At 67.0% G+C, this 56,547-nt stretch carries 50 protein-coding genes and 1 pseudogene (1 of these 51 only partly in view); 37 read left to right on the plus strand and 14 right to left on the minus strand.

Annotated elements, in window-relative coordinates:
* Nucleotides 1-3: 3 nt before the first annotated feature.
* A pseudogene (locus G3N64_RS13485) lies at nt 4-201 on the minus strand (lactate utilization protein C); the annotation flags it as partial.
* Nucleotides 198-998 carry a (Fe-S)-binding protein gene (locus G3N64_RS13490; RefSeq protein WP_205784395.1) on the minus strand — a complete coding sequence of 267 codons (801 nt, stop codon included), beginning with the start codon at nt 996-998 and terminating at the stop codon, nt 198-200. The pseudogene G3N64_RS13485 and the gene G3N64_RS13490, both read right to left, overlap by 4 nt.
* Before the next feature lie 128 nt (nt 999-1,126).
* On the opposite strand from G3N64_RS13490, the gene G3N64_RS13495 reads away from it, so the two are divergent.
* The 5 genes from G3N64_RS13495 to G3N64_RS13515 all read left to right on the plus strand — a co-directional run bounded on the left by G3N64_RS13495 (nt 1,127) and on the right by G3N64_RS13515 (nt 6,481).
* On the plus strand, nt 1,127-1,843 hold the full coding sequence (locus G3N64_RS13495; protein ID WP_205784396.1) for a FadR/GntR family transcriptional regulator: 717 nt from the start codon (nt 1,127-1,129) through the stop codon (nt 1,841-1,843).
* A gap of 223 nt (nt 1,844-2,066) precedes the next feature.
* Nucleotides 2,067-3,692 carry a phospholipase D family protein gene (locus tag G3N64_RS13500; protein ID WP_205784397.1) on the plus strand — a complete coding sequence of 542 codons (1,626 nt, stop codon included), beginning with the start codon at nt 2,067-2,069 and terminating at the stop codon, nt 3,690-3,692.
* A gap of 149 nt (nt 3,693-3,841) precedes the next feature.
* A complete protein-coding gene (locus G3N64_RS13505; RefSeq protein ID WP_205784398.1) occupies nt 3,842-4,615 on the plus strand; it encodes a class II aldolase/adducin family protein in 774 nt (257 codons plus the stop codon).
* A 379-nt stretch (nt 4,616-4,994) separates the two neighbouring features.
* Nucleotides 4,995-5,429: a CHRD domain-containing protein gene (locus G3N64_RS13510; RefSeq protein WP_205784399.1), complete on the plus strand. Its 435-nt coding sequence runs from the start codon at nt 4,995-4,997 to the stop codon at nt 5,427-5,429.
* A gap of 89 nt (nt 5,430-5,518) precedes the next feature.
* A complete protein-coding gene (locus G3N64_RS13515; protein ID WP_205784400.1) occupies nt 5,519-6,481 on the plus strand; it encodes an alpha/beta hydrolase in 963 nt (320 codons plus the stop codon).
* On the opposite strand, the gene G3N64_RS13520 is transcribed toward G3N64_RS13515, so the two are convergent.
* Nucleotides 6,451-7,293 (minus strand): EcsC family protein, encoded by an 843-nt coding sequence (locus G3N64_RS13520; protein ID WP_205784401.1) that lies wholly within the window; start codon nt 7,291-7,293, stop codon nt 6,451-6,453. The two genes, G3N64_RS13515 and G3N64_RS13520, sit on opposite strands and share 31 nt — an antisense overlap.
* 107 nt (nt 7,294-7,400) lie before the next feature.
* Here G3N64_RS13520 and G3N64_RS13525 point away from each other — a divergent pair, with 107 nt between their 5' ends.
* Nucleotides 7,401-8,996, plus strand: coding sequence for an MDR family MFS transporter (locus G3N64_RS13525; RefSeq protein WP_205784402.1), 1,596 nt, complete (start codon nt 7,401-7,403; stop codon nt 8,994-8,996).
* Between the two features lie 34 nt (nt 8,997-9,030).
* Nucleotides 9,031-9,477: a MarR family transcriptional regulator gene (locus tag G3N64_RS13530; protein WP_205784403.1), complete on the plus strand. Its 447-nt coding sequence runs from the start codon at nt 9,031-9,033 to the stop codon at nt 9,475-9,477.
* A gap of 69 nt (nt 9,478-9,546) precedes the next feature.
* Here the strand turns inward: G3N64_RS13530 and G3N64_RS13535 are convergent, their stop codons facing one another.
* On the minus strand, nt 9,547-10,128 hold the full coding sequence (locus tag G3N64_RS13535; protein ID WP_021161332.1) for a DJ-1/PfpI family protein: 582 nt from the start codon (nt 10,126-10,128) through the stop codon (nt 9,547-9,549).
* A gap of 158 nt (nt 10,129-10,286) precedes the next feature.
* The gene (locus G3N64_RS13540; RefSeq protein ID WP_205784404.1) at nt 10,287-11,567 is read right to left on the minus strand and encodes an amino acid deaminase; all 1,281 of its coding nucleotides are present in this window, start codon (nt 11,565-11,567) and stop codon (nt 10,287-10,289) included.
* Between the two features lie 119 nt (nt 11,568-11,686).
* Between G3N64_RS13540 and G3N64_RS13545 the strand changes: the two genes are divergently transcribed.
* The 5 genes from G3N64_RS13545 (at nt 11,687) to G3N64_RS13565 (ending at nt 15,761) form a co-directional block, all read left to right on the plus strand.
* Complete coding sequence (locus G3N64_RS13545) at nt 11,687-12,625, plus strand: MurR/RpiR family transcriptional regulator (RefSeq protein WP_205784405.1); 939 nt, start codon at nt 11,687-11,689, stop codon at nt 12,623-12,625.
* Between the two features lie 2 nt (nt 12,626-12,627).
* Entirely contained in the window at nt 12,628-14,109 is a 1,482-nt protein-coding gene (locus G3N64_RS13550) for a D-aminoacylase (protein ID WP_205784406.1), read from the plus strand.
* A 124-nt stretch (nt 14,110-14,233) separates the two neighbouring features.
* Complete coding sequence (locus G3N64_RS13555) at nt 14,234-14,620, plus strand: Rid family hydrolase (RefSeq protein ID WP_006751946.1); 387 nt, start codon at nt 14,234-14,236, stop codon at nt 14,618-14,620.
* Between the two features lie 353 nt (nt 14,621-14,973).
* Nucleotides 14,974-15,408 carry an STM2901 family protein gene (locus G3N64_RS13560; protein ID WP_205784407.1) on the plus strand — a complete coding sequence of 145 codons (435 nt, stop codon included), beginning with the start codon at nt 14,974-14,976 and terminating at the stop codon, nt 15,406-15,408.
* Complete coding sequence (locus G3N64_RS13565) at nt 15,408-15,761, plus strand: DUF1493 family protein (RefSeq protein ID WP_124833617.1); 354 nt, start codon at nt 15,408-15,410, stop codon at nt 15,759-15,761. The genes G3N64_RS13560 and G3N64_RS13565 overlap by 1 nt, the downstream gene beginning before the upstream one ends.
* 823 nt (nt 15,762-16,584) lie before the next feature.
* Here the strand turns inward: G3N64_RS13565 and queF are convergent.
* Complete coding sequence (queF, locus tag G3N64_RS13570) at nt 16,585-17,415, minus strand: NADPH-dependent 7-cyano-7-deazaguanine reductase QueF (protein WP_205784408.1); 831 nt, start codon at nt 17,413-17,415, stop codon at nt 16,585-16,587.
* 17 nt (nt 17,416-17,432) lie between these two features.
* The gene (gene ilvA, locus G3N64_RS13575) at nt 17,433-18,956 is read right to left on the minus strand and encodes a threonine ammonia-lyase, biosynthetic (RefSeq protein WP_205784409.1); all 1,524 of its coding nucleotides are present in this window, start codon (nt 18,954-18,956) and stop codon (nt 17,433-17,435) included.
* 574 nt (nt 18,957-19,530) lie between these two features.
* On the opposite strand from ilvA, the gene G3N64_RS13580 reads away from it, so the two are divergent.
* From G3N64_RS13580 to G3N64_RS13665, 18 genes are all read left to right on the plus strand, one after another.
* Nucleotides 19,531-23,556, plus strand: a complete 4,026-nt coding sequence (locus tag G3N64_RS13580) for a DUF3683 domain-containing protein (RefSeq protein ID WP_205784410.1) — start codon at nt 19,531-19,533, stop codon at nt 23,554-23,556.
* 85 nt (nt 23,557-23,641) lie between these two features.
* Complete coding sequence (locus G3N64_RS13585) at nt 23,642-24,085, plus strand: HIT family protein (protein ID WP_205784411.1); 444 nt, start codon at nt 23,642-23,644, stop codon at nt 24,083-24,085.
* A complete protein-coding gene (locus tag G3N64_RS13590) occupies nt 24,082-24,495 on the plus strand; it encodes a DUF971 domain-containing protein (protein ID WP_175970845.1) in 414 nt (137 codons plus the stop codon). Before G3N64_RS13585 ends, G3N64_RS13590 begins: the two co-directional genes overlap by 4 nt.
* A 52-nt stretch (nt 24,496-24,547) precedes the next feature.
* The gene (gene ubiE / locus G3N64_RS13595) at nt 24,548-25,279 is read left to right on the plus strand and encodes a bifunctional demethylmenaquinone methyltransferase/2-methoxy-6-polyprenyl-1,4-benzoquinol methylase UbiE (RefSeq protein ID WP_039360112.1); all 732 of its coding nucleotides are present in this window, start codon (nt 24,548-24,550) and stop codon (nt 25,277-25,279) included.
* A gap of 41 nt (nt 25,280-25,320) precedes the next feature.
* Nucleotides 25,321-26,355, plus strand: coding sequence for a TIM44-like domain-containing protein (locus G3N64_RS13600; protein WP_205784412.1), 1,035 nt, complete (start codon nt 25,321-25,323; stop codon nt 26,353-26,355).
* A gap of 164 nt (nt 26,356-26,519) precedes the next feature.
* Complete coding sequence (locus G3N64_RS13605) at nt 26,520-27,146, plus strand: SCP2 sterol-binding domain-containing protein (RefSeq protein WP_006487883.1); 627 nt, start codon at nt 26,520-26,522, stop codon at nt 27,144-27,146.
* A 12-nt stretch (nt 27,147-27,158) separates the two neighbouring features.
* Nucleotides 27,159-28,736, plus strand: coding sequence for a ubiquinone biosynthesis regulatory protein kinase UbiB (gene ubiB / locus G3N64_RS13610; RefSeq protein WP_174973285.1), 1,578 nt, complete (start codon nt 27,159-27,161; stop codon nt 28,734-28,736).
* A 17-nt stretch (nt 28,737-28,753) separates the two neighbouring features.
* Nucleotides 28,754-29,380 (plus strand): SAM-dependent methyltransferase, encoded by a 627-nt coding sequence (locus G3N64_RS13615; RefSeq protein ID WP_205784413.1) that lies wholly within the window; start codon nt 28,754-28,756, stop codon nt 29,378-29,380.
* A gap of 95 nt (nt 29,381-29,475) precedes the next feature.
* Nucleotides 29,476-29,808: an FmdB family zinc ribbon protein gene (locus G3N64_RS13620; RefSeq protein ID WP_205784414.1), complete on the plus strand. Its 333-nt coding sequence runs from the start codon at nt 29,476-29,478 to the stop codon at nt 29,806-29,808.
* 61 nt (nt 29,809-29,869) lie between these two features.
* Nucleotides 29,870-30,520 (plus strand): DUF502 domain-containing protein, encoded by a 651-nt coding sequence (locus G3N64_RS13625; protein ID WP_069248829.1) that lies wholly within the window; start codon nt 29,870-29,872, stop codon nt 30,518-30,520.
* Between the two features lie 67 nt (nt 30,521-30,587).
* Nucleotides 30,588-32,390, plus strand: a complete 1,803-nt coding sequence (gene aspS, locus G3N64_RS13630; RefSeq protein ID WP_205784415.1) for an aspartate--tRNA ligase — start codon at nt 30,588-30,590, stop codon at nt 32,388-32,390.
* A gap of 159 nt (nt 32,391-32,549) precedes the next feature.
* Complete coding sequence (nudB, locus tag G3N64_RS13635; RefSeq protein ID WP_205784416.1) at nt 32,550-33,044, plus strand: dihydroneopterin triphosphate diphosphatase; 495 nt, start codon at nt 32,550-32,552, stop codon at nt 33,042-33,044.
* Nucleotides 33,041-34,315, plus strand: a complete 1,275-nt coding sequence (clsB, locus tag G3N64_RS13640) for a cardiolipin synthase ClsB (protein WP_205784417.1) — start codon at nt 33,041-33,043, stop codon at nt 34,313-34,315. Before nudB ends, clsB begins: the two co-directional genes overlap by 4 nt.
* 199 nt (nt 34,316-34,514) lie before the next feature.
* Complete coding sequence (locus tag G3N64_RS13645) at nt 34,515-35,114, plus strand: TetR/AcrR family transcriptional regulator (RefSeq protein WP_006751498.1); 600 nt, start codon at nt 34,515-34,517, stop codon at nt 35,112-35,114.
* 58 nt (nt 35,115-35,172) lie between these two features.
* Nucleotides 35,173-36,960 (plus strand): acyl-CoA dehydrogenase C-terminal domain-containing protein, encoded by a 1,788-nt coding sequence (locus G3N64_RS13650; protein ID WP_205784418.1) that lies wholly within the window; start codon nt 35,173-35,175, stop codon nt 36,958-36,960.
* A gap of 113 nt (nt 36,961-37,073) precedes the next feature.
* Nucleotides 37,074-39,509, plus strand: coding sequence for a 3-hydroxyacyl-CoA dehydrogenase/enoyl-CoA hydratase family protein (locus tag G3N64_RS13655; protein WP_205784419.1), 2,436 nt, complete (start codon nt 37,074-37,076; stop codon nt 39,507-39,509).
* Between the two features lie 27 nt (nt 39,510-39,536).
* Nucleotides 39,537-40,736, plus strand: a complete 1,200-nt coding sequence (locus tag G3N64_RS13660) for an acetyl-CoA C-acyltransferase (protein WP_205784420.1) — start codon at nt 39,537-39,539, stop codon at nt 40,734-40,736.
* Nucleotides 40,737-40,828: 92 nt separating this feature from the next.
* A complete protein-coding gene (locus tag G3N64_RS13665; protein ID WP_205784421.1) occupies nt 40,829-41,596 on the plus strand; it encodes an enoyl-CoA hydratase in 768 nt (255 codons plus the stop codon).
* Nucleotides 41,597-41,647: 51 nt separating this feature from the next.
* Here G3N64_RS13665 and fdhD read toward each other — a convergent pair whose 3' ends face one another.
* On the minus strand, nt 41,648-42,460 hold the full coding sequence (gene fdhD / locus G3N64_RS13670; RefSeq protein WP_205784434.1) for a formate dehydrogenase accessory sulfurtransferase FdhD: 813 nt from the start codon (nt 42,458-42,460) through the stop codon (nt 41,648-41,650).
* Nucleotides 42,461-42,617: 157 nt separating this feature from the next.
* Here fdhD and G3N64_RS13675 point away from each other — a divergent pair, with 157 nt between their 5' ends.
* A complete protein-coding gene (locus G3N64_RS13675; protein WP_046544450.1) occupies nt 42,618-43,100 on the plus strand; it encodes a nitrate reductase associated protein in 483 nt (160 codons plus the stop codon).
* Nucleotides 43,101-43,146: 46 nt separating this feature from the next.
* On the opposite strand, the gene G3N64_RS13680 is transcribed toward G3N64_RS13675, so the two are convergent.
* Nucleotides 43,147-43,542 (minus strand): acyl-CoA thioesterase, encoded by a 396-nt coding sequence (locus G3N64_RS13680; RefSeq protein ID WP_059684352.1) that lies wholly within the window; start codon nt 43,540-43,542, stop codon nt 43,147-43,149.
* 174 nt (nt 43,543-43,716) lie between these two features.
* Here G3N64_RS13680 and G3N64_RS13685 point away from each other — a divergent pair, with 174 nt between their 5' ends.
* The gene (locus G3N64_RS13685) at nt 43,717-45,588 is read left to right on the plus strand and encodes an ABC transporter ATP-binding protein/permease (protein WP_205784422.1); all 1,872 of its coding nucleotides are present in this window, start codon (nt 43,717-43,719) and stop codon (nt 45,586-45,588) included.
* 183 nt (nt 45,589-45,771) lie between these two features.
* On the opposite strand, the gene murU is transcribed toward G3N64_RS13685, so the two are convergent.
* On the minus strand, nt 45,772-46,491 hold the full coding sequence (gene murU, locus G3N64_RS13690; protein WP_205784423.1) for an N-acetylmuramate alpha-1-phosphate uridylyltransferase MurU: 720 nt from the start codon (nt 46,489-46,491) through the stop codon (nt 45,772-45,774).
* Nucleotides 46,492-46,522: 31 nt separating this feature from the next.
* Nucleotides 46,523-47,572 carry a phosphotransferase gene (locus G3N64_RS13695; protein WP_205784424.1) on the minus strand — a complete coding sequence of 350 codons (1,050 nt, stop codon included), beginning with the start codon at nt 47,570-47,572 and terminating at the stop codon, nt 46,523-46,525.
* A gap of 223 nt (nt 47,573-47,795) precedes the next feature.
* Between G3N64_RS13695 and G3N64_RS13700 the strand changes: the two genes are divergently transcribed.
* The 4 genes from G3N64_RS13700 to rsmA are packed head-to-tail and all read left to right on the plus strand — an operon-like array spanning nt 47,796 to nt 53,444.
* Nucleotides 47,796-50,156: an LPS-assembly protein LptD gene (locus G3N64_RS13700; RefSeq protein WP_205784425.1), complete on the plus strand. Its 2,361-nt coding sequence runs from the start codon at nt 47,796-47,798 to the stop codon at nt 50,154-50,156.
* 51 nt (nt 50,157-50,207) lie between these two features.
* Nucleotides 50,208-51,566: a peptidylprolyl isomerase gene (locus tag G3N64_RS13705; protein ID WP_205784426.1), complete on the plus strand. Its 1,359-nt coding sequence runs from the start codon at nt 50,208-50,210 to the stop codon at nt 51,564-51,566.
* A gap of 11 nt (nt 51,567-51,577) precedes the next feature.
* Nucleotides 51,578-52,567, plus strand: coding sequence for a 4-hydroxythreonine-4-phosphate dehydrogenase PdxA (pdxA, locus tag G3N64_RS13710; protein ID WP_205784427.1), 990 nt, complete (start codon nt 51,578-51,580; stop codon nt 52,565-52,567).
* Nucleotides 52,568-52,616: 49 nt separating this feature from the next.
* Complete coding sequence (rsmA, locus tag G3N64_RS13715) at nt 52,617-53,444, plus strand: 16S rRNA (adenine(1518)-N(6)/adenine(1519)-N(6))-dimethyltransferase RsmA (RefSeq protein WP_205784428.1); 828 nt, start codon at nt 52,617-52,619, stop codon at nt 53,442-53,444.
* Nucleotides 53,445-53,544: 100 nt separating this feature from the next.
* Here the strand turns inward: rsmA and G3N64_RS13720 are convergent, their stop codons facing one another.
* Nucleotides 53,545-54,480, minus strand: coding sequence for a DMT family transporter (locus G3N64_RS13720; RefSeq protein WP_205784429.1), 936 nt, complete (start codon nt 54,478-54,480; stop codon nt 53,545-53,547).
* A gap of 370 nt (nt 54,481-54,850) precedes the next feature.
* Between G3N64_RS13720 and gloA the strand changes: the two genes are divergently transcribed.
* Complete coding sequence (gene gloA, locus G3N64_RS13725) at nt 54,851-55,240, plus strand: lactoylglutathione lyase (RefSeq protein WP_205784430.1); 390 nt, start codon at nt 54,851-54,853, stop codon at nt 55,238-55,240.
* Between the two features lie 109 nt (nt 55,241-55,349).
* On the opposite strand, the gene G3N64_RS13730 is transcribed toward gloA, so the two are convergent.
* Both G3N64_RS13730 and G3N64_RS13735 read right to left on the minus strand, forming a co-directional pair.
* Complete coding sequence (locus G3N64_RS13730) at nt 55,350-56,237, minus strand: SprT family zinc-dependent metalloprotease (protein WP_205784431.1); 888 nt, start codon at nt 56,235-56,237, stop codon at nt 55,350-55,352.
* A 46-nt stretch (nt 56,238-56,283) separates the two neighbouring features.
* Nucleotides 56,284-56,547, minus strand: the end of a protein-coding gene (locus G3N64_RS13735; protein WP_085042357.1) for a lysophospholipid acyltransferase family protein. The gene runs 501 nt beyond the window's last position; the window shows 264 of its 765 coding nt (coding positions 502-765); its start codon lies beyond the right edge, outside the window; the stop codon is at nt 56,284-56,286.

Consider the following 56,547-nt stretch of genomic DNA (forward strand, 5'->3'; position numbering starts at 1 on the left):
TCACCAGACGTCCGCGTGCGACGCGGTGAGCGCGGCCTGCATCGTGCGGGCAAGCGTGTGCGGATCGTGTGTGGACCCGGTCTGCGAGCGGCGCGTGTCGTAATGCGTGTCGATGCGGGCGTCGAGCGCGGGGGCGGCCTCGGCGGCGACACCCGGCGCGGCGGCGCGCAGCCGCTTGAGAATGGCGTCGCGCGCGCTCATTGCTTGTCTCCGCGCAGCGACGCGGCGCCGGCCGTGCGCCGCCACAGGAAGCTGGCGAGATGCTCGACCGGCAGCGTCGCGCCGGCCTTGGTCGCAGCGTGGCCGATGTTCAGCAGGCAGCCGCAGTCGGCGGACACGAGCCGGTCGCAGCCCGTCGCGCAGGCCGACGCGACCTTGTCGCGCACCATCGCGCCTGAGATGTCCGGATGTTTCAGCGAGAACGTGCCGCCGAAGCCGCAGCATTCGGATTCGCGCTCGTGTTCGATGCGCGTCACGCCCGGCAGCGCGTCGACGAGCGCGACGCCGTGCCCGCGCGTGCCCATCTCGCGCCGCGCCGCGCACGACGTGTGCAGCACGACGCGCTCGTCGGCCCCGGCGCTGGCCGTGGCCGCGTCGAGCCGCACGTCGAGCACATGGACGAGGAATTCGGCGAGTTCGTAGGTTCGCTCCGCGATCGCGCGGGCTTTCGGGCCGTGGACCGGATCGTCGGCGAACAGCGCCGGCCAATGGTGGCGGATCATGCCCGCGCACGAGCCGGACGGCACGATCACGGGCCACGGTTCGGCGAACAGGTCGAGCTGCGCGGCCGCGACGCGGCGGGCTTCGTCCGGGTTGCCGCTGCTGTAGGCCGGCTGCCCGCAGCAGCTCTGGCCGCGTGGATAGTGGACGGTCAGGCCTTCGCGTTCCAGCAGGCGGACCGCGTCGAGCCCGGCTTCGGGGACGAACAGGTCGACCAGGCAGGTCGCAAACAGATAGACGTGCGCGGCGGCGGCGGCGGGGTACAGCCTTTCGTTCATGTCTCGCTCCAGAGGCGACGGCCCGGCATGCGGGACGACGATTTCGCTGCATAATTCCCGCGACGGCGCCGCAGCTCAAATTGGTTGGGCCAATCGGCGCGGCACGCATTCCGCAGGGAGACGCGACGATGGCAGCGATGACGGCACGGGGCCGGACCGAAGTGGTGATGCGCAAGATCGAGACGGCGCTGCTCGACGGCACCTGGCCGGCCGGCGCACGCCTGCCGGCCGAGCGCGTGCTCGCGCAGCAGTACGGGGTGGCGCGCAATACCGTGCGCGAGGCGACCCAGCGGCTCGTCGCGCGCGGGCTGCTGCAGAGCCGGCGCGGCGCGGGCGTCTACGTGACGGACCAGTTGCGTGCTGGCATCGCGTCGCCGTGGGGCCAACTGGTCGCCGATCACCCCGCGCTGCGCGACGACATCCTCGAGTTCCGCCGCGTGCTCGAAGGCGCGACCGCGTATTTCGCCGCGCTGCGCGCCGACGCGAACGACCGGCGCCGGATCCGTGCGCTGCTGCGCGAACTCGAAACGGCGCATGCGACCGGCGCCGCGGCCGTCGAAGCCGCGACCGACGCGAAGCTGCACGAGGCGATCGCGCTCGCGTCGCACAACACGATGTTCCTGCACCTGCATACGAGCGTGATCGGGATGCTGCGCGAGCACATCTCGATCAACGTGGCGGGCATGACGACGCACGACGAGCAGGCGTCCGAGCTGCTGTTGCTGCAGCACCGCGTCGTGTGCGACGCGATCTGCGCGCAACGGCCCGAGGAGGCACGCACCGCGATGCAGACGCATATCGACTACGTGCGCAGCCATTTCGAGCGCAGCGGCGACGGGGCCTGAGATTGGTCGGACCGCTTCGATGAGCAGCCCGTCCGGCGGGCGCTTCCGGCGCGGCGGGGCATCGACGCGCGGCGGGCGGGCGCATACCTGTGGTTCGGTGCTGTCGGTGCCGCCCCCGCGATTGACCGGTTCATCGGGCGGCCACTAGAATCGGCCGGAACCGCGCGCGAGCCGCGCGCCGCGGCGCATGCGGGCCTTTGTCCTGCCAGTCGAGGAAGTTTCCGTGTTCACGTCTTTGATCCGGTGCGCATCGGCCGCGCTGTCGTGGCGCGCCGCATGCCGCCCGGCCCGCGCGCTGGCCGCCGGCGTACTGCTGTCGCTCGTCGCCGCGTGTGCGACGCATCCGCCCGCCACCACGCTCGATCGCCCGGTCTCCCATGCGTTGCCGCCCGATACCGCGACGCCGCTGCGCGACGCGCTGGCCGCGCCCGAGGCCGCGCATCCGGGCCAGTCGGGCTTCCGGCTGCTGCCGGAAGGCGCCGAGGCGCTGCAGATGCGCATCGCGCTCGCACGGGCCGCGACGAAGACGCTCGACATGCAGTACTACATCGCGACCGAGGACACGACCGGCAAGCTGCTGCTCGCCGCGGCGCTGTATGCGGCCGATCGCGGCGTGCGCGTGCGGATGCTGGTCGACGACCTGAATTTCCGCGACATCGATCGCATCATGGCCGCGCTGAACTCGCACCCGAACATCGAGATCCGCGTGTTCAACCCGTTCGGCGCGTCGCAACAAGGGATGGTCGAGCGCACGACCGACTTCTTCACGCGCATCGACAGCTTCACGCGCCGGATGCACAACAAGGCGATGATCGCGGACAACCAGATCGCGATCGTCGGTGGCCGCAATCTCGGCGACGAATACTTCAACGCGAGCCCGACGCTGCAGTTCCGCGATCTCGACGTGCTTGCCGCGGGCCCCGTGACGCACGACGTCTCGGCGAGCTTCGACACCTACTGGTCGAGTGCGAGCAGCTATCCGCTGCGCGTGCTGAATCACCAGTCGTTCGATCCGAAGGACCTCGACACGACGCGCGACGAGTTGCGCAGCCATTGGCGCCAGAACGCCGATCCGTACAACGCGAAGCCGCTGAACGCGACGCCGCTCGCGCAGCAGATCGCGCGCGACGAGCTCGCGCTCGTATGGGCGCCGGCCGAGTTCAAGGTCGATGCACCCGACAAGGTCGCGCAGCCGACCGACGCATACGTGAGCCCGCCGATGCAGCGCCTGGTCGAACTCACGCGCGGTGCGCAGCAGGAATTCCTCGCGTTCTCGCCATACTTCGTGCCGCACGACGCGGGCGTGAAGATCCTCGGCGACACGACCGCGCGCGGGGTGCGCGTCGCGATCCTGACCAATTCGCTCGCCGCGACCGACGCGGTTGCCGTGCAGGCCGGCTACGGGCCGTACCGCGTGCCGCTGCTGCAGCACGGCGTCGAGCTGTACGAGTTCAAGGCGCAGCCCGGCCGGCAGCGCGCGCGCCTGTTCGGGTCGCGCTCGCGGGCGAGCCTGCATGCGAAGGCGTACGTGATCGACCGGAAGATCCTCGTGATCGGCTCGATGAATCTCGATCCGCGCTCCGCGCACCTGAATACCGAACTGGCACTCGTGATCCACAGCCCGGCGCTCGCACAGCAGGTCGCGGCGATCTTCGCGCGCGTGACGCAGCCGGACGACAGCTACCGGGTGAGCCTCGTGACGCCGGCGGGCGGCGGGTCGCCCGAACTCGAGTGGACGGGCATCGACAACGGCCGGCCGACCACCTATCACGTCGATCCGCACGCGGGGCTGCTGCGCAACCTGATGACCGGCATCTTCATGCTGCTGCCGGTCGACGACCAGCTTTAAGGGGACGGAAGCGCTCCGGCTAAACCCGCGTTTCCGGTGCGCGAGGAAAGGTGATATGGTTGTGCGCGCAACGAATATGGCGCGCAAGACGGAGCCGCCGGGCGGCCCGCGCCAAGCGTGCCGCGCACACCCGCAACCGGAGTTCCCCCATGCAACGTGTCCCGAACCAGCCGTTCACGCGTCCCGCCCGTTTCTCCGAAGCCGAATGGCAGGCGCGCGTGCAACTCGCGGCGGCTTACCGCATCTTCGATCATCTCGGCTGGACCGAGCTGATCTACAACCATATCTCGCTGCGCGTGCCGGGCGAGGACGGGCATTTCCTGATCAATCCGTTCGGGCTCCATTACCGCGAGGTGTGCGCGTCGAACCTCGTGAAGATCGACATCGACGGCAGCGTGATCGGTCATTCCGACTGGCCGATCAATCCGGCCGGCTTCACGTTCCACAGTGCGATCCATGTGGCGCTGCCCGATGCGCACTGCGTGATGCACGTGCATACCACGCCGACGATGGCCGTCTGCTGTTCGCGCGACGGGCTGTCGTTCTCGAATTTCTATTCGGCGCAGCTGTACGGGAAGATCGCGTATCACGACTTCGAGGGCATCACCGTGCACCTCGAAGAAGGGCGGCGCATCGTCGAGAGCGCCGGCGGCCGGCCCGTACTGCTGTTGCGCAATCATGGGCCCGTAACGATCGGCGCGACGCTCGCGCAGACGTTCTCGCTGATGTGGCTGCTCAATCGCGCGTGCGAGGTGCAGGTCGCCACGCATGCGATCGGCGACGCGCTGCCGATCGCGCCGCCCGTGCTCGAAGCGTGCGTGCGCGATTCGCTGAATTTCGACCCGAAGCATGGCGCGGGGCAGGACGCGTTCGATGCGCTGCAGCGTATCGTCGATCGCATCGATCCCGGCTATCGCGCGTGACGCGAAGCGGCGCGATCGCCGGCAGTGCGATCGCTTCATCATGCTTGATACGCGATGAACCGGCTTCGGCGGCGCGCGCAAAAAAAACGCGGCCGGGTGGCCGCGTGAATACTCGCAGACTCCTTCGGACGAAGGAAACAAGCAACTGTGAGACGGAGTGTAGCGAAAGGCCGCGCGTGGATTCAGGCATCGGGCTGCAAAGGTCCATTCCAGGTTGACGCAGACTGACGCGTCGTGCGCCGCGCGAGAGGGCGGGCCGTGCGCGGTGCGGCGATTCGCTGCATGGCCGTTCGGTGGATGCCCGGACCGGCGGCGATCGACTACCATCCTGTCTGGCGCCCCCGTTCGGGCGGCGTACAACGTCGTACAAGGAGAGTCCATGCTCAAGCTGCGTTTGCTCCAGGTCGCGTTACTCGCGGGCGTGCTGGCCGCCGGCAGCGCCGCCGCCGAAACGGTTCGCCTGTCCGCCAATCTCCAGCCGTCGAGCGAAGTGCCGCCGACGGCGACCAAGGGCGCGGGCGACGTCGCGGCCACCTACGACACGGCCACGCACATGCTGCAGTGGAAGGTCACTTACGAACACCTCACGGGGCCGGCCACTGCCGCGCATTTCCACGGGCCCGCGCCGGTCGGCCAGAACGCGGGCGTGCAGGTGCCGATTCCGAAGGACGAGCTGGCGAGCCCGATCAAGGGCTCGAAGGAACTCACCGACGCGCAGGTCACCGACCTGATGGGCGGCAAGTGGTATTTCAACGTCCATACGAAGGAGCATCCGGCCGGCGAGATCCGCGGCCAGGTGATGCCGGCGAACTGAGTGCCGGCGTTTGATGTAGAGGCACCTGTCGAGCGGCGCGGGAACGATCGCACGTACCATCGTCACATTGTGATTACGGAGTGCGTCCGATGAGTTGGCAAAGCAAGTTCGCCTGCTGGCTGCTGCGCTGGCAGTTCCGTCCCGAGACCACGCGGGAGGTGCTCGATCCCGCCCGCGCACGGCGCTTTACCGACTTGCGGATGGTCGTGCCGCGCCGCGCGCCGTCGGGCTACCGGCTGCGCCAGTGCTACGGCGCGGGCGACGCGCCGCTGCGCGGCGAATGGCTCGAGCGCACCGACGCGGGTGCGGGTCGCGGGCCCGGCCGCACGCTGCTGTACTTCCACGGTGGCGGTTACTACTTCTGTTCGACGAAGACTCACCGGCCGCTCGTGTTCGGCCTGACGAAGCGTGCGGGCGTGCGCTCGTTCTCGCTCGACTACCGGCTGGCGCCCGAAAACCGTTTCCCGGCCGCGCTCGACGATGCGCTGGCCGCGTACCGGCAACTGCTGGCGCTCGGCACGCCGCCCGAGTCGATCGTGCTCGGCGGCGATTCGGCGGGCGGCGGCCTTGCGCTCGCGACGCTCGTCGCGCTGCGCGACCGCGGCGAGCCGCTGCCGGCCGGTGCGATCCTGTTCTCGCCGTGGACCGACCTGGCCGCCACCGGCGCCACGCTGCGCACGAACGACGGCACCGATCCGATGTTCGCGGGCGCTGCGCTGGCGAAGGCCGCGAAGCTGTACCTGGGTGACGAGCCGGGGACGAATCCGTACGCATCGCCGCTCTATGCGGATTTCACGGGCCTGCCGCCGCTGTATATCCAGGTCGGCAGCACCGAGGTGCTGCTCGACGATTCGCGCCGCGTCGCCGAGAAGGCGCAGGCGGCCGGGGTGGCGGTGGAAATCGAGGTGTGGCCGGACATGCCGCACGTGTGGCAGCTGTACGCGCCGATGGTGCCGGAAGCGCGCGACGCGCTCGACCGTGCTGCAGCGTTCCTGCGCCGCGTCGCGGTCGAGCGTGCGGTTCAGCGCACCGGCGAGGCGTCGATCGCCTGATAGGCGGCCTTGACGGCCGCCGAGCCGTACTTGCGCTCGAGCCGGCGGACGGTGAAGTGGCCGTGCGCCATCTGCTGGAAGTGGTCGATGAACAGCGTATTGACGGTCGCGCCGAGCACGGCGCCGATCGCCGGAATCGACTTCGCGGCCATCTGCTCGGTCACCTGCACCGAGAAGCGCGACGCCACCGTCTGCACGAGCTTGAACACGGCCGCCGAGCTGTGCGCGGCGATGCCCTTCGTCGTGATGTCGGACGATGCCTTCGAGATCGCCTGCGCGAGCGTGCCGCGCAGCACGAAATAGCCGAGATCGGCGTCCTCTTCCTGCTTGTCCGGGTTGCCGCCCATGCCGAGCACGGCCAGGCATTGCAGCTGCGTATCGACCGAGCTCAGGTCTTCGCCCTCGCTGCGCGCGATGTCGCACACCGAGCGGAAGATCAGCGTCGTCGTCACCGGCAACTCGACCGGCAGCGCGAGAAAGCCGAACGCGCCGCCCGCCGCGCCGGTCGTCGCGACCGCGAGCTTGTGCAGCAGGTTGCTCGGCTTGTCGGGCTCGGCGTCCGGCGCGGGCGGCTTGCCGAGCGTGCGTAGCGCGATGTTCAGGCACTTGCGCAGCGCGAGCTGCGTCGCGTCGTTGATCTTGCCGGTCGCGAAATCCGGCAGCCGCGCGATCATTTTCTCGACCGGCGCGCCCAGCATGCCCGTCAGCTTCATCGTCAGCGACGGGCTTTCCAGCACCTGCCTCGCGCGCCACAGCGCGTCGCGATCCTCCTCCGACAGCGTGGTCGCGGGGGTGATTGAAATCGGTTCCATCTTTCTCCTTGGCGGTCTGAGCCGGTTTGACCGTCGCCAGCCTAGATTACTCCGGCATGCTAGAATTTTGAGATTGTTTGACTCGTCAAAAGTTGCGTCGACAAAAAATGGCCGTCCATACTGCCGCCCACCATTCGAGTGGGCAAGTCCTGCCGTTCCGCGAATCGCTGCTGGCGATGATCGGGATCTCGTTCGTCACCATGCTCGTCGCGCTCGACCAGACCGTCGTCGGCACCGCGTTGCCGACCATCGTCGCCGAGCTCCGGGGTTTCGACCTGTACGCGTGGGTCGCCACCTCGTACCTGCTCAGTTCCGTGATCACGGTGCCGATCTTCGGCCGGCTCGGCGATTATTACGGCCGCAAGCCGTTCGTCATCGCGTCGATCGTCGTGTTCACCGGTGCATCGGTGCTGTGCGGGATGGCGAACGACATGCTGATGCTCGTGCTCGCGCGCGGGCTGCAGGGGATCGGCGGCGGGATGCTGGTCGGCACCGCATTCGCGTGCATTCCCGACCTGTTCCCCGATTCCGTCGTGCGGCTGCGCTGGCAGGTGCTGATGAGCTCCGCGTTCGGCATCGCGAACGCAGTCGGCCCGTCGCTCGGCGGCGTGCTGACCCAGTCGTTCGGCTGGCGCTCGGTGTTCTACGTGAACCTGCCGGTCGGCCTGCTGTCGCTGCTGTTCGTGTGGCGCTACCTGCCGCACCTGCGCCACGTCGAGCACGATCGCAAGATGCGGCTCGACTGGCCGGGCGCATTGCTGATCGCGCTGTCGCTCGGCGCGCTGCAGCTATTTGTCGAATGGCTGCCGAAGTACGGCGTCGCGAGCTGGGCGTCGCTGCTGCTCGTCGTCGCGGTCGCGGCCGGTTTCGGCCTGTGGCACTGGGAGCGGCGCTGTGCGCAGCCGATCCTGCCGTTCGACATGTTCGGCAACCGCGCGCTGTCGGCGCTCTTCGTGCTGGCGATCCTCGCCGGCTTCTCGATGTTCTCGCTGCTGTTCTACGCGCCGCTGCTGTTCCAGGGCGGGTTCGGGATGTCGCCGAAGGAGGCGGGGCTCGTGATCACGCCGCTCGTCGTGTTCATCACGATCGGCAGCATCATGAACGGCCGCGTCGTCACGCGCATCCGCAATCCGAATGCGATGCTGGACGTCGGCTTCGTGCTGTTTGCGATCACCTGCGCGGGCATCGTCGTGTCGACCCACACGACGCCGAAGTGGGTACTGATGGCGCTGATGGTCGCGGGCGGCATCGGGCTCGGCTTCGTGCTGCCGAACCTCACCGTATTCGCGCAGCAGACGGCCGGCCGCGAGCACCTCGGCATCGCGACGGCGCTGCTGCAGTCGCTGCGGATGGTCGGCGGGATGATCGGCACCGCGCTGACCGGCACGCTCGTCAACCAGATGTACTCGGGCGGCGTGCGCGACGCGCTGTCGGCCGACCACGCGATGCAGTGGCATGCGCAGCTCGCCGATCCGCAGATCCTGATCGATCGCGCCGCGCAGGGCGGACTTGTCGCCGAGCTGACGCGTGCCGGGCATAATGGCGCGCTGCTGCTGGAAGCGGCCCGCGAATCGCTCGTCGGCGCGATTCACCTGGGTGTCGCAATGGCGGCCGTCGTCGCCGTGGTGTCGGTGTGGCAGTGCCGCCGCGTGCCGCCGATCGCGCTGCGGCACAAGATCGAACCGCATGTCGCGGCCGACTGAACGATTGAACGATTGAACGAGTAGAACTGAGCGCATGGAAGAACAGGACCGCGTCGCGATCTTGCAGCAATTCGGACGCACGTATCGCGCATTCATGACCGCGTTCGAGGCGCACGTCGGGCAGCCGATGCCGCGCTGGCGCATCATGGTCGCGTTGCACACGATGGGCGGGCATTCGTCGCAGAAGAAACTCGTCGAAGTGCTGCGCGTCGATCCGGGCGCGCTCACGCGCCAGTTGAAGTCGCTCGACGCGCTCGGCTGGATCCAGCGTGAATCCGACGCACGCGACAATCGCGTGACCAACGTGACGCTGACGGACGAAGGCCGCGCCGCGTTCGACGCGTGCCTGCCGCGCCGCAAGGCGTTTCTCGAACAGACGATGGCGCAATTGCCGGACGACGTGCTGAATGCGCTGTCGGGTGCGCTGGCGATGCTGGAGTCGCGGATCGCGGACGTCGGCTCGACGCCGGCCGCGCGCTGACGCGCGGAGCGGGGCGGCGCGAATACGCCGCCGGCCCGGTCCTTCATCTCATCTCAATTCACTTCTGCTTCAAAGCTCGATGCGCGTTCCCAGCAGCGCGAGGAACTGCGCGAGCCAGGCCGGATGCGCGGGCCACGCAGGCGCGGTGACGAACGGCGCGTCGGTCACGGCCGCGTCGACCGGGATGTCCGCGTATTCGCCGCCCGCGAGCTTCACCTCGGGCGCGCAGGCCGGGTAGGCCGAGATGCGCTTGCCGCGGATCACGTCGGCGGCCGCGAGCAGTTGCGCCGCGTGGCAGATCGCGGCGATTGGCTTGCCGGCTTCGGCGAATTCGCGCACGAGCGAGATCACCTTCGGATCGAGTCGCAGGTATTCGGGGGCGCGGCCGCCCGCGATCGCGAGCGCGTCGTAGCGCGATGCGTCGACGTCGTCGAACGCCGCGTTCAGCGTGAACTGGTGGCCGGGCTTCTCGGTGTAGGTCTGGTCGCCCTCGAAATCGTGGATCGCGGTCTTGATCTTGTCGCCCGCGCGCTTGCCCGGGCAGACTGCATCGACGTGGTGGCCGACGGCCTGCAGCGCCTGGAACGGCACCATCGTTTCGTAGTCTTCGGCGAAATCGCCGGTCAGGAACAGGATCTTCTTCGCGGCCATGGCTTTCTCCAGTGGAGCTGCGTTGAGGGCCCGCATGCGGCCGGCGAGTGCAACGCCCGCCCGGGGCCCCGAGGACGAAAGCGCAGTGTACTCCGGCCGCTTGAAGCGCGCGTGACGGCCGCCCCGCGCGAGCGGCGGGGCGGTGTGCGCGATGGGCGTCAGAAGAAGGTTTCGACGACTTCCGTCACGCGGAACTGCGGATCGAGCACGAGCACCTGGCGCCACTTGTCGAACGTCAGGCACGGGTGCGAGATGTCGAACGCGACCATGTCGCCGACCTTCACGTCCGCGCCCGGCGGGATCTGCAGGTACGCGTGCTGGTCCATCATCCCGGTGACGGCCCAGCCTTCGGCGGCGGCGACGTCGCGCGGTGCAGTGTCGCGGCCCGGGCGGAAGTGGCGCGCCGGCTCCGGCAGCCCCGCGTCGAACGCCGCGTCGCGCTTGCCGAGCGCGACGATCGCACGATTGGCTTCCGGCACCGACTGCACGTAGGCCCACAGCTGCAGCGCGGGCAGCAGCCCTTCGCCCATCGTGCGTGCGATCGGGTTGCGCGCGAACACGTCGGTCTGCGCCTTCTTGTAGATGCCGACATCGTGCGTCAGGTAGCAGCCCGGACGCAGCACGACTTCCGCGAAGCCGGCGTCGGACGCCTTCGCGAACTCTTCCGCGACCACGTCGTACCACGCCGAACCGGCGCCGGACAGGATCGCCGGCGTCCGCGCGAAGCGGCCTGCCTCGGCCAGCTCGCGCGTGAGCGCGACCGCGTCCTGCAGGAACGTGCGGATCTCGCCTTCCTCCTTCAGCACGCCTTCGTAGAGCTCGATGCCGGCCAGCTTCAGCGTGTCCGGATAGCGCGCGATCGCGGCGAGCACGGCATCGCGCTGCGCGGCATCGCGCACGCCCGCGCGGCCGCCCGGCACGCCGAGCTCGAGCAGCACGTTCAGCGGCTTCTTCAGTGCGCCGAAGAAGCGGCCGAGCTGGTCGACGCTCTCGGCGGAATCGACGAGGCAGAAGAATTCGAAGTCGGGATCGGACAGCAGCCCGGCGATGATCGTCATGTTCTGGCGGCCGACCAACTGGTTCGCGAGCAGCACGCGCCGCACGCCGCCGTGATACGCGGCCTGCGTCTGGTGCGCGGTCGCGAGCGTGATGCCCCACGCGCCGGCGTCGAGCTGGCGGCGGAACAGTTGCGGCGCCATCGTCGTCTTGCCGTGCGGCGCAAACTTGACGCCGTACTTCTGGACGAAGGCCTGCATCCAGTTCAGGTTGTGTTCGATGCGGTCCTCGTAAAGCACGGCCGCCGGCAGGCTGACGTCTTCCGCAAGCAGGTTCCACTCGAGGCGGCCTGCGTCGCCGAGCGGCACGCTCGCGCTCGGCAGATTGCCGAGGCCCTTGCCGAACGGATCGATCGTCGCTTCCTGATAGTTTGTAACTTTCATGTCATCCCGCTCCATCATCACTATGCATTGCACTGAAGTTGACACGCCGATGGTACAGAAAGTAGCATCGGCGCGGTGATGTTATTTAGTAACATCGAGCTTCATACCCTTTTCCGCAGATGAATACGCCCGCCCCCCCGTCCGCTCCGCTCGCGGCCGAGCCCCATCCGGCTCCGGCCGCTCCGCCGGTCCTCGACATCGTCGCGCGGATCGCCGAATGCGCGCCCGAACTGCGCGAAGCCGAGCGCAAGGTCGCCGCGTTCATCCTTGCCGACCTGGCGCGCGCCGCGCATGCGAGCATCGGCGCGCTTGCGCGCGACGCGGAGGTCAGCGTCGCGACGGTCACGCGTTTCGCGAAGGCCGTCGGCTGCCGCGACGTGCGCGAACTGAAGGTGCTGGTCGCGCAGGCGGCGGCCGTCGGCCAGCGCTTTCTGGTGCCGTCCGACGATACGCCGGCCGACGACACGAGCCCCGCGTCGATGGTCTACGACGAGATCCGCGTCGCGCTCGCGCACAACCATCAGTTGCTGCGCAATACGTCGTTCGAGGCAGCGGCCGACTTGCTCGCCGGCGCGAAGATGACCTACGTGTACGGACAGGGCGGCGGCTCGACCGCGCTCGCCGACGAGCTGCGCTTCCGGCTCGTGCGCTTCGGCCGGCCGGTCGCGAGCTACCAGGACAGCCTGCTGCAGCGGATGGTGGCCGCGACGCTGTCGCGCGACACCGTCGTCGTCGCGCTGTCGGTGAGCGGCCGCGTGCCCGAGCTGCTCGAGAGCTGCCGGCTCGCGAAGCGCTACGGCGCGACGCTGATCGCGATCACGGCGCCGGCTTCGCCGCTCGCGAAGCTGGCCGACCACCTGATCCCGGTCGTCGCGTTCGAAACCGATTTCATTTACAAGCCGTCGACATCGCGCTACGCGATGATGATGGCGATCGACGTGCTCGTCACCGGAGTCGCATTGCGGCTCGGCGATGCGGGCCGAGAATCGCTGCGTCGCATCAAGCACGCGCTCGATGCGCACCGCGGCGGCGGAGACCGTCAACCGGTAGGAGACTGACCATGCATTCGCATCCCGAAGCCGCCGATACGCTGATCGTCGGCGCGCAGCTTTACGACGGTACCGGCGCGCCGCCCGTCACGCGCGACGTCGCGATCCGCAACGGCCTGATCGCGGCGATCGGCAACCTGTCGAACTGGCTGGCCGAGAACGTCGTCGATGCGAACGGCCGCGCGCTTGCGCCGGGCTTCGTCGACGTGCACACGCACGACGACACGCACGTGATTCGCGCGCCCGCGATGATCCCGAAGATCTCGCAGGGCGTGACCACCGTGATCGTCGGCAACTGCGGGATCAGCGCGTCGCCGGTGACGCTCGCGGGCGATCCGCCCGACCCGATGAACCTGCTCGGCGAGCGCGGCGCGTTTCAGTACCCGACCTTCGCCGACTACGTCGCGGCCGTGAACGACGCGCGTCCGGCCGTGAACGTCGCCGCGCTCGTCGGTCACACGGCGCTGCGCAACAACCAGATGGATCGCCTCGACCGCGCGGCGACCGACGGCGAGATCGCCGGCATGCGCGCGCAGCTCGAGGAGGCGCTCGCGAACGGTGCGCTCGGCCTGTCGTCGGGCCTCGCGTACGGCTCCGCGTTCGCGGCGCCGACCGAAGAGGTGATGGCGCTCGCCGAGCCGCTCGCGAACGCTGGCGCGCTGTACACGACGCACATGCGCACCGAGTTCGACGCGATCCTCGACGCGATGGAAGAGGCGTACCAGGTCGGCCGCCATGCGCGCGTGCCGGTCGTGATCTCGCACCTGAAGTGCGCGGGCCCGTCGAACTGGGGGCGCAGCACCGAAGTGCTCGCATCGCTCGAAGGCGCGCGCCGCTACCAGCCGGTCGGCTGCGACTGCTATCCGTACAGCCGCAGCTCGTCGACGCTCGACCTGAAGCAGGTGACGGGCGACATCGACATCACGATCACGTGGTCGGAGCCGCACCCGGAAGTGGCGGGCAAGCTGCTGAAGGCGATCGCGGCCGACTGGGGCGTGACCGAGCAGGAAGCCGCGCAGCGCATCCGCCCGGCGGGCGCCGTGTACCACAACATGTCCGAGGACGACGTGCGCCGGATCCTGTCGCATCCCGCGACGATGGTCGGTTCGGACGGCCTGCCGAACGATCCGCTGCCGCACCCGCGGCTGTGGGGCGCGTTCCCGCGCGTGCTCGGCCATTACGTGCGCGACACGAACCTACTGCCGCTCGAGGAGGCAATCCGCAAGATGACGTCGCTGTCCGCGCGCCGCTACGGGATCGCGCGGCGCGGCGAGGTGCATGTGGGCTACCACGCGGATCTCGTGCTGTTCGACCCGGCGAGCGTGATCGACGCCGCGACGTTCGAGAAGCCGCAGCAGCCCGCGCACGGGATCGACGCCGTGTGGGTGAACGGCGTGCTCACTTATGAAAACGGCCAGCCGACCGGCGAGCGCGCCGGCGGCTTCGTCGCGCGCGGCGAGCGCGTGCCGGCGAGTGCCGACGCCGCGTTCTGAGCGCGGTTGTTGTTCCGATCTGCCGCGCGTGCCGTCGCCGGTGCGCGCATCCGCAACCGCGCGTTGCATGGGCCGGCGCCAGCGCAGACGCGCGAGCGCCGGTCGACACACAAGGAGTGAAACGATGAAGCGATATGGCGTAGGCGAAGCGAAGGGCACGGGCGGCCAGGTGATGCCGTTCGCACGCGCGGTCGAGGCCGACGGCTGGCTGTACGTGTCGGGCCAGACGCCGATGGTGAACGGCGAGGTCGTCGAAGGCGGGATCGTCACGCAGTCGAAGCAGACGATCGAGAACGTGATCGCGATCCTGAAGGAAGCCGGCTACGGCCTCGAACACGTCGTGCGCTGCGGCGTGTGGCTCGACGACGCACGCGATTTCGCGTCGTTCAACAAGGTGTTCGTGTCGTACTTCGGCGAGCATCCGCCGGCACGCGCGTGCGTGCAGTCGAGCATGGTCATCGACTGCAAGGTCGAGGTCGACTGCATCGCGTACAAGGCGCCGGCGAAGTAACGCGGCAAGGGCGAATTGTTGTGTGACGAGGCCGGCGCGGTAGCATGCGCCGGCCTCGTTGCGTTATGGCGGAATCGAGGTGTTGCCGGTGCTTGGCCTCGCGGGTACTCATCTCGTGGCAATCGCGATAATTCGTTGGGGAACCCAGTCATGATGGATGTGAGTGGTGCCGATTTTTTACACTCTGAATGAAATCCCCGCGATGAGAGCGTGACACGATGTGTCCGTCTGGCGGGCGGCTCCAGTGATGGACGCACAAGACGTCAGTGGCGTCGATGAATCTCGATAGAGCAAATTCGGCGCGTCGCCGGGTATGGTCGTCATTCCGATCAACGATTTCACGAAGTCGAATCATGACGAGCAATACATACCGCTACGGTATGCATTCGGATCTCACGCCCGCCGAACTTTTCTTTTTCGTTGCCGTAGAGGAGGCATGCGCACGGGTCGGGATCGACGATGTCGAAGCCGTGATTCTGATTTTGGCCGGATGGCCCGTTTTGCCGACACGGCAAAAGTTCGGCGGTGCGACGAAAGGGACGTCCGTCGCATCCGTGATGGCACGTTCGATTTTTCGTTACCAGCTCAACAGGAAGGTTCTGCCAACCGTGACGCTTCAAAGCATCAAGTCGTTTCGGATCATCCTGACCCGGAAGCTCAGCGTGTTCGTCGGGCGTGCTGTTCCGGGCGTGGGCTGGACGCTGCTTGCGCGAGACGTGTACGGGATCGTTCACGGCACGGTCGCCAGATACAACAGCCTCGTCAAGCCTGAGGATAAGGTGTTCTGATGGAAAACGTGAGTTGGGACCAGATCGAAGCCTTTGTCCGGTCAGAGGTGGGGCTCGGTCCGTCGAAGCCGCTCTCCGCCGGCACTCGTCTCTGGGAGGATCTGGGGCAAACCGGCGATGAAGCCAATGACTTCATGGGGCGCTATTTTGAGCGGTTTGCCGTCGACACCGGCGATTTTGATTTCCACCGGTACTTCTTGATGGAAGGTGAGGGTTTGCTCTATTCGCTATTCCAGCGGTGGGTGCTCCGAAAGCCGCACGACTTCAAACGGGAATCGATCACGCTCGCGATGTTGCATCGTGCGGCCGTCGAAAGAAAATGGCACGCCAAGCGATTGGCAGAGTTGTCGTGAAAGACTGGGTTTCCGCGTATGTTGCTGATGACGCAGAGATGCCCGTAAGCGATCAGCGGCAAGATTGCGGGGGTGTGCCGCCTGGGGCCGAAGGGGGAATGGGCCGTACTGACGGAAACCATCGATTTGCGGCTCGATCAGATCGAGCGTGTCGCCCCGGATTGGCTTGCCGATCTGTACGAGGACCAAGGCCCGCTGACGCGAACACTGGCCTATATCAAGAACGGCTTTGCACGCACCTTTAGCGACTGCCGACGCACGCTAAGTAACAGTGTGCGTTGCGGCTCGCGGAAGAACCGGACGGAGCCGGCGGGGGCGCAATGATGATTCGGATCGCAGTTTTGATGTTGGCGTTCTTGCTCACCCACAGTGCGGTTGCGGGTGCGCTATCCGATGGGGTGCCGCCCCGCCGGGCAGTCCCCACTGTTGGGCCGGAGTCGGTCGAAATCGTCAGGAATGGTGCGTGGTCGGCTGACATCAGCGGGGACGAAACGGCGGATATGTGCCGTACGTTTGTTCTTCGGCAGGCGGATGTCAGCGCGTTTTTCAAGCATGCGGGCCGCGTAACGGAACGGGCGTACAGTCATGATCTGGACGCCGCGAATTGCTATGCCGAAGGCAAAGCACGTTTCGCGGATGGTGGCACGGCGAAATGGAGGATAGACCAGGCAAGGCGCGGCTTCATTTCCACGCCCGGTGGTCGAACAATCTACCTGTATTGTCCGAAGTGCCGAGCCGACGTGTTCGCACCGAATTAGACAAACGCTTCTTCCGCAAGCAGTGGGTGTCGGCGGGCCGCAAATGCCCGCCAATTCCACTTCATTTACTGCCGCGCCGTCCGCGCGTTATCCGGCATCGGCTGGTTGTAGTTCGTGCGGAACGGGTTGATATCGAGCCCGCCGCGGCGCGTATAGCGCGCATACACCGCGAGCTTCACCGGTTTGCACGCATGCAGGATGTCGAGGAAGATCCGCTCGACGCACTGCTCGTGAAAGCCCGTGTGATTGCGGAACGAGATGATGTAGCGCAGCAGGCCGGCATGATCGATCTGCGGGCCGACATAGTGAATCTGCACGCTGCCCCAGTCGGGCTGGCCGGTGACCGGGCAATTCGAGCGCAGCAGGTCGGACACGAGCGTCTCCTCGACCGGCGCTTCGTCCTCGGCGTCGGCCGCCGACAGCAGCGACGGATCGGGTTCGTACACGTCGGTGTCGAGGTCGAGCCGGTCGAGCGACAGCCCGTCGAGCTCTTCCATCTCGAGCTTGCCGAAATCGTGCGGCGACACGAGCTGCACCGACACGCTCGCGCCGCACGCGGCCGACACGTCGCGCTTCAGCACGTCGCGCACCGCATCGACCGAGTCGAACTTCGATTGCGCGAACGAGCCGAGATACAGCTTGAACGACTTCGATTCGACGATGTTCGGCGATTCGGCCGGCACGTAGAACGTCGCGACCGCGAGCTGCGGCTTGCCGCGCGCGTTGAGCCACGACAGCTCGTACGCGTTCCAGATATCGGTGCCGAAGAACGGCAGCGCCGACGAGATGCCGAGCTGCTCGCGCGCCCCGGCGCGCGGGATCGGGAACAGCAGCGACGCGTCGTACTGGGCTGCGTAGACGGTCGCCTTGCCGAGCGGGGAATGTTCGGGATTCATTGCACGAAGCCTTTACTTTACGACAGGAAGAGGCGGTAAGCCGGATTGGCGCTCTCTTCGACATACGGATAGCCGAGTGCCGCGAGGAAGCGTTCGAATTCGGCGCGATCGGCCTGCGGCACCTGCAGCCCCACGAGGATCGAGCTGTAGTCCGCGCCCTGGTTACGGTAGTGGAACAGGCTGATGTTCCAGTCCGGCGCCATCGACGACAGGAACTTCATCAGCGCGCCCGGCCGTTCCGGGAATTCGAAGCGGAACAGGCGCTCGTCGAGCGCGAGCGGCGAACGGCCGCCCACCATGTAGCGGATGTGTTCCTTCGACAGCTCGTCGTGCGTCAGGTCGACGCTGTTGAAGCCGTGCGACTCGAAGTTCGCGGCGATCTCGGCAGACTCGTCGCGTCGCCTGATCTGCACGCCGACGAAGATGTGCGCGGATTGCGCATCGGCGATCCGGTAGTTGAACTCGGTGACGTTGCGGTCGCCGACGAGCGAGCAGAAGCGCTTGAAGCTGCCGCGCTCCTCGGGGATCGTGACCGCGAACACGGCTTCGCGCGCCTCGCCCACTTCCGCACGCTCGGCGACGAAGCGCATCCGGTCGAAGTTCATGTTCGCGCCGGACGTGACCGCGACGAGCGTCTGGTTCTCGATGCCTTCGCGTTCCGCGTAGCGCTTCGCGCCCGCGACCGCGAGCGCGCCGGACGGCTCGAGCACGCTGCGCGTGTCCTGGAACACGTCCTTGATCGCCGCGCACAGTGCGTCGGTGTCGACCGTCACGACGCCGTCGAGGAATTCGCGGCACAGCCGGAAGGTTTCCTCGCCGACGAGCTTCACCGCGGTGCCGTCCGCGAACAGGCCGACTTCGCTCAGCTCGACGCGTTCGCCTTTTTGCAGCGACTGCGCCATCGCGCACGAATCTTCGGCCTGCACGCCGATCACCTGGATCTCCGGCCGCACCGCCTTCACGTAGGCCGCGACGCCCGACGCGAGCCCGCCGCCGCCGATCGGCACGAAGATCGCATGGATCGGTCCCTGGTGCTGGCGCAGGATCTCCATCGCGATCGTGCCCTGGCCGGCGATCACGTACGGATCGTCGAACGGGTGGACGAACGTGAGGCCGCGCTCCTCCTGCACCTTGACCGCGTGCGCATACGCGTCGCTGTACGACTCGCCCGCCTGGATCACCTCGACGCCCGGGCCGCCGTGCGCGCGCACCGCATCGACCTTCACCTGCGGCGTCGTGACGGGTACGACGATCACCGCCTTCACGCCCATCCGGGCCGCCGAGAACGCGACACCCTGCGCGTGGTTGCCGGCCGACGCCGTAATCACGCCGCGCGCGAGCGCGTCGGCCGGAATGTGCGCCATCTTGTTGTACGCACCGCGCAGCTTGAACGAGAACACCGGCTGGTTGTCCTCGCGCTTCAGGTAGACGGCGTTGCGCAGTCGGGCCGACAGGTTGCGGGCGGATTCGAGTTCCGTCTCGATCGCGACGTCGTAGACGCGCGCGGTGAGGATTTTCTTCAGGTAATCGTGGGATGCCATGGGCGCTCGCGTGCAGTGCGGAAGCAGACGATAAAAGATCAATGATAGCGCCAAGGGTCCGCCCGCACGCAAGCGGCATGCCGAGCGCGCGCTCGCGGGGCCGTGCGGACGGTGCGTCGGCGACCTCGCGCGGCCTTTTTTACCGGTTTAACCGCGCGGTTACCGACCGGACGGACGGCGAATGGTCACACGAAATCGTGCCGAGCCAGGCCTGGCGCGGCTCGCGGCGATAGCCCCACGACCTGTCCGACGTGTCACGCGTGGCGCGATCATGGGTTAGAATTCCGTTTTGAATCAAGGATCGGAAGATGCAGAGGCACCCTCGGATCGCACCGTTGAAGCCGACGCCGCGCGCAGCCAGCCCCGCGGCGGAACGGCATGCGCGCCGCGCGCGATCGTGCTGATGTTTCCGAGTGCCGCCAGGCCCTGTCGCCGGCCAGGAGGGGTGAGTCGCCCGCTCCGGCCCCATGAAGGACAGCCGCGCGCCTGGTAACAGAACAGATTTCCCCAAGATTGCGCCCACGCGCTTGCCGACGCCCGTGCACGGTGTATCGGCCCTCCGAGTCGTCCGAACATGAACGCACCACAAGTTTTCGATCCGCATGGCGCGGCCGCCGCCGTCGCCGCCGACCCCGCGCCCCGGTTGCGCGAGATTCCCTACAACTACACGTCCTTCTCGGATCGCGAGATCGTGATCCGCCTGCTCGGCGAAGAGGCGTGGTCGGTGCTCGACGAATTGCGTGCCGAGCGCCGTACGGGCCGCTCGGCACGGATGCTGTATGAAGTGCTCGGCGACATCTGGGTCGTACGCCGCAACCCGTATCTGCAGGACGACCTGCTCGACAACCCGAAGCGCCGCGCGCTCTTGATCGAGGCGCTGAACCACCGGCTGACCGAAATCGGCAAGCGCCGCAGCGCGGATCTCACCGAGCACCGCGACGACGCGGGCCGCGAGCGCGCATCGCGCGTCGAGATGCTCGAAACCGCCGCGCAGCGCGCGGTCGACGAGTTCGCCGACGAATTCGACAAGATGGCCGACCTGCGCCGGCGCGCGACCAAGGCGCTCGGCCGCTGCACGCAGAAGGACAACATCCGCTTCGACGGGCTGTCGCGCGTGTCGCACGTGACCGACGCGACCGACTGGCGCGTGGAATACCCGTTCGTCGTGCTGACCCCCGATACCGAAGCCGAGATCGCGGGGCTGATCAAGGCCTGCTTCGAGCTCGGCCTGACCGTGATCCCGCGCGGCGGCGGCACCGGCTACACGGGCGGCGCGGTGCCGCTCACGCCGTTCTCCGCGGTGATCAACACCGAGAAGCTCGAGCAACTCGGCGCGGTCGAGCTCACCGAGCTGCCGGGCGTCGCGCACAAGGTGCCGACGATCTTCTCCGGCGCGGGCGTCGTCACGCGCCGCGTGACGGAAGCGGCGGAAGCGGCCGGCTACGTGTTCGCAGTCGATCCGACCTCGCTCGACGCATCGTGCATCGGCGGCAACGTCGCGATGAACGCAGGCGGCAAGAAGGCCGTGTTGTGGGGCACCGCGCTCGACAACCTGGCCTGGTGGCGGATGGTCGACCCGGACGGCAACTGGCTCGAAGTCACGCGCCACGAGCACAACCAGGGCAAGATCCACGACATCGCGGTCGCGCGTTTCGAGCTGAAGTGGTTCGACGGCGCGTATGCGCCGGGCGAGAAGCTGCTGCGCACCGAAATGCTCGAGATCGAAGGCCGCCGGTTCCGCAAGGAAGGGCTCGGCAAGGACGTGACCGACAAGTTCCTCGCCGGCCTGCCGGGCGTGCAGAAGGAAGGTTGCGACGGGCTCATCACGTCCGCGCGCTGGGTGCTGCACAAGATGCCCGCGCATACGCGCACCGTCTGCCTCGAATTCTTCGGCCAGGCGCGCGAGGCGATCCCGAGCATCGTCGAGATCAAGGACTACCTGTTCGAAACGTCGAAGCAGGGCGGCGCGATCCTCGCGGGCCTCGAGCACCTCGACGAGCGCTACCTGCGCGCGGTCGGCTATGCGACCAAGAGCAAGCGCAATGCGTTCCCGAAGATGGTGCTGATCGGCGACATCGTCGGCGACGATGCCGACGCGGTGGCGCACGCGACGTCCGAAGTGATCCGGATGGCGAACGGCAAGAGCGGCGAAGGCTTCGTCGCGATCAGCGCGGAGGCGCGCAAGCGCTTCTGGCTCGACCGCAGCCGCACGGCCGCGATTGCGAAGCACACGAACGCGTTCAAGATCAACGAAGACGTCGTCATCCCGCTGAACCGGATGGGCGAGTACACCGACGGCATCGAGCGGATCAACATCGAGCTGTCGCTGAAGAACAAGCTGCAGCTCGTCGACGCGCTGGAAGCATTTTTCCGCGCCGGCAACCTGCCGCTCGGCAAGACCGACGACGCGAACGAGATCCCGAGCGCCGAACTGCTCGAAGACCGCGTCCAGCAGGCGCTGGAGCTGCTCAAGCGCGTGCGTGCGCGCTGGGAATTCGTGCGCGACCGGCTCGACCAGCCGCTGCGCGAGGCGCAGCACTACCTCGTGCAGCTCGGCTACGAAGCGCTCGCCGAGAAGTTCGCGGATCGCGCGGACGAGCAGCCGGGCGCGACCGTGTTCCACATCACGCAGGACCGCACGGTGCGCATCTCGTGGAAGCAGGAGATCCGCGCGGAGCTGCGCGCGATCTTCAACGGTGGCGCGTTCAAGCAGATCCTCGACGAGGCGCAGGCGATCCACAAGCAGGTGCTGCGCGGCCGCGTGTTCGTCGCGCTGCACATGCACGCGGGCGACGGCAACGTCCACACCAACCTGCCGGTCAACTCCGACAACTACGAGATGCTGCAGGACGCCCACGCGGCGGTCGCACGCATCATGACGCTCGCGCGCTCGCTCGACGGCGTGATTTCCGGCGAGCACGGCATCGGGATCACGAAGCTCGAGTTCCTGACCGACGACGAGATCGCCGAATTCCGCGCGTACAAGCAGCGCGTCGACCCGAACGGCCGCTTCAACAAGGGCAAGCTGCTCGACGGCGCCGATCTGCGCAACGCCTATACGCCGAGCTTCGGGCTGATGGGGTACGAGTCGCTGATCATGAAGCAGTCCGACATCGGCGCGATCGCCGATTCGGTGAAGGACTGCCTGCGCTGCGGCAAGTGCAAGCCGGTGTGCGCGACCCACGTGCCGCGCGCGAACCTGCTGTACAGCCCGCGCAACAAGATTCTCGCGACGTCGCTGCTGGTCGAGGCGTTCCTGTATGAAGAGCAGACGCGCCGCGGCGTGTCGATCAAGCACTGGGACGAGTTCAACGACGTAGCCGACCACTGCACGGTGTGCCACAAGTGCGCGACGCCGTGCCCGGTGAAGATCGACTTCGGCGACGTCACGATGAACATGCGCAACCTGTTGCGCAAGATGGGCAAGAAGAAATTCAACGCCGGCAATGCGGCGGGCATGTTCTTCCTGAACGCGACCAACCCGCAGACGATCAACGTCGCGCGCGGCGTGATGATGGGGGTCGGCTACAAGGTGCAGCGCTTCGCGAACGACATGCTGAAGAAGGTCGTGACGAAGCAGACGCAGCACCCGCCGGCGACGGTCGGCAAGCCGCCCGTGGTCGAGCAGGTGATCCACTTCGTCAACAAGAAGATGCCGGGCAACCTGCCGAAGAAGACGGCGCGCGCGCTGCTCGACATCGAGGACAACAAGATCGTGCCGATCATCCGCAACCCGAAATCGACCACCGTCGATTCGGAAGCGGTGTTCTACTTCCCGGGCTGCGGCTCCGAGCGCCTGTTCTCGCAGGTCGGGCTCGCGACGCAGGCGATGCTGTGGGAAGCCGGCGTGCAGACGGTGTTGCCGCCGGGCTACCTGTGCTGCGGCTATCCGCAGCGCGGCTCGGGCCAGTACGACAAGGCCGAGAAGATCGTCACCGACAACCGCGTGCTGTTCCATCGCGTCGCGAACACGCTGAACTACCTCGACATCAAGACGGTGGTCGTGTCGTGCGGTACCTGCTACGACCAGCTCGCGGGCTACGAATTCGACAAGATCTTCCCGGGTTGCCGGATCATCGACATCCACGAGTTCCTGCTCGAGAAGGGGATGAAGCTCGATGGCGTGACGGGCACGCGCTACATGTATCACGACCCGTGCCACACGCCGATCAAGACGATGGATCCGGTGAAGCTCGTCAACGAGCTGATGGGCGCGGAGAAGGACGGCTACAAGATCGAGAAGAACGAGCGCTGCTGCGGCGAATCGGGCACGCTCGCGGTCACGCGTCCGGACATCTCCACGCAGGTCCGCTTCCGCAAGGAAGAGGAGATCCGCAAGGGTGCGGCGAAGCTGCGCAGCATCCCGGTCGTGGCCGGCAACGCGCCGGCGCCGGCCGCCGCGGCCGCGAACGGCCCGGACGTGAAGATCCTGACGAGCTGCCCGTCGTGCCTGCAGGGCCTGTCGCGCTACAGCGAGGACGCGAACCTCGAAGCCGACTACATCGTGGTCGAAATCGCACGCCAGGTGCTCGGCGAGAACTGGATGGCCGACTATGTCGCACACGCGAACAATGGCGGGATCGAGCGCGTGCTGGTCTAATGCGGGCATGACGACCGCCCGACCGGGCTAGGGATGAGCGGGCGCCGGCGCAGCAATGCCGGCGCCCGTCCACATGGGAGCGACGATGGAATGCGTGTTTTGCCGTGAAGACGGCGGCGAGCTGCTCTGGCAGGACGATGCGCTGCGCGTCGTCCTCGCGACGGGCGAGCACGATTACCCGGGCTTCTGCCGGGTGATCTGGGGCGCGCACGTGGCCGAATTCTCCGATCTCGGCGAGCCCGAGCGGGCCCACCTGATGCGCGTGGTGTACGCGGTCGAGCGGGCCGTGCGTCGCGTGATGCAGCCGAACAAGGTGAATCTCGCGAGCCTCGGCAACATGGTGCCGCACGTGCACTGGCACGTGATCCCGCGCTTTTCGAACGACGCACACTTCCCGCAGCCCGTATGGGCGCCGCGCCAGCGCAGCGTGTCCGAGGCGCTGCTGCGCACGCGCGCGGCGCAGGCCTCGCTGCTGCACAATGCGGTGCGCGAGGAAATTCAACGCATGACCGATTCGAGGCAGCCATGAGCGGTTTGACTTCCACGACGCCGATTCCGTCCGGCGTCGTCGTGCACGCGGTGTCGCGCGTGCTCGAATTGCAGTACCCGAACGGCGACAGTTACCGGATTCCGTTCGAGCTGATGCGCGTGTATTCGCCGTCGGCCGAGGTACGTGGCCACGGGCCCGGCCAGGAGACGTTGCAGACGGGCAAGCGCGAAGTGACGATCACCGCGCTCGAGGGCGTCGGCAATTACGCGCTGCAGCCGACGTTTTCCGACGGCCATTCGACCGGCATCTACTCGTGGGACCTGCTGTACGAGCTGGCCACGCAGCAGGATGCACTGTGGCGCGACTATTTCGACAAACTGAAGGCGGCGGGCGTCGAGCGCGACGCGCCGATGCCGGCGGCGAGCGCGTCGCACGGCCACTGCCACTGAAATCGACGGCGCCCGCTCGGCGCCGTCTTGCCATTTACTGAGGATCAACGCGATGAGCAAAACCCACTTCGGCTTCGAAAGCGTCGAGGAAAACGAAAAAGCGAAGAAAGTGGCGGGTGTGTTCCATTCGGTCGCGAGCAACTACGATCTGATGAACGACCTGATGTCGGCGGGCATGCACCGCGCATGGAAGGCGTTCACGATCGCGCAGGCGAACGTGCGCCCCGGCTTCAAGGTGCTCGACCTCGCGGCCGGCACCGGCGACCTGACCCGGTCGTTCGCGAAGGCGGCCGGGCCGACGGGCGAGGTCTGGCACACGGACATCAACGAATCGATGCTGCGCGTCGGCCGCGACCGGCTGCTCGACAAGGGCATCGTGACGCCGTCGCTGTTGTGCGACGCGGAGAAAATTCCCTTTCCGGACAACTACTTCGATGTGGTCACGGTCGCGTTCGGGCTGCGTAACATGACGCACAAGGATGCCGCGCTGGCCGAGATGCGCCGCGTGACGAAGCCCGGCGGCCGCGTGATGGTGCTGGAATTCTCGAAAGTCTGGGATCCACTGAAAAAAGCGTACGATCTGTATTCTTTCAAAGTATTACCGTGGCTTGGCGACAAGTTCGCGAAAGATGCTGAAAGTTATCGGTATCTTGCTGAATCTATCCGGATGCACCCCGATCAGGACACGCTGAAGACGATGATGGAACAAGCGGGCCTCGATGCCGTCAAATATTACAATTTGTCAGGTGGCGTGGTAGCTTTACACATGGGAGCCAAGTATTAAGGGGCTCTTTCCATACATTTGTCTTACATCCGGAGAAGCTGATGTTCGAATCGCGTTCGTTGTTCAACCGTAGCAAGCCGTCGAAGCCGTGGGCTCGACGGGTCGGCACGCTGCTGATGGTCGGCCTGCTCACGGCCGGCACGTTCGCATCGCTCGACGCCGAAGCCAAGCGCATGGGCGGCGGGCGCAGCATCGGCCGCCAGAGTTCCACCGTCACGCAGCGCCAGGCCACGCCGCCCGCGCAGCAGCCGATGCAGCAGGCCGCGCCGTCGCAGGCGCAGCGTGCGAACCCGGCCGCGCCCGCGCCGGCTGCGCAGCCCAACCGCTCGCGCTGGCTCGGGCCGATCGCCGGCCTTGCGGCCGGCCTCGGCATCGCGGCGCTGCTGTCGCACTTCGGCCTGGGCGGTGCGTTCGCGAGCATGATGGCGAACGTCATCGTGATCGCGCTGCTCGCGATGGTCGGCATCTGGCTGATCCGCAAGTTCATGAACCGCCGTCGTCCGCAGGAGCCGGCATACTCGGTCGGCGGCTCGGCGTCGTCGTCGGGCGGCTACTCGCAGAGCCCGTCGTTCCAGCAGGGCAGCACCGGCAGCAACTATGCGGGTAGCGGCAGCAGCTACGCGAACGAAGCGCAAGGCGTGTTCGGCGGCGGTGCTGCGGCCACCGGCGCGGCAGCGGCGGCTGCGGCAGCCCCGCTCCAGGTGCCGGCCGGCTTCGACATCGAAGCGTTCCTGCGCAGCTCGAAAGTCTATTTCGTGCGTCTGCAGGCGGCGTGGGACCAGGGCAACCTGGCCGACATCCGTGAGTTCACGACGCCCGAAATGTTCGCCGAGATCAAGATCGACCTCGATTCGCGCGGCAACGAGTCGAACCAGACCGACGTCGTGCAGCTCGACGCTGAACTGGTCGCGATCGAGGATCGTGGCATCGAGCAGTCGGCGAGCGTGCGCTTCCACGGCCTGATCCGCGAATCGGCGAATGCGTCGGCCGCGCCGTTCGACGAGGTGTGGAACCTGTCGAAGTCGGGCAGTCAGGGCTGGCTGCTCGCGGGCATCCAGCAGATCAACACGCACTGAGCGTGACCGGCGGCCCACGCCGCCGGTCACCCGGGCAACGGCCGCCGCACTGCGACCGCTTGCCGCCCGGGTGTGTGGTCAGGCACGGCCTGCCGACGATCCGACGTTACAATAGAAACCCGCGTGGGCGCCCGGCCTGCGCGGGTTTTTTCTTTCCCAGCCCGATGACCTTTGCCGCCAAGCCTTTTGCTGCTGCTGTCAATCACCTGCTCGCCCGCGAATCGTGGGCGCGCGACCGCCTGATTCCCTACGCGGGCAAGACTGCCCGGATCGACGTGCCCCCCGTTACGCTCACGCTGCTGGTGCAGCCCGACGGCTATCTGTCGGCCGTCGACGCGCACGATGCGCAACAGGTCGACGTGTCGATCGCACTCGCCGGCGACACGGTCGCCGCGTTCCTGCAGGGCGGCCAGGCGGCCGTGATGAAGCACGTGAAGATCGAGGGCGACGCGGAGTTCGCGACGCAGATCGCGAAGCTGGCCGAGCACCTGCGCTGGGAACCTGAAGAAGATCTCGCGAAGCTGGTCGGCGACGCGGCGGCATACCGGATCGCGACGGTCGTGCGCGACGCCGGTGCGCGCGCGCGACGCACCGGCCGCAACGTGCTCGATTCCGTCGCCGAATACTGGCTCGACGAGAACCCGCAAGTCGTCCGGCGCGCGTCGCTCGGCGGCTTCGACGCCGAACTGGCGCGCGCTCGCGATGCGCTCGCACGGGTCGAAAAGCGGGTCGAGCGACTCGAACAAAAAATCGGCGCGCGCACGGGTTCCGGCCCGCGCGGCGCGCACTGAGGGCCGCAGGGCATGCGCATTTTCCGTTTCATCAAGATTGTCTACACCGTCATCCGCTTTGGTCTCGACGAAGTGATGCTGTCCCGGATCGACGACCGGCGTGTGAAGCTGCTGCTGCGGATCACGACGATCGGCCGCCGCTATTCCGATCCGCCTGCCGTGCGGCTGCGCCATGCGCTCGAAAGCCTCGGCCCGATCTTCGTGAAGTTCGGCCAGGTGCTGTCGACGCGCCGCGACCTGCTGTCGGTCGATTTCGCGAACGAACTCGCGAAGCTGCAGGACCAGGTGCCGCCGTTCGATTCGGCGGTTGCGATCGGGATCATCGAGAAGTCGCTCGGTGCGCCGGTCGACGAGCTGTTCGACGAATTCGAGCGTGAGCCGATCGCGAGCGCGTCGATCGCGCAGGTGCATTTCGCGAAGCTCAAGCAGGGCCAGCACGCGGGCAAGGCCGTCGCCGTCAAGGTGCTGCGCCCGAACATGCTGTCCGTGATCGACTCCGACCTCGCGCTGATGCGCGACATCGCGATCTGGACCGAGCGCATGTGGGCCGACGGCCGGCGCCTGAAGCCGCGCGAGGTCGTCGCCGAATTCGACAAATACCTGCACGACGAGCTCGACCTGATGCGCGAGGCCGCCAATGGCAGCCAGCTGCGCCGCAACTTCGCGGGCCTCGACCTGCTGCTCGTGCCCGAGATGTTCTGGGATTTCTCGACGTCGCAGGTGCTCGTGATGGAGCGCATGACCGGCGTGCCGATCAGCCAGGTCGAGACGCTGCGTTCGGCCGGCGTCGACATCAAGAAGCTCGCGCGCGAAGGCGTCGAGATCTTCTTCACGCAGGTGTTCCGCGACGGCTTCTTCCACGCGGACATGCACCCGGGCAACATCCAGGTGAGCCTCGATCCGAACACGTTCGGCCGCTACGTCGCGCTCGATTTCGGGATCGTCGGCGCGCTGTCCGATTTCGACAAGAACTACCTCGCGCAGAACTTCCTCGCGTTCTTCAAGCGCGACTACCACCGCGTCGCGACGCTCCACCTCGAATCGGGCTGGGTGCCGCCCGAAACGCGTGTCGAGGAGCTCGAAAGCGCGATCCGCGCAGTGTGCGAGCCGTATTTCGACCGCGCGCTGAAGGACATCTCGCTCGGCCAGGTGCTGATGCGCCTGTTCTCGACGTCGCGCCGCTTCAACGTCGAGATCCAGCCGCAGCTCGTGCTGCTGCAGAAGACGATGCTGAACGTCGAGGGGCTCGGCCGCTCGCTCGACCCCGAGCTTGACCTGTGGAAGACCGCGAAGCCGTACCTCGAACGCTGGATGACCGAGCAGATCGGCCTGCGCGGCTGGTACGAACGCTTCAAGGTCGAGGCGCCGCAGTGGAGCAAGACGCTGCCGCAACTGCCGCGCCTGATCCACCACGCGATGGCCGCGCGCCATGACGCGCCGCGCGCGGCGAGCGAGGAGCTGATGCGTCAGGTCCTCGTCGAGCAGAAGCGGACGAACCGGCTGCTGCAGGCACTGCTGATCTTCGGTCTCGCCGTCGGCGTCGGCGCACTCGTTGCGCGCGTGCTGCTCGCGCTCGCGTACGGCACATGACCGAAAGGAGCAGGGCGATGTCCGATCCGAAGCAACCGGCCACACCGGCCGCCGCCGATTTCGCGACGCGCGATCCCGGCAATGCATCGTTCTGGGACGAGCGTTTCGAGCGTGGCGTGACGCCGTGGGAATTCGGTGGCGTACCCGACGGTTTCAGTGTGTTCGCGCACCGGCTCGAGCCGTGCGCGGTGCTGATTCCCGGCTGCGGCAGTGCGCAGGAGGCCGGGTGGCTCGCGCAGGCCGGCTGGCCCGTGCGTGCGATCGATTTCGCCGCGCAGGCGGTGGCTGCTGCGAAGGCGCAGCTCGGCGCGCATGCCGAAGTCGTCGAGCAGGCCGATTTCTTTGCGTACCGGCCGCCGATCGACGTGCAGTGGGTGTACGAGCGCGCGTTCCTGTGCGCGCTGCCGCCGGCCATGCGTGCCGGCTATGCGGCACGCATGGCCGAGCTGCTGCCTGCGGACGGATTGCTGGCCGGCTATTTCTTCCTGATGGCGAAACCGAAGGGGCCGCCGTTCGGAATCGAGCGTGCCGAACTCGATGCGTTGCTCACGCCGCACTTCGAACTGATCGAGGATTTGCCGGTGACCGATTCGTTGCCCGTATTCGAAGGGCACGAGCGCTGGCTCACGTGGCGCCGCCGCTGATGCGCGGGTGTCGCGGCCATTGCCGGAGTGCGGCAGGGTTTCGGCTATAATTCAAGGTTTTGCAAGCTGTTTCCAGTTTCCGCGGGAAAAATATCATGCCGATCTACGCCTATCGATGCGAAGCGTGTGGTTTCGCGAAGGACGTGCTCCAGAAGATGAGCGACGCGCCGCTGTCGCAGTGCCCGGAATGCGGGAAGGATGCCTTTCGCAAGCAGGTCACTGCTGCAGGCTTCCAGCTGAAGGGTTCGGGTTGGTATGTCACCGATTTCCGCGGCGGTTCGGGCGGCACCAGCGCGCCGGCGACGGCGTCGGGCGACGCAGCCCCGGCCGCGCCTGCTGCAGCCGCGCCGGCTGCAGCGAGCAGTTCCGAAAGCACGACGACGAGCGCCGCGCCCGCCCCGGCTGCAGCGCCCGCCGCCAGCAGTTGACCGTCGCGGCCCGGCCGGGCTGCGACCAACCCGCGCCGTCGGCGCGGTTCATTGACGGCAGATGATGAAAAAGACGACCCTGAAATCGGTGTTTCTGACCGGCCTGCTGGTTCTCGTCCCGCTCGCGATCACGCTGTGGGTGCTCGGTCTCATCATCGGCACGATGGACCAGACGCTGCTCCTGCTGCCCGAATCGTGGCAGCCCGAGCGGATGCTCGGCTTCCATCTGCCGGGGATCGGCGCGGTGCTGACGCTCGCGTTCATCTTCGTCGTCGGGCTGGCCACGCAGAACTTCATCGGCCAGAAGCTCGTCACGTGGTGGAACGCCGTGGTGCGTCACATCCCGGTCGTCGGGCCGATCTACACGAGCGTCAAGCAGGTGTCGGACACGCTGCTGTCGAGCAGCGGCAACGCGTTCCGCAAGGCGCTGCTGATCGAATACCCGCGTCGCGGCTCGTATACGATCGCGTTTCTGACCGGCACGCCGGGCGGCGACGTGCTCAATCATCTGACGGAAGAGTACGTGAGCGTCTATATCCCGACGACGCCGAACCCGACGTCGGGCTTCTTCCTGATGCTGCCGAAGAGCGAAGTCATCGAACTCGACATGTCGGTCGATGCCGCGCTCAAGTACATCGTCTCGATGGGCGTGGTGGCGCCCCCGGCGCCGGCTCCGGCGCCGGCACGCCGCCCCGTCGAGCCGCCGCTGTAAGTAAAGAATCATCGCCCGGGCCGCGCGTTGCGGCGCCCGTTGATCAAACCGAACGAAAGCAAACATCATGTCGATGCGTACTGAATACTGCGGTCTCGTGACCGAACACCTGCTGGGCCAAACCGTGTCGCTGTGCGGCTGGGTGCAGCGCCGCCGCGATCACGGCGGTGTGATCTTCATCGACCTGCGCGATCGTGAAGGCCTCGTACAGGTGGTGTGCGACCCGGATCGCGCGGAAATGTTCGCGACCGCCGAAGGCGTGCGCAACGAGTTCTGCGTGCAGATCAAGGGCCTCGTGCGCAACCGTCCGGAAGGCACGGTCAACGCCGGCCTGAAGAGCGGCAAGATCGAAGTGTTGTGCCACGAACTGAACGTGCTGAACGCGTCGGTCACGCCGCCGTTCCAGCTCGACGACGACAACCTGTCGGAAACGACGCGCCTCACGCACCGCGTGCTCGACCTGCGCCGTCCGCAGATGCAGCACAACCTGCGCCTGCGCTACCGCGTCGCGATCGAAGCGCGCAAGTACCTCGACGAGCAGGGCTTCATCGACATCGAAACGCCGATGCTGACGAAGAGCACGCCGGAAGGCGCGCGCGACTACCTCGTGCCTTCGCGCGTGAACGCGGGCCAGTTCTTCGCGCTGCCGCAGTCGCCGCAGCTGTTCAAGCAGCTGCTGATGGTCGCGAACTTCGACCGTTACTACCAGATCACCAAGTGCTTCCGCGACGAAGACCTCCGTGCCGACCGTCAGCCGGAATTCACGCAGATCGACTGCGAAACGTCGTTCCTCGGCGAGCAGGAAATCCGTGACCTGTTCGAAGACATGATCCGTCACATCTTCAAGACGACGATCGACGTCGAACTCGACGCGACTTTCCCGGTGATGCCGTACTCGGAAGCGATGGCGCGTTTCGGTTCGGACAAGCCGGACCTGCGCGTGCAGCTCGAATTCACCGAGCTGACCGACACGATGAAGGACGTCGACTTCAAGGTGTTCAGCACGCCGGCCAACGCGAAGGACGGCCGTGTCGCGGCACTGCGCGTGCCGAAGGGCGGCGAGCTGTCGCGCGGCGACATCGACGGCTACACCGAATTCGTGCGCATCTACGGCGCGAAGGGCCTCGCATGGATCAAGGTCAACGAGAAGGCGAAGGGCCGTGACGGCCTGCAGAGCCCGATCGTCAAGAACCTGCACGACGCATCGATCGCGGCGATCCTCGAGCGCACGGGTGCGGAAGACGGCGACATCATCTTCTTCGCGGCCGACCGTGCGAAGGTCGTCAACGACAGCCTCGGCGCGCTGCGCCTGAAGATCGGCCATTCGGAATTCGGCAAGGCGAACGGCCTCGTCCAGGCCGGCTGGAAGCCGCTGTGGGTCGTCGATTTCCCGATGTTCGAATACGACGACGAAGATGCGCGCTACGTCGCTGCGCACCACCCGTTCACGAGCCCGAAGGACGAACACCTCGAGTACCTCGAGACCGATCCGGGCCGTTGCCTCGCGAAGGCCTACGACATGGTGCTGAACGGCTGGGAAATCGGTGGCGGCTCGGTGCGTATCCACCGCGAGGAAGTGCAGAGCAAGGTGTTCCGCGCGCTGAAGATCGGTGCGGAAGAAGCGCAGCTCAAGTTCGGCTTCCTGCTGGACGCCCTGCAGTACGGCGCGCCGCCGCACGGCGGTATCGCATTCGGTCTCGACCGCATCGTCACGATGATGGCCGGCGCCGACTCGATCCGCGACGTGATCGCATTCCCGAAGACGCAGCGTGCGCAGGATCTGCTCACGCAGGCGCCGAGCCCGGTCGACGAGCGTCAGCTGCGCGAACTGCACATCCGTCTGCGTCAGCCGGAGCAGCCGAAGGCGTAACGCGCTTCGTACCCGGTCGTGTGTGCGTTCACGCGCACACGGCGCACATGAAAAAGGCGCAGCGATGCGCCTTTTTCGTTTTTTGCGGTACAGTCGCAGCACTTGCCGCCCGTTCGGAGCACATGCCCGGCGCGCGGCCCCGTGCTGCATGAAACAAAGATGACGAAGCCGCCGAAAATTCCCGAATCCGTTCTTGTCGTGATCTACACGCCCGACCTCGATGTGCTCGTGATCAAGCGTGCCGACCAGCCCGATTTCTGGCAATCGGTGACCGGCTCGAAGGACGCGCTCGACGAGCCGCTCGCGCTCACCGCTGCGCGCGAAGTGGCCGAGGAAACCGGCATCGAGATCGGCACGCCGGACGTGCCGGCCAGTGCGCTCGTCGACTGGCGCCACAAGATCGAATACACGATCTATCCGCAATACCTGCACCGCTATGCGCCGGGCGTCACGCGCAACACCGAGCACTGGTTCGGCCTGTGCGTGCCGCATCGCGTCGACGTGACGCTGTCGCCGCGCGAGCATGTCGATCATGCGTGGCTGCCGTTCCGCGAGGCAGCCGCGCGCTGCTTCTCGCCGTCGAATGCCGAGGCGATCCTGCAACTGCCCGCGCGCGTGGCACTGTCGCGCGCGCCGCACGGTTCGTCCGCATGACGGCGGAAGCCCGCAAGCGCTTCGCGCAATTGCGGCAGATGTTCCTGCAGGAACGCGGTTCCGCGTCGCGGCTCGCCTTCACGGCCGGCAACACCGTGCGCCTGTGCGAGACCGGCAGCGAATTCTTCCACGCGCTGATCGAGCGGATCGATGCGGCGCGCGAGCAGGTGATGCTCGAAACCTACATCTTCTGCGACGACGCGGCCGGCCGGCCGGTGTCGGACGCGCTGATCCGAGCGGCGCAGCGCGGCGTGCGCGTGCGCGTGATCACCGACGGCATCGGCACCGCACGCCTGTCGCTGTTCGACACGTGGGTCGAGGCCGGCGTCGAGCACTGCATCTACAACCGCTTCCTGTTCGGTCGCTTCGGCTTCTCGCGCACGCATCGCAAGCTCGCGGTGATCGATCACGCGGCGGCGTTCTGCGGCGGCATCAACATCGTCGACGACTACGCGCAGGGCGGCACGACGCTGCCGTTTCCGCGCTGGGATTTCGCGGTCGAGATGGCCGGGCCCGCGGTGTCCGACGTGCGTGCCGCGTTCGAACTGCAGTGGCACCGGATCATGTTCGGTCACAAGCCGTATGCGCAATACGCGGCCGGGCTGCATGGCGGCGAAGCGTTCCCCGACATGTTCCGGCGCTGGATGCGCAGCCACCGGTGGGTCAAGGCGGGCGCGCTGCGGATCGTGACGGAGCCGAGCGTCGCGTTCGTCGCGCGCGACAACGTCGTGAACCGCCGCGCGATCGAGAAGGCGTATCTCGCGGCGATCGGCCAGGCGCGCCAGCGGATCCTGCTCGCCAATCCGTACTTCATGCCGGGACGCAAGCTGCGCCGTGCGCTGACGGGCGCCGCGCGGCGCGGCGTCGACGTGCGGATCCTGATCGGCCGCAAGGAATTCGCGGCACTCGATACGGCCGTGCCGTTCCTCTATCACACGCTGCTGCGCGCAGGCGTGCGCGTGGCCGAGTACGACAAGACGATGCTGCACGGCAAGGTGGCCGTGATCGACGACAATTGGGCGACGGTCGGCTCGTCGAACCTGGACGCGCTGAGCCTGATGTTGAACAATGAGGCGAATGTCGTGCTGGTGCGCTACGATGCAGTCACGAACGAACTGCGCGATGCGATCGCGGCTGCGTTTGCCGACGGCCGGGAAATCGACCCCGCCCGCTTCGCCGCGCGCCCGCGCATCGAGCGCATGCTGAACTGGCTCGCCTATACGGCGTATCGCGTCGTGATGAAGGCGCTGACGGTCGGCGGTTACGACTGACGAAGACTAAGCGTTCGCTTCAAAAATCTGTCCGCACGTTCGTGCGGAAAAGCCGCTCCGGTCCCGCCGGAATCGCGCAAAATAGCGGCTCGGTTAGACACCGGTTTCTAATAATTTCCTTGTTTCGCGAGCGGCCGCACTCAATAATAGTACGGCCGTTCGATTTTATTCGAACCCCCGAACGGTTACAGAAATAGCTATGCGAAAAGGCGAACAGACGCGTGCCGCGATACTTGAAGCTGCTTTGGACCTCGCCAGCCGTGATGGGCTGGAGGGGCTGACGATCGGCCTGCTGGCCGAGCGCATGCAGATGAGCAAGAGCGGTGTGTTCGCGCACTTCGGATCGCGTGAAGATCTGCAGGTCGAGGTCGTCCGCGAGTATCACCATCGTTTCGAAAACGAGGTGTTCTTTCCGAGCCTGCGCGAGCCGCGAGGCTTGCCGCGCCTTCGGGCGATGCTGGCCCGCTGGACGGAGAAGCGCATCCAGGAGGTGACGACCGGATGCATCTACATCAGCGGGGCCGTCGAGTACGACGACCGGCCTGACAGCCCCGTGCGCGAGCAGTTGATCGCGAGCGTGACGGCCTGGCGTGCCGCGATGCTGCGCGCCATTTCGCAGGCGAAGGAAGAAGGCCATCTGCGTGCGGATACGGATCCGGACCTGATGCTCTTCGAGTTGTACAGCTTCACGCTCGGCCTGCATCACGACGCACGCTTCCTGCATTCGCCGGACGCCGTGCGCCTCACGTGGGCCGCGCTGGAAAAGACGATTGTTTCGTATCAGAGCGAGAGCCGTTAGCGGCGCGTGATCCGCCCGCCAGGAGCTCGAGCCGTTTTGCCCACCTTTGGAGAGAGTCATGGGACAGTACGCCGCGCCGCTGCGCGACATGCAATTCGTGTTGCACGAGCTTCTGAACGTCGAAGCCGAAGTCAAGCAAATGCCCAAGCATGCGGACCTCGACGCCGACACGATCAACCAGGTCCTCAAGGAAGCGGGCAAGTTCTGCTCCGAGGTACTGTTCCCGCTGAACCAGGTCGGCGACCGCGAAGGCTGCACGTATGAAGGCGACGGCGTCGTGAAGACCCCGACCGGCTTCAAGGAAGCGTACCAGCAGTACGTCGAGGCCGGCTGGCCGGCACTCGGCTGCGATCCGGACTACGGCGGCCAGGGCCTGCCCGCGTTCGTGAACAACGCGCTCTACGAAATGCTGAACTCGGCGAACCAGGCATGGACGATGTATCCGGGCCTGTCGCATGGCGCCTACGAATGCCTGCACGCGCACGGCGCGCCGGAACTGCAGCAGCGCTACCTGCCGAAGCTCGTGACGGGCGAATGGACGGGCACGATGTGCCTGACCGAGCCGCACTGCGGCACCGACCTCGGCATCCTGCGCACCAAAGCCGAACCCAACGGCGACGGCTCGTACTCGATCAGCGGCACGAAGATCTTCATCTCGAGCGGCGAGCACGACATGTCGAAGAACATCATCCACCTCGTGCTCGCGCGCCTGCCGGACGCGCCGCAGGGCACCAAGGGGATCTCGCTGTTCATCGTGCCCAAGTTCATCCCCGACGCAGCGGGCGAGCCGGGCGAGCGCAACGGGATCAAGTGCGGCTCGATCGAGCACAAGATGGGCATCCACGGCAACTCGACGTGCGTGATGAACCTCGACGGCGCGAAGGGCTGGATGGTCGGCGAGCCGAACAAGGGCTTGAACGCGATGTTCGTGATGATGAATGCCGCGCGTCTCGGCGTCGGCATGCAGGGCCTCGGCCTCACGGAAGTCGCGTACCAGAACTCGCTCACGTATGCGAAGGAGCGCCTGCAGATGCGCTCGCTGACGGGCCCGAAGGCACCGGACAAGCCGGCCGACCCGATCATCGTGCACCCGGACGTGCGCCGCATGCTGCTCACGCAGAAGGCCTACGCCGAAGGCGCGCGCGCGTTCACGTACTGGTCCGCACTGCAGATCGACAAGGAGCTGTCGCACGCCGACGAAGCGGTGCGCAAGGAAGCGGCCGATCTCGTCGCGCTGCTCACGCCGATCATCAAGGCGTTCCTGACCGACAACGCGTTCGAGTCGACCAACCACGCGATGCAGATCTACGGCGGCCACGGCTTCATCTCCGAGTGGGGCATGGAGCAGTACGTGCGCGACGCGCGGATCAACATGATCTACGAAGGCACGAACTCGATCCAGTCGCTCGACCTGCTGGGCCGCAAGGTGCTCGGCGACATGGGCGCGAAGCTGAAGAAGTTCGGCAAGCTCGTCACGGAATTCGCGGAAGCCGAAGGCGTGAAGCCGGAAATGGCCGAGTTCATCAACCCGCTCGCCGACATCGGCGACAAGGTGCAGAAGCTGACGATGGAAATCGGCATGAAGGCGATGCAGAACCCGGACGAAGTCGGCGCGGCCGCCGTGCCGTACCTGCGCACCGTCGGCCACCTGGTGTTCTCGTACTTCTGGGCGCGCATGGCGCGCCTCGCACTCGACAAGGAAGCGTCGGGCGACCCGTTCTACAAGTCGAAGCTCGCGACGGCACGCTTCTACTTCGCGCGCCTGCTGCCCGAGACGGCGTCGACGATCCGCGCCGCACGCGCCGGTTCGAAGACGATGATGGAAGTCGACGAATCGCTGTTCTGACGCGAGTCCGGGCGGGGCGCGCCGCGCGCCGCCCGGACGCAACGGTTCCTGGTACTCACTTCTCCGTGCAGCCCTCACCTCCCGCGCTGCACGACACTATCCGGAGACATCCCGTGAGCAATTTCCTGATTCGCAAGGTCGCCGTGCTGGGCGCCGGCGTGATGGGCGCGCAGATCGCCGCGCACCTCATCAACGCGCGCGTGCCGGTGCTGCTGTTCGACCTGCCGGCCAAGGAAGGCCCGAAAAACGCGATCGCGCTGAAGGCGATCGAGAACCTGAAGAAGCTGTCGCCCGCGCCGTTCGGCGTGAAGGACGACGCGAAGTACCTCGAAGCCGCCAACTACGAAGACGACATCGCGAAGCTCGCCGAATGCGACGTCGTGATCGAAGCGATCGCCGAGCGGATGGACTGGAAGCACGACCTGTACAAGAAGGTCGCGCCGCACATCGCGCCGAACGCGATCTTCGCGACCAACACGTCGGGCCTGTCGATCACGAAGCTGTCCGAAGGTTTCTCGGACGAGCTGAAGTCGCGCTTCTGCGGCGTGCACTTCTTCAACCCGCCGCGCTACATGCACCTCGTCGAGCTGATCCCGACCGCGCATACGCGCCCGGAGATCCTCGACCAGCTCGAAACGTTCCTGACGAGTATCGTCGGCAAGGGCGTCGTGCGCGCGAAGGACACGCCGAACTTCATCGCGAACCGCGTCGGCATCTTCTCGATCCTCGCGGTGATCACCGAAGCAGCCAAGTTCGGCCTGCGCTTCGACGAAGTCGACGACCTGACGGGCAGCCGCCTCGGCCGCGCGAAGTCGGCGACGTTCCGCACCGCGGACGTGGTCGGCCTCGACACGATGGCGCACGTGATCAAGACGATGCAGGACAACCTCGCCGACGATCCGTTCTTCCCGGTCTACCAGACGCCTGCCGTGCTCGCCGAACTGGTGAAGCAGGGCGCGCTCGGCCAGAAGACGGGCGGCGGTTTCTACAAGAAGGAAGGCAAGGCGATCAAGGTGCTCGACGCGAAGACGGGCACCTACGTGGATTCGGGCGCGAAGGCGGACGAAACCGTCGGCCGCATCCTGAAGCGTCCGCCGGCAGAACGCCTGAAGCTGCTGCGTGAAACGGACCATCCGCACGCGCAGTTCCTGTGGTCGATCTTCCGCGACGTGTTCCACTACATCGGCGTGCATCTCGAATCGATCGCCGACAACGCGCGTGACGTCGACCTCGCGATCCGCTGGGGCTTCGGCTGGAACGAAGGCCCGTTCGAAGGCTGGCAGGCTGCCGGCTGGAAGCAGGTCGCCGAGTGGGTGCAGGAAGACATCGCGGCCGGCAAGGCGCTCGCGAACGTGCCGCTGCCGTCGTGGGTGCTCGAAGGCGCGGTGGCAGAGCAGGGCGGCGTGCACACGGCCGAAGGCTCGTGGGCGCCGGCAGCGAAGCGCTTCGTGCCGCGTTCGGACCTCGCGGTCTACGACAAGCAGGTATTCCGCGCGCCGTTGCTCGGCGAAGCGGGTGCCGATCCGAAGACGTACGGAAAGACGCTGTTCGAGACCGATGCGGTACGCGCATGGGTCGACGACCGCGCGGGTGAAGACGACGTCGTGATCGTGTCGTTCAAGTCGAAGATGAACACGATCGGGCCGAGCGTGATCGACGGCCTCGTGCAGGCGATCGAACTCGCGGAGAAGGATTACAAGGGCGTGGTGATCTGGCAGCCGACGTCGCTGAAACTCGGCACGCCGGGCGGCCCGTTCTCGGCCGGCGCGAACCTCGAAGAGGCGATGCCCGCGTTCATGATGGGCGGCGCGAAGGGTATCGAGCCGTTCGTGAAGAAGTTCCAGGAAGGCATGCTGCGCGTGAAGTACGCGAACGTGCCGGTCGTCGCAGCCGTGTCGGGCATCGCGCTCGGCGGCGGGTGCGAGCTGATGCTGCACAGCGCGAAGCGTGTCGTGCACGTCGAGAGCTACATCGGTCTCGTCGAAGTGGGCGTCGGCCTCGTGCCGGCGGGCGGCGGCCTGAAGGAAGCGGCGCTGCGCGCTGCGGACGCCGCGACGGCCGCGAACGCGACCACCGACATCCTGAAGTTCGTCACGAAGTCGTTCGAGAACGCGGCGATGGCGAAGGTGTCGGCGTCCGCGCACGATGCCCGTGCGATGGGCTACGTGAAGCCGTCCGACACGATCATCTTCAACGTGTTCGAACTGCTCGACACCGCGAAGAAGGAAGCGCGCGCGCTGGCCGCAACCGGCTACCGCGCACCGCTGCGTGCGAAGGACGTGCCGGTCGCAGGCCGTTCGGCGATCGCGACGATCAAGGCATCGCTCGTCAACATGCGTGACGGCCGCTTCATCAGCGACCACGACTACCTGATCGCGAGCCGCATCGCCGAAGCCGTGTGCGGCGGCGACGTCGAAGCCGGCAGCCTCGTCGACGAGCAGTGGCTGCTCGCGCTGGAGCGCCGTGCGTTCGTCGAGCTGCTCGGCACGCAGAAGACGCAGGAACGGATCATGGGCATGTTGCAGACCGGCAAGCCGGTGCGTAACTGAGCGAGCGGATAAGGCAAGGAGTCTCAAATGAGCAAACAATTGCAAGACGCATACATCGTCGCCGCCAGCCGCACGCCGATCGGCAAGGCCCCGCGCGGTGTCTTCAAGAACACGCGCCCGGACGAGCTGCTGGTCCACGCGATCAAGTCGGCGGTTGCGCAGGTGCCGGGCTTCGACACGAAGCTGATCGAGGACGCGATCATCGGCTGCGCGATTCCGGAAGCCGAGCAGGGCCTGAACGTCGCGCGGATGGGCGCGCTGCTCGCGGGCCTGCCGCAGACGGTCGGCGGCGTGACGGTCAACCGCTTCTGCGCGTCGGGCATCACGGCGCTCGCGATGGCGGCCGACCGCATCCGCGTCGGTGAATCGGACGCGATCTTCGCGGGCGGTTGCGAATCGATGAGCATGGTGCCGATGATGGGCAACAAGCCGTCGATGTCGCCGCACATCTTCGATCGCAACGAAGACTTCGGCATCGCGTACGGGATGGGCCTGACGGCCGAGCGTGTCGCCGAGCAGTGGAAGGTGAGCCGCGAAGACCAGGACGCGTTCTCGGTCGAGTCGCACCGCAAGGCACTGGCCGCGCAGCAGGCCGGCGAATTCAACGACGAGATCGCCGCATACACGCTCACCGAGCGTTTCCCGAACCTCGCGACCGGCGAGATCGACGTGAAGACGCGCGAGATCGCGCTCGACGAAGGTCCGCGTGCGGACACGTCGATCGAAGGCCTCGCGAAGCTGCGCACGGTGTTTGCGAACAAGGGCTCGGTCACGGCCGGCAACAGCTCGCAGACGTCGGACGGCGCGGGCGCGCTGCTCGTCGTGTCGGAAAAGGTGCTGAAGGAATTCAACCTGACGCCGCTCGCGCGCTTCGTGAGCTTCGCGGTGCGTGGCGTGCCGCCGGAAATCATGGGCATCGGCCCGAAGGAAGCGATTCCGGCCGCGCTGAAGGCCGCCGGCCTGAAGCAGGACGATCTCGACTGGATCGAGCTGAACGAAGCGTTCGCCGCGCAATCGCTGGCGGTGATGCGCGATCTCGGCCTCGACCCGTCGAAGGTCAACCCGATGGGCGGCGCGATTGCACTCGGGCACCCGCTCGGCGCGACTGGCGCGATTCGCGCGGCGACCGTCGTGCACGGCCTGCGCCGCCGCAACCTGAAGTACGGGATGGTCACGATGTGCGTCGGCACCGGCATGGGCGCCGCGGGCATCATCGAACGCCTGTAAGCGGAGCAGGACGAAAAGCGACGACGGTGCGCGGGCCACGAGCTCGCGCACCGTTTTTTCATTCCGATAGAGGAAAGTCAAAGGAGACGGTTGTGGCCGAAATTCAAGTGGAACGCGCCGATGGCGTCATGACGATCACGATCGCACGCCCGGCGAAGAAGAACGCGCTGACGGCAGCGATGTACCAGACGATGGCCGATGCACTCGGCGAAGCCCAGGAAGACAAGGCGATTCGCGTGATCCTCCTGCGCGGTGGCGACGGCAACTTCACCTCGGGGAACGATCTCGAGGATTTCCTGAAGTCGCCGCCGAAGGACGACACCGCGCCGGTGTTCCAGTTTCTTGCGCGGATCAGCAGCGCCAGCAAGCCGATCGTGGCCGCGGTGCCGGGCCTGGCGATCGGTGTCGGCGTGACGATGCTGCTGCACTGCGATCTGGTTTACGCGGCCGACACCGCGACGTTCTCGCTGCCGTTCGCGCAGCTCGGGCTGTGTCCGGAAGCCGCGTCGAGCGTGCTGCTGCCGCGTCTGGCCGGCCATCAGGTTGCGGCCGAGAAGCTGCTGCTCGGCGAGGCGTTCGACGCGCTGGAAGCGCACCGGATCGGCATCGTCAACCGCGTGCTGCCGGCGGCCGAACTCGACGCGTTCGCGGCGAAGCAGGCGGCGAAGCTCGCGGCGCTGCCGGCGGCATCGCTGCGTGTGACGAAGGCGCTGCTGAAGGATACGGGCGGCGTGGCGACGCACGCGCGGATGGCCGAGGAAGCGGGCCACTTCGCCGCGATGCTGCGCGCGCCGGAGGCGCGCGAGGCAATGACGGCATTCTTCGAGAAGCGCAAGCCGGATTTCCGTCAGTTCGACTGACGGAGCAGGCCGCGCCGGCGGTGGATTGCCGGCGCGCTCATGCGATCGCGATCAGGCCGTGCCGTAGTCGACGTGGCCGGTTTCACGGCAGAAGCTGACGAGCCGCAAGCCGGCCGCTTTCGCGATCTCGATCGCGAGCGACGACGGTGCGGAGATGGTTGCCACCAGCGGGATGCCGACCCGTGCCGCCTTGCGCACGAGCTCGTAGCTCGCGCGGCTCGACAGGAACACGAAGCCGTCGGTCGCATCGGCGCGCGACAGCACGAGCGAGCCGATCAGCTTGTCGAGTGCGTTGTGGCGGCCGACGTCCTCGAACGCCATCCGGATCGCGCCTGTTGCGTCGCACCACGCGGCCGCGTGCAGGCCGCCCGTGAGCCGCGTGAGCGCCTGGTGGGCCGGCAGCGCCTGCGCGGCGCGCGTCAGCGCGTCGGGCGCGAGGCGCGCGAGAAAGCCCGTATCGGGCACGCGTTCGGGCGCGAGGTCGAGCAGGTCGATGCTTTCGATCCCGCAGACGCCGCAGCCGGTGCGCCCCGCGAGCGCGCGGCGCCGGTCCTTCAGCGCGGCGAACGCCTGCTGGACGACCTCCAGGTGCACCTCCGCGTGCGGTAGCGGCGCGTCGGCGTGCAGGATCACCTCGATGTCCTTGATGTCGCTGCCGCGCGCGACGATCCCTTCCGAGATTGCGAACCCGACCGCGAACGCTTCGAGGTCGCACGGCGTACACATCATCACCGCGTGCGAGATGCCGTTGAAGACGAGTGCGACGGGCCATTCCTGGCCCACGTAGTCGTGTGCGGTTTCGACGGCGCCGCCGCGCGTGCGGTGCACGGACAGCTCGATCGCGCCGCGCGGTTCGTCGCGCATTTCGTCGCGCCGTTCGTCGGATTGGGTCGGATTCACGAGCACTCCCGTTGATTCATCGCGCGGGCGGCGGCAATCGTGTCCGCCACCGGCGCGCAGAGGTTCTAAAATACCTCAGGCAAGCCGGCCGCGCCGGCATCCGCCACATCAGGTAACGATCATGGGACTCAGCGACGCTCCACTGCTATTCGCCTTCGAACACGATTCGTCGGAAAACTTCACGTACATCCCGATGATCGTGCGTTTCAATCTCGACCGTTTCGGTCTGCGGATCTCGCTGGAGCAGTGGCAGTTGCTGCCGCTCGAGGATCGCAAGCTGCTCGCGCGCTTTCCGGCCGACGACGACACCGCGATCGAGCCCAACTTCGATCACGCGCTGTTCGAAATGCTGCGCACGCACGCGGATCTGGAGCCATCGTGGTTCCAGCCGGACGAGCAGCCGACCTGGCGCGCCACCGACATCGTGCCGGAGTCGCTCGTGCAGCAGAGCGCGCTGGCCGGGCTGACGGCGCCCGAGCTCGCACAGTGGCAGCGGCTCGCGCCGTTCCAGCGCTACGTGCTGGTGAAGCTGTCGCGCAAGCCGAAGCTGAACCACGATTTCCTGCCCGCGATGCGGGAGTTCGGGCTGACGGCCACGCACTGAGGGAGCCGCGGGCCGGTGGAGGGCGCCGTTGCGCGGCGCTTGCCCGTCAGAGCGGCGGCAGTTGGCGCGGCTTGCGGTCGGTGCCGGTCGCGACGTAGGTGAGGGTCGCTTCGGTGACCTTCACGATTTCCCCCATCAGGCGCATGCGCTGCGCGTACACCTCGACGTCGACCGTGATCGACGTGTTGCCGGTGCGCGTGATGGTTGCGTAGAAGCTCAGCAGATCGCCGACGAACACCGGCTGCTTGAACACGAACGAATTGACCGCAACCGTCGCGACGCGGCCGTTCGCGCGCTGGCTCGCGGGAATCGAGCCGGCGATGTCGACCTGCGACATGATCCAGCCGCCGAACACGTCGCCGTGGACATTTGCGTCGTGCGGTTGCGGGACGACGCGCAGCGCCGGCTGCTTTTGCGGGAGTTCGAGGGTCGAATCGGTCATGGCGGGGGCTTTCATCCTGTAATAAATAGGCCGCCGCGCGCAGGCCGGCCGGCGAGGGCGCCGGCAGCGGCGCGAAGCGGCTTCTGCGACAATACAACGTTCGCAAATTGTACGAGAAAGTGAGCGAGCCGGCCGCCGATGCACGCGCCCGGCACCGCCGCCGATCCTTCCCCCATGCGCCGATTTCCTGCTTCCGGCGAGCCCGCGCCGGCTTCGACCGGGCCCCGCAACGACTGGCAGACCATCCGGTCGTTGCTGCCGTACCTGACCACCTACAAATGGCGCGTCGCGCTCGCGCTCGGCTGCCTGATCGGCGCGAAGGTCGCCAACCTCGGCGTGCCGGTCGTGATGAAGCGCATCGTCGACCACCTGTCCTACGTCCAGCAAATCACCGCGCTCGGCCGCGCCGAACAGTCGGCCGGCATCGTGCTCGCAGGCGGCGTGGGGCTGCTGGTCGTCGCGTATGCGCTTGTGCGGCTGTCGACGTCGCTGTTTACCGAGCTGCGCGAGATCCTGTTCTCGAAGGTCACCGAGAGCGCGGTGCGCCAGCTCGCGCTGCAGGTGTTCCGGCATCTGCACGGGCTGTCGTTGCGCTTCCATCTCGAGCGCCAGACGGGCGGCATGTCGCGCGACATCGAGCGCGGTACGCGCGGCATCCAGCAGCTGATTTCGTATTCGCTGTACAGCATCCTGCCGACGCTCGTCGAGGTCGGGCTCGTGCTCGGCTTCTTCGTGGTCAAGTACGAGGCCTATTACGCGTACGTGACGTTCGCGGCGCTGGTCACGTACATCGTGTTCACGGTGAAGGTCACCAACTGGCGCACGCATTTCCGCCGCACGATGAACGAACTCGATTCGCGCGCGAACTCGCGGGCGATCGATTCGCTGATCAACTACGAGACGGTGAAGTATTTCGGCAACGAGGAGTGGGAAGCGCAGCGCTACGACGAGAACCTGAAGCGCTACCGGAAGGCCGCGATCCGTTCGCAGAATTCGCTGTCGGTGCTGAACTTCGGCCAGCAGGCGATCATCGGCACGGGGCTCGTGTTCATCCTGTGGCGCGCGACGCAGGGCGTGCTCGCGGGCAAGCTGACGCTCGGCGATCTGGTGCTGATCAACACGTTCATGCTGCAGCTGTACATTCCGCTGAACTTTCTCGGCGTCGTCTATCGCGAACTGAAGCAGAGCCTCACCGACATGGACCGGATGTTCGGGCTGCTGTCGGCCGCGAAGGAAGTGGCCGACCTGCCCGATGCGCGGCCGCTCGCGGTGGCCGGCGCGCAGGTGCGCTTCGAGCACGTGAATTTCGCGTACGAGCCGGCGCGGCCGATCCTGCACGACGTGTCGTTCACGATCGATGCGGGCACGACGACCGCGGTGGTCGGCCACAGCGGCTCCGGGAAGTCGACGCTGTCGCGGCTGCTGTTCCGCTTCTACGATCTCGACCGGCAGGCGGGCGGCGCGATCCGGATCGACGGCCAGGACATCCGCGACGTCACGCAGGATTCGCTGCGCGCATCGATCGGAATCGTGCCGCAGGACACCGTGCTGTTCAACGACTCGATCTACTACAACATCGCGTACGGCCGGCCGACCGCGACCCGCGACCAGGTGATCGCGGCCGCGCGCGCCGCGCACATCCACGATTTCATCGAAAGCCTGCCGAAGGGGTATGACACGCCGGTCGGCGAGCGCGGGCTGAAGCTGTCGGGCGGCGAGAAGCAGCGCGTCGCGATCGCGCGCACGCTGTTGAAGGATCCGCCGGTGCTGCTGTTCGACGAAGCGACATCGGCGCTCGATTCGCGCTCGGAGCGCGCGATCCAGCACGAGCTCGACCAGATCGCACGGCATCGCACGACGCTCGTGATCGCGCACCGGCTGTCGACGGTCGTGCACGCGCAGCAGATCCTCGTGATGGATCACGGGCGGATCGTCGAGCGCGGCACGCACGACGAGCTCGTGCGCGCGGACGGGCTGTATGCGCAGATGTGGGCGCTGCAGCAGCAGCGTGCGGCGGCGGGCGGGGAAGAGGCGGAAGCCGCGTAAGCGGCGGTGCTGCACGGCGGGGCTGTGCAGCGGCAAGGGGGCTTGCTCGATGGGCGGGAGTCGGGCCGGCACGATGGTCCGGCAGGCGCCGGACCTGTTGATCCGCGAAGCCCACCCAGTCAGTTCGCCGGCCAGCCAACCCGATGGCGAGCCGATCAATCAGCCCGACGACCGGTCAAGCGGTCACTCCGCGGCGCGCAGCCGCGCATCCAGCTCGCCCAGTTGCGCAGGCGTGCCGACGTTCTCCCAGATACCTTCATACAGTTCGCCGCTCGCGCGGCCGGCTTCGATCGCCGCACGATAGTACGGCGTCAGCGCGCGCCGCGTGCCGGGCGCGAGATCGCGGAACATCCGCGTGTCGTACAGGCCGATGTTGCCGAACGTGAAGCGCGCGGCACCGTCGAGCGCGAGGCGGCCGTCGCCGTCGAGCGCGAAGTCGCCGGCCGGGTGGAACGGCGGGTTCGGCACCATCACGAGGTGCATCGCCGGCGCGTCGAGCGCGGCCATCCGGGCGGCGCGCGGCGCGAGCGTCCGGTAGTCGAACGCGCAGTACACGTCGCCGCTGACCGCTGCGAACACGATCGGTTGCCCGTCGCGCTCGAGCAGCGGCAGCGCCTGCGCGATGCCGCCCGCGGTTTCCAGCGCTTCGCCCTCGGCCGAATACGCGAGCCGCACGCCCCAGCGCGACCCGTCGCCGAGCGCGGCCTCGATCTGTTCGCCGAGCCACGCGTGGTTGATCACGATCGTCTCGATGCCCGCGCGTGCGAGCGCCTCGATCTGCCACACGATCAGCGGCTTGCCGCCCGCTTCGAGGAGCGGCTTCGGGCGGGTGTCGGTGAGCGGGCGCATCCGTTCGCCGCGCCCGGCGGCGAAGATCATCGCCGTGGTCAGGGTGTTGCTCATGTTCGGCCGGGTTTCAGGAGAGTCGGAACGATCAGAACGTATAGCCCACGTCCGCCGGCGCGTTGCCCTCGAGCTCGTCGAGCAGCTTCGCGAACGGCACGAGCGGGCGGTAGCGCAGCGCGACCTTGCGTGCATACGTGATGAAGCGCGGCAGGTCGTTCAGGTAGTGCGGCTTGCCGTCGCGGTAATTGATCCGCGCGAACAGGCCGAGGATCTTGATATGGCGCTGCAGCCCCATCCATTCGAGCTGGCGGTAGAACTCGCCGAAATCGGGGTCGACCGGCAGGCCGGCCTTCTTCGCCTTTTCCCAGTAGTACGCGAAGCAGTCGAGTTCGAACTCCTCGTCCCAGCCGATGAAGGCGTCGCGCAGCAGCGACACGACGTCGTACGTCAGCGGCCCGTAGACGGCGTCCTGGAAATCGAGGATGCCCGGGTTCGGCTCACAGACCATCAGGTTGCGCGGCATGAAGTCACGCAGCATGAAACCCTGCGGCTGCGCGTGCGCGCTGGCGACCAGCAGCGCGAAGGTGCGGTCGAGCGTGCCGCGCATCGCCTCGGAGATGGGCTTGCCGAGGTGGCGGCCGACGAACCATTCGGGCATCAGCTCCATCTCGCGGCGCAGGAATGCCTCGTCGAACGGCGGCAGCACGTCGGGCTTCGACGTGAGCTGGAAGCGGATCAGCGCGTCGAGCGCAGCGCGCATCAGCGGCTTTGCGGCGGCCGGGTTCGCCGGATCGAGCACCGAGATGTACGACGTGCGGCCGAGATCGGTCACGAGCATGAAGCCCGCGTCGAAATCGTGGGCCAGCACGTCCGGCACGTGGTCGCCGGCCGCGGCGAGCAGCTGCGCGACCTGGACGAATTCACGGCACTTCTCGGGCGGCGGCGCGTCGACGGCGATCAGCGTGCCGCCGGGGCTCGTGGCCGATGCGACACGGAAATAGCGGCGGAAACTGGCGTCCGACGATGCGGGCGCGAGGGTCGACAGGTCGAGCGCGTAGCGCTCGGCGAGCGGGTGCAGCCACGCGGTGAGCGCTTCGAGGCGGGCGTCGGGCTGGGATGCGGCGGATGGGGGCGTCATGAAACTCGGAGGAGGGGGGAACGTCTTGCCATATAATACCCCACGACTTTTTTGACGCGCCCCGCGTCAGCTTTCCGCCGTGCAGGCCCGCCGCCTGTCGCGCCGTCGCCCGAACGCCTCCCCGGTTTGCGCTCAGCCGCAGTCGCGGTGCGACGGCGCGGCCGGCCGCGCGCGCATGTGCCGCGACGGCGCGGTTGACAAGGGGCGATTCGCCAAACGATAGATGCCGCCCAAACCGCTATTCCCGAATGTTTTCCCCGGTGACGGGGCGCCGCGCAAACGGCGGCTCGCGCTCGCGCTCCTGGCCGTGCCCGGCCTCGTGCCGGCCGTGTCGTACGCGCAGCTGTCGGGCGCGGCCGCGCAGCCGCAGCCGCTCGACTCGCCGTGGGATCTGCGCCTCGCACCCCAGCTCGAGGATCATCCGCTGAAGGACGGCGCGAAGCCGGCCGCCTTCGTGATCGCCGACCACACGAGCGGCACGGCCGAGCAGGATCTTGCCGCGAAAGGCTCCGCCGAGCTGCGGCGCGGCGACGCCGTCGTGAAGGCCGATGCGCTCCACTACGATCAGGATACCGACATGGCCGATGCGTACGGCCAGGTCAAGGTGGTCAATGGCGGTACGTCGTTCGCAGGCCCCGAGGCGCACCTGAAGATCGAGGCGAACCAGGGCTTCATGACGGCGCCGAAGTACCACTTCAACGTGACGGGCGGCTCGGGCAGCGCGGAGCGCGTCGACATGGTCGACAACGAGCGCTCGGTATTCGTCAACGGCACGTATACGGCGTGCCAGTGCTCGACGAACCCCGCGTGGTACATCAAGGGCAGCCGCTTCGACTTCGATACGGGCGCGGACGAAGGCACCGCGCGCAACGGCGTGCTGTTCTTCCAGGGCGTGCCGATCTTCGCGAGCCCGTGGATGACGTTCCCGCTGTCGGGCGAGCGGCGCAGCGGCCTGCTGCCGCCGACGTTCTCGATGAACTCGAGCAACGGCTTCGAGCTGACGCTGCCGTACTACTTCAACATCGCGCCGAACCGCGACCTGACGCTCACGCCGCGCATCATCTCGCGGCGCGGCGTGATGGCCGAGGCGACGTTCCGCTACCTGTCGCCGACGTATTCGGGCACGTTTACGGCCAATTACCTGCCGGATGACCGGCTCGCGCACCGCAACCGCTACGCGATCTACTGGCAGCACCAGCAGAACTTCGGCGGCGGCTTCGGCGGCTACGTCTACTACAACAAGGTCTCGGACAACACGTATCCCGAAGACCTTGGGTCGTCGAACCAGTTCATCAACGGGACGCAGACGCTGTACCAGCAGGAAGCGGGCCTCACGTACAACAACGGCCCGTGGTCGGTGCTCGCGCGCTACCAGCACTGGCAGACGCTGCCGCCGTCGATCGCGCCTTACAGCCGCGAGCCGCAGTTGAACGTGAAGTACACGAAGTACAACGTCGGCGGCTTCGACTTCGGCGCGGAAGCCGACTATTCGCGGTTCCGCATCACGACGGCCGATGCGACCGAAGGCGACCGGATCGTCTTCAATCCGTATATTGCGTACGGCGTGTACGGCCCCGGCTACTTCGTCGTGCCGAAGGTCCAGTACCACTTCGCGTCGTACGACCTGAACTACCTGTCGTCGACCACGCCGAACAGCCCGAAGCGCTTCACCGAGTCGATCCCGACCGTGAGCTTCGACACGGGCCTGATCTTCGACCGCTCGGTGCGCCTGTTCGGCCAGGACTTCATCCAGACCCTCGAGCCGCGCCTGTACTACGTGTACACGCCGTATCGCGACCAGTCGAACGCGCCGCTGTTCGACACCGCGGAGTCGGACTTCGGCCTCGCGGAGATCTACCAGCCGAACACGTTCGTCGGCAACGACCGGATCGCCGATGCGAACCGGATCACGGCCGGCCTGACGTCGCGCTTCATCGATCCGCGCACCGGCGACGAGCGCGCGCGTTTCGTGATCGCGCAGCAGTACTACTTCGCCGATCAGCGCGTCACGCTGAACGCCGGCCAGAGCGCCGTGCTGGCGCGCCACTCGGACCTGATCGTCGGCGCCGCGCTGAAGCTCGGCTCGGGCTTCATGTCGGAGACGGCGTTCCAGTACAACCAGAACAACAACCAGCTCGTGAAGTCGAGCGTCGGTTTCGGCTACAGCCCGGGCGAGCGCCGCGTGATCAACGTCGGCTATCGCTACACGCGTTCGAACACCACGCTCGACAACCAGCCGATCAACCAGTTCCTGGTGTCCGCGCAATGGCCGCTCACGCGCCGCCTGTATGCGATCGGCCGCTTCAACTACGACCTCGCCGGCGATCGCGTGGTCGACGGTCTGGTCGGCTTACAATACGACGCGGATTGCTGGGCGCTCGGGGTCGGGGTGCAGCGGGCCGCGAACGGCATCAATTCGTCGGGACAGCAGAACTCGTCGACGCGATTCATGATGCAGCTGACGCTCAAGGGCCTGTCGACCGTCGACAACGGCCTCGTGTCGGCGTTCCGCGCCGGGGTGCCGGGCTACACGCCGCTGCCGCCGCCGCCGCCGCCGATGTCCCGCTTCAGCAACTACGAGTAACGCCGGCTTGTCTGCACCGGTCAGCACGATTTCAATGGAGTTCCAGTGGCAATGAAGAAAACCCTTCGTTTCGCGGCAGTCGTGTCCAGCCTCGCTGCCGCCGCCGCGCTGCTCGCCGCCGCGCCGGCCGCGGCGCAGGCGCTCGGTTCGCACGGTGCGCAGCTCGCCGACGAAGTCGTCGCGGTCGTCAACAACGACGTGATCACGGGCCGCGAACTCGACCAGCGTGCCGGTCTGATCGCGCGCCGGCTGCAGCAGCAGAATGCACCCGTGCCGCCGACCGACCAGTTGCGCGCGCAGGTGCTGAACCAGATGGTGCTCGAGCGTATCCAGGTGCAGAAGGCCAAGGACGACGGGATCCGCATCGACGACGCGACCGTGCAGTCCACGCTGCAACGTCTCGCGCAGGCGAACGGCATGACGCTCGACCAGTACCGCGCGCGTCTCGAGGCGCAAGGCGTGCCCTGGAGCATCTTCACGAGCGACGCGCGCACCGAACTGATGCTGTCGAAGCTGCGCGAGCGCGAGGTCGACGGCAAGATCACCGTGTCGGACGCCGAGGTCGCGAACTACATCGCGAGCCAGCGCGGGCCGAACGCATCGCAGCAGCAGGACCTGCGCTTCCAGCACATCTTCATCAAGGCGCCGACCAACGCGCCGCAGGCCGACATCGAAGCCGCGCAGAAGAAGGCTGACGCGTTGCTGCAGCAGGCGAAGTCGGGTGCCGATTTCGAGAAGCTCGCGAAAAACAATTCGGAAGCGAACGACGCGAAGAAGGGCGGCGACCTCGGCTTCAAGGCACCGAGCGCGCTGCCGGCCGACGTCGTCGACGCCGCATCGAAGCTGCGCCCGGGCCAGGTCAACCCGACGCTGATCCGTGTGCCGGACGGCTTCGAGATCGTGCGTCTCGTCGATCGTCGCCAGAGCCAGGGCGCGTCCGCCGCAGCACCGAAGATCGTCCAGACGCACGTGCGCCACATCCTGTTGCGCGTGGGCGAAGGCAAGTCGGAAGGCCAGGCGCGCCAGCAACTGGCCGACATCCGCAACCAGGTCGAGGCCGGCGGCGATTTCGCGAAGTTCGCGCGCACCTACTCGCAGGACGGTTCGGCGTCGCAGGGCGGCGATCTCGGCTGGATCAGCCCGGGCGAGACCGTGCCGGAATTCGAGCGCGCGATGAACAACCTGCAGGACGGCCAGATCAGCCAGCCGATCCGCACCGAGTACGGCTATCACCTGATCCAGGTGCTGAGCCGCCGCGAGGCGGAAGGTTCGGTGCAGCAGCAGATGGATATCGCGCGTCAGGCGATCGGCCAGCGCAAGGCCGAGCAGGCGTATGCCGACTGGCTGCGCGAGCTGCGCGATTCGTCGTACGTGCAGTACAAGATCGGCGGCGTCGGCCCGGCGAACTGAGCGAGCTTCGGATGACCACGCCCGCGCTGCAGATCGCGATCACGACCGGCGAACCCGCGGGGGTCGGCCCGGAGCTGACCGTGCAGGCGCTGCGTGATGCCGCGCAGCGCTGGCCCGACGCGCATTTCACCGTGCTCGGCGATGCGGCGCTGCTCGACGCGCGTGCGGCGGCCGTTGGCGCCGACCGGGCCACGCTCGCCGGTGGCGGGCCGGTGTCGGTCGCGCATCACGCGCTCGCCGTGCCCGCGCAGGCGGGCAAGCTGGACGCGGCGAACGGCCCGTACGTGCTTGGCCTGCTCGACGCGGCGATCGATGGCGCGCTGGCAGGCCGGTACGACGCGATCGTCACCGCGCCGCTGCAGAAGAGCACGATCAACGATGCGGGCGTGCCGTTCACCGGCCATACCGAATACCTGGCGGAGCGCACGCATACGCCGCGTGTCGTGATGATGCTGGCCGGTACCGGCCACAAGCCGCTGCGCGTTGCGCTCGCGACCACGCACCTGCCGCTGAAGGACGTGTCGGCCGCACTGACGGTCGACGGGCTCGTCGAGACGCTCGCGATCATCGATCGCGACCTGCGGCGCGACTTCGGCCTGGCCGCGCCGCGCATCCTCGTGACGGGCCTGAACCCGCATGCAGGCGAGAACGGTTATCTCGGCCGCGAGGAGATCGACGTGATCTCGCCGGCGCTGGCCCGCGCGAACGCGCAGGGTATCGACGCGCGCGGCCCGTATCCGGCCGACACGCTGTTCCAGCCGCGCCATCTCGCCGACGCCGATTGCGTGCTCGCGATGTTCCATGACCAGGGCCTGCCCGTGCTGAAGTATGCGACGTTCGGCGAGGGCATCAACGTGACGCTCGGGCTGCCGATCATCCGGACGTCGGTCGATCACGGCACGGCACTCGATCTGGCCGGCACGGGCCGTGCGGATCCGGGCAGCATGGTCGCCGCGCTCGACACGGCCGTCACGATGGCGCGCCATCGTCGCGCGGCCTGACGCGGCCCGGCTTCACCTCATTCGTCGTATTTTTCGTTTTACTCAGTCGATGTCGAACAGCAGACAGCACCAAGGCCACTTCGCGCGCAAGCGCTTCGGGCAGAACTTCCTCGTCGATCACGGCGTGATCGACTCGATCGTCTCGACGATCGGCCCTGTGCGCGGCCAGCGCATGGTCGAGATCGGCCCCGGGCTCGGCGCGCTGACCGAGCCGCTGATCGAGCGCCTCGCGACGCCCGAATCGCCGCTGCATGCGGTCGAGCTCGACCGCGACCTGATCGGGCGCCTGCAGCGACGCTTCGGCGCGCTGCTCGAACTGCACGCGGGCGACGCGCTCGCGTTCGACTTCCGTTCGCTCGCGGCGCCCGGCGACAAGCCGTCGCTGCGGATCGTCGGCAACCTGCCGTACAACATTTCCAGCCCGCTGCTGTTTCACCTGATGACGTTCGCCGATGCGGTCATCGATCAGCACTTCATGCTGCAGAACGAAGTCGTCGAGCGGATGGTCGCGGAGCCGGGCACGAAGGCGTTTTCGCGGCTGTCGGTGATGCTGCAGTACCGCTACGTGATGGAAAAGATGCTCGACGTGCCGCCGGAATCGTTCCAGCCGCCGCCGAAGGTCGATTCGGCGATCGTCCGGATGATTCCGTACGAGCCGCATGAACTGCCGGACGTCGATCCCGTGCTGCTCGGCGAAGTCGTCACCGCCGCGTTCTCGCAGCGCCGCAAGATGCTGCGCAATACGCTCGGCGACTATCGCGAGACGATCGATTTCGACGCGCTCGGCTTCGATCTCGCGCGTCGCGCGGAGGACGTGAGCGTGGCCGAATACGTCGGCGTCGCGCAGGCGCTTGCGGCGGTGCGCAAGGCCGGTTGAGGCGGGCAACGCGCGCTGGATCGGATGTGTGCCGAAGAGGCTGCCCTGCGGGGCAGCCTTTTTTATTGCAGCGTGGATGCGCGAGTGTCGTGCCTGGTTGTCACACCCGCCTGCGCGACGGTGCGTTGACGAGCGCGATGCCGGTCAGCACGAGCGCGGCCGCGGACATGAAGCGCCAGCCGACCGATTCGCCGAGCAGCAGCACGCCGAACGCGACGCCGAACAGCGGCGACAGGAACGTGAAGACGGACAGCCGCGACGCGCTGTAGCGCGTCAGCAGCCAGAACCACGACAGGTAGCTGACGAACGCGACGATCACCGACTGGTACGCGAGGCTCGCCACTGCGACCGGCGTGACATGCGCGAACGACACCTGGCCGAACAGTGCGGCAAGCGCGACCAGCACGACTGCCGATACCGCGAGCTGGTAGAACAGCGTCTTGCTCGCGCTCGCCCGCGCGAGCGCAGTCGAGCGCACGACGACCGTCGTCGCGGCCCACATCGCGCCGCCGAGAATGCCGAGCGCGTCGCCGGCGAGCCCGGTCAGCACGGACGCGCCGGGGGCGCGCGGCTTCAGGAAGCCGTCCGCGAACGCGAGCGCGATGCCGGCGAATGCAAGGCCGACGCCGCCCCACTGCTTATGCCGCAGCCGTTCGCCCGGTGCGAACAGGTGCAGCCCGAGCGCGGTGAAGCACGGCGCCGTGTACAGGAAGATCGCCATGTGCGACGCGCTCGTCAGCGTCAGCCCGAAGAACACGCAGATGAATTCGCCCGCGAACAGCGCGCCGGCCGCGAGGCCCGCGCCGAACGTGCCGTCCGCCTGGAACAGCGGCGTACCGCGCGAGCGGGCCCATCCCCACAGCAGCACCGCCGCGATCACCGAGCGCAGCCCGGCCTGGAACATCGGCGCGATCGCGGCGTTCGTGCTCTTGATCGCGACCTGCTGGAAGCCCCAGATCGCGCACAGCAGCAGCATCAGGCCGATGGCGCGCGTGTCGAGCGCGCGGCGCACGGGGGCAGCGGCGAGCGTGGTCATCGGCGAACCTCGCCGGTCCGGTACGGCGGTTGCGAGATCGGGAGGGTGGCGCATCCGGCGCGCTCGAATCGGCGGTTTCGCACGGCAGTGTGACTGTCGGGAAGAGTGGGTGGTCGCGTTCGGGCGGTGGGTCGCATGCCCGTTTTTGGTGCGAGGTGGAGGGATGTTACCCGATCGGCGCGGTAGCCGGGCGAGCCGGATCGGGCTGTTTTCCGCCGATGCGCTCGCGCCGGCCGATGTCGATGGGCCGTATCGGCGGGGCTCCGGCGTGGCGCCGCCAGCCAGGCGCCCCCGGCTAGGCGCCCCGGCGAAATTCACCCGACTCTGGTAGAGTTCCCGGTTCTGGAAAGTCCCCACAGGAGTACAACACATGCGATTGCTGCATACGATGCTGCGAGTCGGCGATCTCGACCGCTCGATCAAGTTCTACACCGAATTGCTCGGCATGAAGGTGCTGCGCCGCGACGACTATCCGGAAGGCAAGTTCACGCTCGCATTCGTCGGCTACGGCGACGAAAGCGATAACACGGTGATCGAATTGACCCACAACTGGGACACCCCGTCCTACGACCTCGGCACGGGTTTCGGCCATCTGGCGCTGGAAGTCGACGATGCGTACAAGGCCTGCGAGCAGATCAAGGCGCAAGGCGGCAAGGTCACGCGCGAAGCGGGCCCGATGAAGCACGGCACGACCGTGATCGCGTTCGTCGAGGATCCGGACGGCTACAAGATCGAGTTCATCCAGAAGAAGGCGCACTGAGCGCCGGATGAACCGGGCTGCGGCGCGCGACGTGCGCCGCGGCCGCAAAAAAGGGCGGTGCGGGGTGAACCCGCATCGCCCTTTTTCGTTGGCGGCGAAGCCGTGCGCGTCAAAGTGACGGCAGCAGTTCGGGCGGGTGATGCTTGAGCGTGTGCCGCGCTTCGCGGAACTCGGGGAAGATCGATTCGACGGTCTGCCAGAAGGCCGGGCTGTGGTTCATTTCGCGCAGGTGCGACAGCTCGTGCGCGACGACGTAGTCGATGATCGACATCGGGAAATGGATCAGCCGCCAGTTCAGCCGGATCTTGCCGTCGCTCGAGCAGCTGCCCCAGCGCGTCGCGGCCGACGACAGCGCGACCATCGAATACGTGACGCCGAGCTTCTCCGCATAGACCACGAGGCGTTCACCGAAGATCCGCTTGGCTTCGCCCTGCAGCCAGCCTTGCACGCGGTCCTTGATCTGCTGCATGTCGGCCTGCACGGGCAGCGGCAGCGAGAGCCGCAGCGCATCGGCGTCGAACGCGACGGCGCCCGCGCCGAGCGCGATCGTCACCGTCTTGCCGAGATAGGGGAGCTGCGCGCCGTCGCGCCAGTCGATCTGCGGCAGCGCGCGCTGCTCGGTGCGCGTCTTCCACTCCGCGAGCTTCGCGAAGATCCAGCGTTGTTTCTCGGCGATCGCGGCTTCGATGTCGGCGAGCGTGACCCAGCGCGGCGCGGTGATCGACAGCCCGCTGCCGTCGATCGTGAAGCCGATCGTGCGGCGCGCGGAGCGCTTCAGGCGGTATTCGAGCACACGGCTGTCGAGTGCGAACGTGCGCACGCGCGAGCGGTCGGGCGCCGGGCCCGGATCGAGGGGCGCGGCGGGTGCCGCTTCGGGCGGCGCCGGCGGCGTGGCGGGCGCCGACGGTGCGGCGGCCGGCCCGTCGAAGAGCGGCAGATCCATCTGGCGATGATCGAGGGCCACGACGGCAGGCCGTGGCCGCGGACGCTGTTTCATCAGTTCGCTTCTTTTTGTCGTACGCAACGGCTGCAACCTGGGGGCGTCAGACTCGCGCGGCATCGCGCGTGCCGGCATTGCCCGCCTGGCGATACGAATCCGGATCGATCCGGCGCATTTCCGCTTCGATCCATGCTTCGACCTGCGAGTTCAATGCATCGGGCGTCAGCCCCTCGCTGGGGATCGGCTTGCCGATCGACACGGTGACGACGCCCGGGAATTTCGTGAACGAGTTGCGCGGCCACACCCGACCTGCATTGTGCGCGATCGGCACGACGGGTGCGCCGGTTTCGATCGCGAAGCGCGCGCC

It is taken from the genome of Burkholderia sp. Ac-20344, assembly GCF_017104975.1.
Lineage (GTDB): Bacteria > Pseudomonadota > Gammaproteobacteria > Burkholderiales > Burkholderiaceae > Burkholderia.

Coding starts and splice junctions, on each gene's coding strand:
- G3N64_RS13490 (WP_205784395.1), bottom strand. CDS start 998: ATGAACGAAAGGCTGTACCCCGCCGCCGCCGCCGCGCACGTCTATCTG.
- G3N64_RS13495 (WP_205784396.1), top strand. CDS start 1,127: ATGGCAGCGATGACGGCACGGGGCCGGACCGAAGTGGTGATGCGCAAG.
- G3N64_RS13505 (WP_205784398.1), top strand. CDS start 3,842: ATGCAACGTGTCCCGAACCAGCCGTTCACGCGTCCCGCCCGTTTCTCC.
- G3N64_RS13510 (WP_205784399.1), top strand. CDS start 4,995: ATGCTCAAGCTGCGTTTGCTCCAGGTCGCGTTACTCGCGGGCGTGCTG.
- G3N64_RS13515 (WP_205784400.1), top strand. CDS start 5,519: ATGAGTTGGCAAAGCAAGTTCGCCTGCTGGCTGCTGCGCTGGCAGTTC.
- G3N64_RS13520 (WP_205784401.1), bottom strand. CDS start 7,293: ATGGAACCGATTTCAATCACCCCCGCGACCACGCTGTCGGAGGAGGAT.
- G3N64_RS13525 (WP_205784402.1), top strand. CDS start 7,401: ATGGCCGTCCATACTGCCGCCCACCATTCGAGTGGGCAAGTCCTGCCG.
- G3N64_RS13530 (WP_205784403.1), top strand. CDS start 9,031: ATGGAAGAACAGGACCGCGTCGCGATCTTGCAGCAATTCGGACGCACG.
- G3N64_RS13535 (WP_021161332.1), bottom strand. CDS start 10,128: ATGGCCGCGAAGAAGATCCTGTTCCTGACCGGCGATTTCGCCGAAGAC.
- G3N64_RS13540 (WP_205784404.1), bottom strand. CDS start 11,567: ATGAAAGTTACAAACTATCAGGAAGCGACGATCGATCCGTTCGGCAAG.
- G3N64_RS13545 (WP_205784405.1), top strand. CDS start 11,687: ATGAATACGCCCGCCCCCCCGTCCGCTCCGCTCGCGGCCGAGCCCCAT.
- G3N64_RS13550 (WP_205784406.1), top strand. CDS start 12,628: ATGCATTCGCATCCCGAAGCCGCCGATACGCTGATCGTCGGCGCGCAG.
- G3N64_RS13555 (WP_006751946.1), top strand. CDS start 14,234: ATGAAGCGATATGGCGTAGGCGAAGCGAAGGGCACGGGCGGCCAGGTG.
- G3N64_RS13560 (WP_205784407.1), top strand. CDS start 14,974: ATGACGAGCAATACATACCGCTACGGTATGCATTCGGATCTCACGCCC.
- G3N64_RS13565 (WP_124833617.1), top strand. CDS start 15,408: ATGGAAAACGTGAGTTGGGACCAGATCGAAGCCTTTGTCCGGTCAGAG.
- queF (WP_205784408.1), bottom strand. CDS start 17,415: ATGAATCCCGAACATTCCCCGCTCGGCAAGGCGACCGTCTACGCAGCC.
- ilvA (WP_205784409.1), bottom strand. CDS start 18,956: ATGGCATCCCACGATTACCTGAAGAAAATCCTCACCGCGCGCGTCTAC.
- G3N64_RS13580 (WP_205784410.1), top strand. CDS start 19,531: ATGAACGCACCACAAGTTTTCGATCCGCATGGCGCGGCCGCCGCCGTC.
- G3N64_RS13585 (WP_205784411.1), top strand. CDS start 23,642: ATGGAATGCGTGTTTTGCCGTGAAGACGGCGGCGAGCTGCTCTGGCAG.
- G3N64_RS13590 (WP_175970845.1), top strand. CDS start 24,082: ATGAGCGGTTTGACTTCCACGACGCCGATTCCGTCCGGCGTCGTCGTG.
- ubiE (WP_039360112.1), top strand. CDS start 24,548: ATGAGCAAAACCCACTTCGGCTTCGAAAGCGTCGAGGAAAACGAAAAA.
- G3N64_RS13600 (WP_205784412.1), top strand. CDS start 25,321: ATGTTCGAATCGCGTTCGTTGTTCAACCGTAGCAAGCCGTCGAAGCCG.
- G3N64_RS13605 (WP_006487883.1), top strand. CDS start 26,520: ATGACCTTTGCCGCCAAGCCTTTTGCTGCTGCTGTCAATCACCTGCTC.
- ubiB (WP_174973285.1), top strand. CDS start 27,159: ATGCGCATTTTCCGTTTCATCAAGATTGTCTACACCGTCATCCGCTTT.
- G3N64_RS13615 (WP_205784413.1), top strand. CDS start 28,754: ATGTCCGATCCGAAGCAACCGGCCACACCGGCCGCCGCCGATTTCGCG.
- G3N64_RS13620 (WP_205784414.1), top strand. CDS start 29,476: ATGCCGATCTACGCCTATCGATGCGAAGCGTGTGGTTTCGCGAAGGAC.
- G3N64_RS13625 (WP_069248829.1), top strand. CDS start 29,870: ATGATGAAAAAGACGACCCTGAAATCGGTGTTTCTGACCGGCCTGCTG.
- aspS (WP_205784415.1), top strand. CDS start 30,588: ATGTCGATGCGTACTGAATACTGCGGTCTCGTGACCGAACACCTGCTG.
- nudB (WP_205784416.1), top strand. CDS start 32,550: ATGACGAAGCCGCCGAAAATTCCCGAATCCGTTCTTGTCGTGATCTAC.
- clsB (WP_205784417.1), top strand. CDS start 33,041: ATGACGGCGGAAGCCCGCAAGCGCTTCGCGCAATTGCGGCAGATGTTC.
- G3N64_RS13645 (WP_006751498.1), top strand. CDS start 34,515: ATGCGAAAAGGCGAACAGACGCGTGCCGCGATACTTGAAGCTGCTTTG.
- G3N64_RS13650 (WP_205784418.1), top strand. CDS start 35,173: ATGGGACAGTACGCCGCGCCGCTGCGCGACATGCAATTCGTGTTGCAC.
- G3N64_RS13660 (WP_205784420.1), top strand. CDS start 39,537: ATGAGCAAACAATTGCAAGACGCATACATCGTCGCCGCCAGCCGCACG.
- fdhD (WP_205784434.1), bottom strand. CDS start 42,460: ATGCGCGACGAACCGCGCGGCGCGATCGAGCTGTCCGTGCACCGCACG.
- G3N64_RS13675 (WP_046544450.1), top strand. CDS start 42,618: ATGGGACTCAGCGACGCTCCACTGCTATTCGCCTTCGAACACGATTCG.
- G3N64_RS13680 (WP_059684352.1), bottom strand. CDS start 43,542: ATGACCGATTCGACCCTCGAACTCCCGCAAAAGCAGCCGGCGCTGCGC.
- G3N64_RS13685 (WP_205784422.1), top strand. CDS start 43,717: ATGCGCCGATTTCCTGCTTCCGGCGAGCCCGCGCCGGCTTCGACCGGG.
- murU (WP_205784423.1), bottom strand. CDS start 46,491: ATGAGCAACACCCTGACCACGGCGATGATCTTCGCCGCCGGGCGCGGC.
- G3N64_RS13695 (WP_205784424.1), bottom strand. CDS start 47,572: ATGACGCCCCCATCCGCCGCATCCCAGCCCGACGCCCGCCTCGAAGCG.
- G3N64_RS13700 (WP_205784425.1), top strand. CDS start 47,796: ATGCCGCCCAAACCGCTATTCCCGAATGTTTTCCCCGGTGACGGGGCG.
- G3N64_RS13705 (WP_205784426.1), top strand. CDS start 50,208: ATGAAGAAAACCCTTCGTTTCGCGGCAGTCGTGTCCAGCCTCGCTGCC.
- pdxA (WP_205784427.1), top strand. CDS start 51,578: ATGACCACGCCCGCGCTGCAGATCGCGATCACGACCGGCGAACCCGCG.
- rsmA (WP_205784428.1), top strand. CDS start 52,617: ATGTCGAACAGCAGACAGCACCAAGGCCACTTCGCGCGCAAGCGCTTC.
- G3N64_RS13720 (WP_205784429.1), bottom strand. CDS start 54,480: ATGACCACGCTCGCCGCTGCCCCCGTGCGCCGCGCGCTCGACACGCGC.
- gloA (WP_205784430.1), top strand. CDS start 54,851: ATGCGATTGCTGCATACGATGCTGCGAGTCGGCGATCTCGACCGCTCG.
- G3N64_RS13730 (WP_205784431.1), bottom strand. CDS start 56,237: ATGAAACAGCGTCCGCGGCCACGGCCTGCCGTCGTGGCCCTCGATCAT.